General features: G+C 65.2%; 53 protein-coding genes and 1 pseudogene (1 of these 54 running past the window's edge). 24 read left to right on the top strand and 30 right to left on the bottom strand.

Annotated features, from left to right (window positions below; translation table 11 throughout):
- On the top strand, positions 1-3,464 hold the 3' portion of the coding sequence (locus OWC48_RS13590) for a PAS domain-containing hybrid sensor histidine kinase/response regulator (RefSeq protein WP_282520437.1). It extends 46 nt beyond the left edge of the window; 3,464 of the gene's 3,510 nt are visible here — the last part of the coding sequence; its start codon lies beyond the left edge, outside the window; its stop codon occupies positions 3,462-3,464.
- A 7-nt stretch (positions 3,465-3,471) separates the two neighbouring features.
- Here the strand turns inward: OWC48_RS13590 and OWC48_RS13585 are convergent, their stop codons facing one another.
- The 4 genes from OWC48_RS13585 to OWC48_RS13570 all read right to left on the bottom strand — a co-directional run bounded on the left by OWC48_RS13585 (position 3,472) and on the right by OWC48_RS13570 (position 6,433).
- A complete protein-coding gene (locus OWC48_RS13585) occupies positions 3,472-4,296 on the bottom strand; it encodes an SDR family NAD(P)-dependent oxidoreductase (RefSeq protein ID WP_282520436.1) in 825 nt (274 codons plus the stop codon).
- 17 nt (positions 4,297-4,313) lie between these two features.
- On the bottom strand, positions 4,314-4,877 hold the full coding sequence (locus tag OWC48_RS13580; RefSeq protein WP_282520435.1) for a cytochrome P460 family protein: 564 nt from the start codon (positions 4,875-4,877) through the stop codon (positions 4,314-4,316).
- A 72-nt stretch (positions 4,878-4,949) separates the two neighbouring features.
- Positions 4,950-5,978: an alpha/beta fold hydrolase gene (locus OWC48_RS13575; RefSeq protein WP_282520434.1), complete on the bottom strand. Its 1,029-nt coding sequence runs from the start codon at positions 5,976-5,978 to the stop codon at positions 4,950-4,952.
- Positions 5,979-6,013: 35 nt separating this feature from the next.
- Positions 6,014-6,433, bottom strand: a complete 420-nt coding sequence (locus OWC48_RS13570; RefSeq protein WP_282520433.1) for an organic hydroperoxide resistance protein — start codon at positions 6,431-6,433, stop codon at positions 6,014-6,016.
- Positions 6,434-6,633: 200 nt separating this feature from the next.
- Between OWC48_RS13570 and OWC48_RS13565 the strand changes: the two genes are divergently transcribed.
- Positions 6,634-9,489, top strand: a complete 2,856-nt coding sequence (locus OWC48_RS13565; protein ID WP_282520432.1) for a winged helix-turn-helix domain-containing protein — start codon at positions 6,634-6,636, stop codon at positions 9,487-9,489.
- Positions 9,490-9,635: 146 nt separating this feature from the next.
- Here the strand turns inward: OWC48_RS13565 and OWC48_RS13560 are convergent, their stop codons facing one another.
- Positions 9,636-10,307 carry a response regulator transcription factor gene (locus tag OWC48_RS13560; RefSeq protein ID WP_282520431.1) on the bottom strand — a complete coding sequence of 224 codons (672 nt, stop codon included), beginning with the start codon at positions 10,305-10,307 and terminating at the stop codon, positions 9,636-9,638.
- Positions 10,308-10,651: 344 nt separating this feature from the next.
- Here OWC48_RS13560 and OWC48_RS13555 point away from each other — a divergent pair, with 344 nt between their 5' ends.
- A complete protein-coding gene (locus tag OWC48_RS13555; RefSeq protein WP_404979754.1) occupies positions 10,652-12,316 on the top strand; it encodes an MFS transporter in 1,665 nt (554 codons plus the stop codon).
- Between the two features lie 65 nt (positions 12,317-12,381).
- Here OWC48_RS13555 and OWC48_RS13550 read toward each other — a convergent pair whose 3' ends face one another.
- From OWC48_RS13550 to OWC48_RS13540, 3 genes are all read right to left on the bottom strand, one after another.
- Positions 12,382-12,855: a secondary thiamine-phosphate synthase enzyme YjbQ gene (locus tag OWC48_RS13550; RefSeq protein WP_282520429.1), complete on the bottom strand. Its 474-nt coding sequence runs from the start codon at positions 12,853-12,855 to the stop codon at positions 12,382-12,384.
- Between the two features lie 157 nt (positions 12,856-13,012).
- Positions 13,013-13,531, bottom strand: coding sequence for a hypothetical protein (locus tag OWC48_RS13545; protein WP_282520428.1), 519 nt, complete (start codon positions 13,529-13,531; stop codon positions 13,013-13,015).
- 41 nt (positions 13,532-13,572) lie between these two features.
- A complete protein-coding gene (locus OWC48_RS13540) occupies positions 13,573-13,815 on the bottom strand; it encodes a hypothetical protein (protein ID WP_282520427.1) in 243 nt (80 codons plus the stop codon).
- Positions 13,816-13,890: 75 nt separating this feature from the next.
- Here OWC48_RS13540 and OWC48_RS13535 point away from each other — a divergent pair, with 75 nt between their 5' ends.
- The 5 genes from OWC48_RS13535 (at position 13,891) to OWC48_RS13515 (ending at position 16,525) form a co-directional block, all read left to right on the top strand.
- Positions 13,891-14,265, top strand: a complete 375-nt coding sequence (locus tag OWC48_RS13535; protein WP_282520426.1) for an AtpZ/AtpI family protein — start codon at positions 13,891-13,893, stop codon at positions 14,263-14,265.
- Between the two features lie 111 nt (positions 14,266-14,376).
- A complete protein-coding gene (locus tag OWC48_RS13530; protein ID WP_282520425.1) occupies positions 14,377-15,126 on the top strand; it encodes a F0F1 ATP synthase subunit A in 750 nt (249 codons plus the stop codon).
- A gap of 53 nt (positions 15,127-15,179) precedes the next feature.
- Positions 15,180-15,407, top strand: a complete 228-nt coding sequence (locus tag OWC48_RS13525; RefSeq protein WP_092238250.1) for a F0F1 ATP synthase subunit C — start codon at positions 15,180-15,182, stop codon at positions 15,405-15,407.
- Positions 15,408-15,467: 60 nt separating this feature from the next.
- Positions 15,468-16,034, top strand: coding sequence for a F0F1 ATP synthase subunit B (locus OWC48_RS13520; protein WP_282520424.1), 567 nt, complete (start codon positions 15,468-15,470; stop codon positions 16,032-16,034).
- A gap of 5 nt (positions 16,035-16,039) precedes the next feature.
- A complete protein-coding gene (locus OWC48_RS13515) occupies positions 16,040-16,525 on the top strand; it encodes an ATP F0F1 synthase subunit B (RefSeq protein ID WP_282520423.1) in 486 nt (161 codons plus the stop codon).
- Between the two features lie 217 nt (positions 16,526-16,742).
- Here OWC48_RS13515 and OWC48_RS13510 read toward each other — a convergent pair whose 3' ends face one another.
- The 5 genes from OWC48_RS13510 to OWC48_RS13490 all read right to left on the bottom strand — a co-directional run bounded on the left by OWC48_RS13510 (position 16,743) and on the right by OWC48_RS13490 (position 22,071).
- Entirely contained in the window at positions 16,743-17,399 is a 657-nt protein-coding gene (locus OWC48_RS13510; RefSeq protein WP_282520422.1) for a hypothetical protein, read from the bottom strand.
- 119 nt (positions 17,400-17,518) lie between these two features.
- On the bottom strand, positions 17,519-18,106 hold the full coding sequence (locus tag OWC48_RS13505) for a GNAT family N-acetyltransferase (RefSeq protein WP_008139934.1): 588 nt from the start codon (positions 18,104-18,106) through the stop codon (positions 17,519-17,521).
- Between the two features lie 39 nt (positions 18,107-18,145).
- Entirely contained in the window at positions 18,146-19,435 is a 1,290-nt protein-coding gene (locus tag OWC48_RS13500) for a pitrilysin family protein (RefSeq protein ID WP_028148714.1), read from the bottom strand.
- Complete coding sequence (thrC, locus tag OWC48_RS13495; RefSeq protein ID WP_282520421.1) at positions 19,432-20,850, bottom strand: threonine synthase; 1,419 nt, start codon at positions 20,848-20,850, stop codon at positions 19,432-19,434. The genes OWC48_RS13500 and thrC overlap by 4 nt, the downstream gene beginning before the upstream one ends.
- Before the next feature lie 576 nt (positions 20,851-21,426).
- Positions 21,427-22,071: a response regulator transcription factor gene (locus tag OWC48_RS13490; protein ID WP_014498503.1), complete on the bottom strand. Its 645-nt coding sequence runs from the start codon at positions 22,069-22,071 to the stop codon at positions 21,427-21,429.
- An 86-nt stretch (positions 22,072-22,157) separates the two neighbouring features.
- On the opposite strand from OWC48_RS13490, the gene OWC48_RS13485 reads away from it, so the two are divergent.
- Positions 22,158-23,495, top strand: a complete 1,338-nt coding sequence (locus tag OWC48_RS13485; protein ID WP_282520420.1) for a histidine kinase — start codon at positions 22,158-22,160, stop codon at positions 23,493-23,495.
- On the opposite strand, the gene OWC48_RS13480 is transcribed toward OWC48_RS13485, so the two are convergent.
- From OWC48_RS13480 to coxB, 9 genes are all read right to left on the bottom strand, one after another.
- Positions 23,492-23,857 carry a nuclear transport factor 2 family protein gene (locus OWC48_RS13480; RefSeq protein WP_282520419.1) on the bottom strand — a complete coding sequence of 122 codons (366 nt, stop codon included), beginning with the start codon at positions 23,855-23,857 and terminating at the stop codon, positions 23,492-23,494. The genes OWC48_RS13485 and OWC48_RS13480 overlap by 4 nt on opposite strands.
- Before the next feature lie 117 nt (positions 23,858-23,974).
- A complete protein-coding gene (locus OWC48_RS13475) occupies positions 23,975-24,727 on the bottom strand; it encodes an SURF1 family protein (RefSeq protein ID WP_282520418.1) in 753 nt (250 codons plus the stop codon).
- On the bottom strand, positions 24,724-25,125 hold the full coding sequence (locus OWC48_RS13470) for a DUF983 domain-containing protein (protein WP_282520417.1): 402 nt from the start codon (positions 25,123-25,125) through the stop codon (positions 24,724-24,726). The genes OWC48_RS13475 and OWC48_RS13470 overlap by 4 nt, the downstream gene beginning before the upstream one ends.
- A gap of 200 nt (positions 25,126-25,325) precedes the next feature.
- Positions 25,326-26,222 carry a cytochrome c oxidase subunit 3 gene (locus OWC48_RS13465; protein WP_282520416.1) on the bottom strand — a complete coding sequence of 299 codons (897 nt, stop codon included), beginning with the start codon at positions 26,220-26,222 and terminating at the stop codon, positions 25,326-25,328.
- 79 nt (positions 26,223-26,301) lie between these two features.
- On the bottom strand, positions 26,302-26,964 hold the full coding sequence (locus OWC48_RS13460; protein WP_282520415.1) for a cytochrome c oxidase assembly protein: 663 nt from the start codon (positions 26,962-26,964) through the stop codon (positions 26,302-26,304).
- Between the two features lie 5 nt (positions 26,965-26,969).
- Positions 26,970-27,146, bottom strand: coding sequence for a hypothetical protein (locus OWC48_RS13455; RefSeq protein ID WP_014498510.1), 177 nt, complete (start codon positions 27,144-27,146; stop codon positions 26,970-26,972).
- The gene (locus OWC48_RS13450) at positions 27,143-28,087 is read right to left on the bottom strand and encodes a heme o synthase (RefSeq protein ID WP_282520414.1); all 945 of its coding nucleotides are present in this window, start codon (positions 28,085-28,087) and stop codon (positions 27,143-27,145) included. Before OWC48_RS13450 ends, OWC48_RS13455 begins: the two co-directional genes overlap by 4 nt.
- Before the next feature lie 61 nt (positions 28,088-28,148).
- Entirely contained in the window at positions 28,149-29,774 is a 1,626-nt protein-coding gene (gene ctaD / locus OWC48_RS13445; RefSeq protein ID WP_282520413.1) for a cytochrome c oxidase subunit I, read from the bottom strand.
- Positions 29,775-29,862: 88 nt separating this feature from the next.
- Entirely contained in the window at positions 29,863-30,705 is an 843-nt protein-coding gene (coxB, locus tag OWC48_RS13440; protein ID WP_282520412.1) for a cytochrome c oxidase subunit II, read from the bottom strand.
- Between the two features lie 447 nt (positions 30,706-31,152).
- Here coxB and OWC48_RS13435 point away from each other — a divergent pair, with 447 nt between their 5' ends.
- From OWC48_RS13435 to OWC48_RS13415, 5 genes are all read left to right on the top strand, one after another.
- On the top strand, positions 31,153-31,686 hold the full coding sequence (locus tag OWC48_RS13435) for an invasion associated locus B family protein (RefSeq protein WP_282520411.1): 534 nt from the start codon (positions 31,153-31,155) through the stop codon (positions 31,684-31,686).
- Between the two features lie 120 nt (positions 31,687-31,806).
- Complete coding sequence (tldD, locus tag OWC48_RS13430; RefSeq protein ID WP_282520410.1) at positions 31,807-33,234, top strand: metalloprotease TldD; 1,428 nt, start codon at positions 31,807-31,809, stop codon at positions 33,232-33,234.
- Positions 33,231-34,007, top strand: a complete 777-nt coding sequence (gene lepB / locus OWC48_RS13425) for a signal peptidase I (protein ID WP_063980763.1) — start codon at positions 33,231-33,233, stop codon at positions 34,005-34,007. Before tldD ends, lepB begins: the two co-directional genes overlap by 4 nt.
- Before the next feature lie 133 nt (positions 34,008-34,140).
- Positions 34,141-34,482 carry an MmcQ/YjbR family DNA-binding protein gene (locus tag OWC48_RS13420; RefSeq protein ID WP_282520409.1) on the top strand — a complete coding sequence of 114 codons (342 nt, stop codon included), beginning with the start codon at positions 34,141-34,143 and terminating at the stop codon, positions 34,480-34,482.
- 12 nt (positions 34,483-34,494) lie between these two features.
- Positions 34,495-35,061, top strand: coding sequence for a nucleotidyltransferase family protein (locus OWC48_RS13415; protein WP_282520408.1), 567 nt, complete (start codon positions 34,495-34,497; stop codon positions 35,059-35,061).
- On the opposite strand, the gene OWC48_RS13410 is transcribed toward OWC48_RS13415, so the two are convergent.
- A complete protein-coding gene (locus tag OWC48_RS13410) occupies positions 35,062-35,925 on the bottom strand; it encodes a LysR family transcriptional regulator (protein ID WP_063986047.1) in 864 nt (287 codons plus the stop codon).
- A 98-nt stretch (positions 35,926-36,023) separates the two neighbouring features.
- On the opposite strand from OWC48_RS13410, the pseudogene OWC48_RS13405 reads away from it, so the two are divergent.
- A pseudogene (locus tag OWC48_RS13405) lies at positions 36,024-36,921 on the top strand (DMT family transporter).
- A 13-nt stretch (positions 36,922-36,934) separates the two neighbouring features.
- Positions 36,935-37,708 (top strand): MBL fold metallo-hydrolase, encoded by a 774-nt coding sequence (locus OWC48_RS13400; protein WP_282520407.1) that lies wholly within the window; start codon positions 36,935-36,937, stop codon positions 37,706-37,708.
- Between the two features lie 159 nt (positions 37,709-37,867).
- Here OWC48_RS13400 and OWC48_RS13395 read toward each other — a convergent pair whose 3' ends face one another.
- From OWC48_RS13395 to OWC48_RS13385, 3 genes are all read right to left on the bottom strand, one after another.
- Complete coding sequence (locus tag OWC48_RS13395) at positions 37,868-38,638, bottom strand: TIGR02186 family protein (RefSeq protein WP_071916903.1); 771 nt, start codon at positions 38,636-38,638, stop codon at positions 37,868-37,870.
- Positions 38,635-39,552 carry a sulfite exporter TauE/SafE family protein gene (locus tag OWC48_RS13390; protein WP_071916904.1) on the bottom strand — a complete coding sequence of 306 codons (918 nt, stop codon included), beginning with the start codon at positions 39,550-39,552 and terminating at the stop codon, positions 38,635-38,637. The genes OWC48_RS13395 and OWC48_RS13390 overlap by 4 nt, the downstream gene beginning before the upstream one ends.
- Positions 39,553-39,872: 320 nt before the next feature.
- Positions 39,873-43,370 (bottom strand): tetratricopeptide repeat protein, encoded by a 3,498-nt coding sequence (locus OWC48_RS13385; protein ID WP_282520406.1) that lies wholly within the window; start codon positions 43,368-43,370, stop codon positions 39,873-39,875.
- 318 nt (positions 43,371-43,688) lie between these two features.
- Between OWC48_RS13385 and OWC48_RS13380 the strand changes: the two genes are divergently transcribed.
- Positions 43,689-44,438, top strand: coding sequence for an outer membrane protein (locus tag OWC48_RS13380; RefSeq protein WP_282520405.1), 750 nt, complete (start codon positions 43,689-43,691; stop codon positions 44,436-44,438).
- 13 nt (positions 44,439-44,451) lie between these two features.
- Here the strand turns inward: OWC48_RS13380 and OWC48_RS13375 are convergent, their stop codons facing one another.
- Entirely contained in the window at positions 44,452-45,042 is a 591-nt protein-coding gene (locus OWC48_RS13375; protein ID WP_282520404.1) for a PadR family transcriptional regulator, read from the bottom strand.
- Between the two features lie 196 nt (positions 45,043-45,238).
- Here OWC48_RS13375 and OWC48_RS13370 point away from each other — a divergent pair, with 196 nt between their 5' ends.
- The 4 genes from OWC48_RS13370 (at position 45,239) to OWC48_RS13355 (ending at position 51,151) form a co-directional block, all read left to right on the top strand.
- Complete coding sequence (locus OWC48_RS13370; protein ID WP_282520403.1) at positions 45,239-45,625, top strand: nuclear transport factor 2 family protein; 387 nt, start codon at positions 45,239-45,241, stop codon at positions 45,623-45,625.
- Between the two features lie 40 nt (positions 45,626-45,665).
- On the top strand, positions 45,666-47,456 hold the full coding sequence (locus OWC48_RS13365) for an acyl-CoA dehydrogenase C-terminal domain-containing protein (protein ID WP_282520402.1): 1,791 nt from the start codon (positions 45,666-45,668) through the stop codon (positions 47,454-47,456).
- 69 nt (positions 47,457-47,525) lie between these two features.
- The gene (locus tag OWC48_RS13360) at positions 47,526-48,734 is read left to right on the top strand and encodes an acetyl-CoA C-acetyltransferase (protein ID WP_282520401.1); all 1,209 of its coding nucleotides are present in this window, start codon (positions 47,526-47,528) and stop codon (positions 48,732-48,734) included.
- A 203-nt stretch (positions 48,735-48,937) separates the two neighbouring features.
- Positions 48,938-51,151 (top strand): FAD-dependent oxidoreductase, encoded by a 2,214-nt coding sequence (locus tag OWC48_RS13355; protein ID WP_282520400.1) that lies wholly within the window; start codon positions 48,938-48,940, stop codon positions 51,149-51,151.
- Positions 51,152-51,688: 537 nt separating this feature from the next.
- Here OWC48_RS13355 and OWC48_RS13350 read toward each other — a convergent pair.
- Positions 51,689-51,997: a hypothetical protein gene (locus OWC48_RS13350; RefSeq protein ID WP_166345746.1), complete on the bottom strand. Its 309-nt coding sequence runs from the start codon at positions 51,995-51,997 to the stop codon at positions 51,689-51,691.
- Positions 51,998-52,227: 230 nt separating this feature from the next.
- Entirely contained in the window at positions 52,228-52,842 is a 615-nt protein-coding gene (gene gstA, locus OWC48_RS13345) for a glutathione transferase GstA (protein WP_282520399.1), read from the bottom strand.
- Between the two features lie 126 nt (positions 52,843-52,968).
- Here gstA and OWC48_RS13340 point away from each other — a divergent pair, with 126 nt between their 5' ends.
- From OWC48_RS13340 to OWC48_RS13330, 3 genes are all read left to right on the top strand, one after another.
- Positions 52,969-53,463 (top strand): MarR family winged helix-turn-helix transcriptional regulator, encoded by a 495-nt coding sequence (locus tag OWC48_RS13340; protein WP_014498535.1) that lies wholly within the window; start codon positions 52,969-52,971, stop codon positions 53,461-53,463.
- 101 nt (positions 53,464-53,564) lie between these two features.
- Positions 53,565-54,935: a glutamate--cysteine ligase gene (locus tag OWC48_RS13335; protein WP_038933719.1), complete on the top strand. Its 1,371-nt coding sequence runs from the start codon at positions 53,565-53,567 to the stop codon at positions 54,933-54,935.
- Between the two features lie 112 nt (positions 54,936-55,047).
- Positions 55,048-55,614 (top strand): PAN domain-containing protein, encoded by a 567-nt coding sequence (locus OWC48_RS13330; protein ID WP_282520398.1) that lies wholly within the window; start codon positions 55,048-55,050, stop codon positions 55,612-55,614.
- An 87-nt stretch (positions 55,615-55,701) separates the two neighbouring features.
- Here OWC48_RS13330 and OWC48_RS13325 read toward each other — a convergent pair whose 3' ends face one another.
- The gene (locus OWC48_RS13325; protein WP_282520397.1) at positions 55,702-55,875 is read right to left on the bottom strand and encodes a hypothetical protein; all 174 of its coding nucleotides are present in this window, start codon (positions 55,873-55,875) and stop codon (positions 55,702-55,704) included.
- Positions 55,876-56,027 lie beyond the last annotated feature (152 nt).

The following is a 56,027-nucleotide window of genomic DNA, read 5'->3' as shown; positions in this document are numbered from 1 at the left end:
GCTTTCTGTTCCTGGTGGCGAGCCACGGCGACCGCCGCTCGCCGGCCGGGCGCGGCCGTGCGTCCGGGCTGATCTATCCGCTGTCGCTGGCGATCTACTGCACCTCCTGGACCTTCTTCGGCTCGGTCGGCTTCGCCACGCGCACCTCGACCGACTTCCTCGCGATCTATGTCGGTCCGATCCTGATGATCGGGCTCGGCACGGGCGTGTTGCGCCGCGTGATCCAGCTGGCCAAAGCCCACAACATCACCTCGACCGCCGACTTCATCGGCGCGCGTTACGGCAAGAGCCAGGCAGTGGCGGCCACCGTTGCTCTGATCGCGATCATCGGTTCGGTGCCCTACATCGCACTCCAGCTCAAGGCGGTCGCCTCCTCGCTGGAAGTCATTCTGAGCGAAGACCAGGCGTTCTCCCACATCCCGATCCTCGGCGACATGGCGCTGATGGTGACGCTGGCGATGGCGGCCTTCGCCGTGCTGTTCGGCACACGGCAGACCGACGCCACCGAGCACCAGCACGGCCTGATGCTGGCAGTCGCGACCGAATCCATCATCAAGCTGATCGCCTTCCTCGCCGCCGGCATCTTCGTCACCTTCTGGATGTTCTCGCCGCACGAATTGATCGAGCGCGCCATGAAGACGCCGGAGGCGGTGCGCGCCATCAACTATTCGCCGTCGATCGGCAACTTCCTCACCATGACGCTGCTGTCACTCTGCGCGATCATGCTGCTGCCGCGCCAGTTTCACGTCAGCGTGGTCGAAAACTCCTCGGATGCCGAGGTCGGCCGCGCGCGCTGGCTGTTTCCGCTCTATCTCGTCGCCATCAATCTGTTCGTGATCCCGATCGCACTCGCCGGCCTCGTTACCTTTCCGTTCGGCGCGGCCGATCCCGACATGTACGTGCTGGCGCTGCCGATGGAGGGCGGCGGGGAGCTGCTCAGCGTCGCCATTTTCGTCGGCGGCCTGTCGGCGGCGACCGCGATGGTGATCGTCGAATGCGTCGCGCTCTCCATCATGGTCTCGAACGACCTCGTGGTGCCCCTGGTGCTGCAGCGGCGACCGGAGGGGCGCACCGGCGGCGCCGATTTCAGCGACTTCCTGCTGCGCTCGCGGCGCCTTGCGATCTTCGCCATCATGGTGATGGCCTATTTCTACTACCGCGCGCTCGGCAACACCCAGCTCGCGGCGATCGGCCTGCTCTCCTTTGCCGCCATCGCCCAGCTCGCGCCAAGCTTCTTCGGCGGGCTGTTGTGGCGGCGCGCCACCGCACGCGGCGCCATCGGCGGCATGCTGGTCGGCTTCGCGGTGTGGCTCTACACGCTGTTCATCCCGAGCTTCATGGATTCCTCGACGGCGGGCATCCTGCTGCTCCAGCACGGCCCGTTCGGGATCGAGGCGCTGCGGCCGCAGGCGCTGTTCGGCGCCGACCTGCCGCCGCTGATGCACGGCGTGATCTGGTCGCTGTCGCTGAACATCCTGACCTATGTGCTGCTGTCGCTGGCGCGGCGGCCATCCTCGATCGAGCTGGTGCAAGCCGATCTGTTCGTACCCAACACGCTCGCGCCGATCTCCCCGAACTTCCGCCGCTGGCGCACCACCGTCACGGTGCAGGACATCCAGACCACGGTCGCGCAATATCTCGGGCCCGACCGCGCCCGGCATTCGTTCGAGGCATTTTCGGTACGGCGCAATATGCGCCTGGAATCAGGTGCGCCCGCCGATTTCGAGCTGCTGCAACACGCCGAGCACCTGATCGCCTCTTCGATCGGCGCGGCCTCCTCGCGGCTCGTGATGTCGCTGCTGCTGCGCAAGCGGACGGTCTCGGCGAAAGCGGCGCTGAAACTGCTCGACGATTCCCACGCCGCGCTGCATTTCAATCGCGAGATCCTCCAGACCGCGCTCAACCATGTCCGCCAGGGCATCGCCGTGTTCGACGCCGACCTGCAGCTGATCTGCTCCAACCGGCAGTTCGGCGATCTCCTGAACGTGCCGCCGCATTTCATCCAGTTCGGCACGCCATTGCGTGAAATCCTGGAATTCATGGGTGTGAGCGAGCCGGACAATCCGGTCGAGCGCGAAGCCATGCTGGAGCGGCGGCTCGCGGCTTACACCACCGACAGCGAGCCTTATCTCGAGCGCCTCCCCGACCGCCACATGGTGATCGAGATCTTGACCAACCGCATGCCCGGCGGCGGCTTCGTCATCACCTTCACCGATGTCACCCCCACGTTCGAGGCCGCCGAAGCGCTGGAGCGCGCCAACGCGACGCTCGAAAAGCGGGTGCGCGACCGCACCGAGGAGCTGACCCGGCTGAATTCCGAGCTGGCGCTGGCCAAGAGCGCGGCCGAGGATGCCAGCATCTCCAAGACGCGTTTCCTGGCGGCAGCCAGCCACGACATCCTCCAACCCCTGAACGCGGCGCGGCTCTATGTCACCAGCCTGGTCGAGCGCCAGCACAGCGGCGAGGAGACGCGGCTGGTCGAGAACATCGACGAATCGCTCCAGGCGATCGAGGAGATCCTCGGCGCACTGCTCGACATATCGCGGCTGGATGCCGGCGCGATGACGACCTCGACATCGAGCTTCAAGATGGCCGATTTGATGCGCTCGCTGGAGATCGAGTTTGCACCGATCGCACGCGCCAAGAACCTCGAGCTCGCCTTCGTGCCCTGCTCGCTGCCGGTCGAGTCCGATCGGCTGTTGCTGCGGCGCCTGCTCCAAAACCTGATCTCCAACGCGATCAAATACACCCCGCGCGGACGCGTGCTGGTCGGCTGCCGCCGCCGCGGCGCCTCGCTCAAGATCTGCGTCTACGACACCGGCGTCGGCATTCCGCCGGTGAAGCGCGGCGAGATCTTCAAGGAATTCCACCGCCTCGAGCAGGGCGCGCGGATCGCCCGCGGCCTCGGCCTCGGCCTGTCGATCGTCGAGCGGCTCGCGCGCGTGCTCAACCACGGCATCGCCATCGACGCCAATGTCGGCGGCGGCTCGGTCTTCTCCGTGACGGTGCCGACGGCGAAGGCGGTCACCCACACCGCGGCCGTGACCAGCGCGACGCCGTTGGCGCGCACGCCGATCTCGGGCGCCCTCATCGTCTGCATCGAGAACGACGCGGCGATCCTCGACGGCATGCGCACGCTGCTGAAGGCCTGGGACGCCGAGGTGATCGCGGTCGCCGACCCCGAGGGCGCGATCGCCGCGATCGAAGGCGCGGGACGCCGTGTCACCGGCCTGCTGGTCGATTATCACCTCGACCGCGGCAACGGCATTGCCGCCATCCGCGACATTCGCCGCCGCTTCGGCGACGGCATCCCTGCGATCCTGATCACCGCCGACCGCAGCCCCGCGGTGCAGGTCGCTGCGCGCGAGGAAAAAATCGCGGTGCTCAACAAGCCGGTGAAGCCGGCCTCGCTCCGCGCCCTGCTGGGACAGTGGCGCACGCAGCAAATGGTGGCGGCGGAGTAAGACGCGGTCAGTAGTCGGTCGAGATGCTGAGCGCGCGCCACCTCTCGAGCTCGTCGAGGCGTTGCCGGTCCGTCGCCGCGATGGCGTTCACGGCGTCGCTGCCGAGCGCGATCCGCAGCGGCGGGCTGTCCATGTCGACGAGCTTCAGCACAAGTGCGGCGGCCTTCGCCGGATCGCCCGGCTGGCGGCCATCATAATCGCGCTGCATCCTGACGGCCGCTCCAACGACGGCATCGTACTCCCCCCGCCCTTCGCCGGTCGCATGCGCTGACTGCGCAAAGCCCGTACGAAAGCCGCCGGGTTCGACGATCGTCACGTGCACGCCGATCAACGCCATCTCGCGCGCCAGCGATTCCGAAAAGCCCTCGATACCCCATTTCGCGGCCGAATAGGCCGCGCGTGCCGGGGCTCCGATCCGTCCGCCGACGGATGAGAATTGCACGATATGCCCGCGGCGCTGCCGGCGCAGCACGGGGATCGCCGCCTTCGTGACGATGATGGTGCCGAGCAGATTGACCTCGATCTGCTGACGGAACGAGGCCAGGCTCGTGTCCTCGACCGATCCGAGATCGCCATAGCCGGCATTGTTCACGACCACATCGACGCCGCCGAATGCCGCCACGGCGAGGCCGATGGCCGCTTGCGCGGCCGCCTCGTCGGTCACGTCGAGCGTTGCGAGCCGCAGTCTTTCTCCAAAGCGCTCACGCAACGGTTCGAGCGGATTCGTGTCCCGGGCCGTAGCCGCCACACGATCTCCCACCGCAAGTGCGGCTTCCGTGATGGCGCGTCCGAGCCCGCGTGAGCTGCCGCTGATGAACCAGATCTTTGACACGGCGGGCTCCTGACCGCTCAAGGCGCAAGCCGGGTGAAGACGTAGTCACGGCTCTTGGCGCGGGCGTCGTGACAGGCGAAGCAGGTGCGATGCTGGGCCTCGTCGACCGGCTTGCCATTGATGAAGCGGCCGAACCCCCAGCCGCCGGTGGACGCATATTTCCTGGAATCCTTGACCATCACCTGAACCGTGGTGGCCGCGCCGGGGATCGTCGCGGATGCGAATTCCGGCGACTGTTTCCGTTTCCAGGCGCGCTTGACCAGAATGGTGCCGTCGGGGAACGGAAGCTTTCCGTCTTGATAAGCATCGATTGCGGTCTGGTTGCCGACAACGGCGCGAAGCTCGTCGAGCGGTGCCGCCTCTTCGGCCGGCGCGATCAGCTCCCACTGCTTGTAGCCGGCAGGGATCGTGACGCCGAAGATCGGCGAGGCGTCTGCCGTGTTGCCTTGTGCCGGTCCCTCGGCGAGAGCGATCGAGACCAGATAGGGCACGCAAGTCAGGAGAACGACGAGAAGGAGCGCGGCAAGCGTGATAGCCGTCGCATGAGAGCGCTTGTTCTTTTCAGGTTCGATGGACGTCATGACGTTCCTTCGTGCTGGGATGGCGGCATAGCCTCGGTCCAGCCGCGCTGGACCGAGGCATCGAATGAACGCTCAGGCGCCGTCGGCGTCGATGACGGCCTTGGCGAACGCTTGCGGCGCCTCCTGCGGCAGATTGTGGCCGATGCCGCCGGTGATCAGGCGGAAATCGTACCGGCCTGAGAACCTCTTGGCATAGGCGCTGGGGTCGGGATGCGGCGCACCGTTGGCGTCGCCCTCCATCGTGATCGTCGGGACGCTGATCACCGGAGCTGCAGCGAGCTTCTTTTCGAGCTCCTCGTATTTCGCTTCGCCCTGGGCGAGGCCGAGCCGCCAGCGGTAATTGTGGATCGTGATCGCGACATGATCCTTGTTGTCCAGCGCCGCCGCACTCCGGTTAAAGGTCGCGTCGTCGAACTTCCATTGCGGCGAGGCCAGCTTCCAGATCAGTTTTGCGAAATCATGCGTGTATTTCTCGTAACCGGCGCGGCCGCGCTCGGTCGCGAAATAGAACTGGTACCACCATTGCAGCTCGGCCGACGGCGGCAGCGGCGCGTTGCCCGCGGCCTGACTGGAGATCAGATAGCCGCTGACCGACACCAGCGCTCGGCAGCGATCCGGCCACAACGCAGCGATGATATCGGCGGTGCGCGCGCCCCAGTCGAAGCCGGCGATGACCGCCTTCTTGATGTCGAGCTTGTCCATCAGCGCGATGATGTCGACGGCCATGGCCGCGGGCTCGCCGTTGCGCGGCGTCTCGCTGGAAAGAAAATGCGTCGAACCGTAGCCGCGCAAGTGCGGGATGATCACGCGATAGCCCGCCTTTGCCAGGATCGGCGCGACGTCGACGAAGGCGTGAATGTCATAGGGCCAGCCGTGCAGCAGGATCGCCACGGGACCGTTCGAGGGACCTGCCTCGGCATAACCGACATTGAGGACGCCGGCGTCGATCTGCTTGATCGGACCGAAGGACGCGTTCGATGCCGGGGATCGCGGCGCGTCCGTTTCGGCACGGGCGAGGTCGATCACGCCGAGACCGACGGCGACGGTTCCCGCGGCGACGCCAAGAAACTTGCGGCGGTGCTGGTCGATGATCTGTTTCATGGTGGTGCTACCTTGTTGATGGTTGGTGATGTCCGTCAGATCAGCGCGACCGTGACGTCGATATTGCCGCGGACGGCCTTGGAATAGGGGCAGGTCTGGTGCGCCTCATCGACGATGCCGCGCGCGATCTCGCGATCGAGGCCCGGCAGGCTGACGTTGAGGCGCGCGCTGAGCGAATAGGCGCCCTCGTCGAGCACGAGATCGATCTCCGCATCGATCGCGCATTTCCGGGGAAGCTCGATCTTGCGCTTGCGGGCCGCGATCTCCATCGCGCCTTCGAAGCAGGCCGACCAGCCGGCCGCGAACAATTGCTCGGGATTGGTGCCGATGCCTGTGCCGCCCGGCGGCGACAGCTTGACGTCGAGGCGGCCGTCGGAGCTGCGCGATATGCCGTCCTGTCGTCCGCCGCCGGTGTGGGTCCTGGCCGTGTAGAGCAGTTTTGCCGCTTGCGTCATGAAGGTCTCCTTGCCGTCGCGCAACTGACTAGCAGCGGCGTCGGCGGGACACCCGTTTGGACTTGTGAGAAGTTGTGAGGCCCCGGCTCGCAGTCCCGCCACGAGGCCTGCATCAGCGGTCTGATGCCGATGCAGGTGCGGCCTTGCCGGATTGCGATCATCTGGCTATCCGGTCCGTTTGAAAGGATCACGATTTCGCCATGACCGAGCCGGCCGGCACTGCAACGGGAACCCTATCGTTCGGGCCATTCACCGTGACATCGCACGAAAGGCTCGTGATACGCGGCGGCGTCGCGCTGCCGCTCGGCGCGAAGGCCTTCGACACGCTGATCGCGCTGATGTCGCGGCCGAACGAGGTCGTCAGCAAATGGGATCTGATGGCGCTGGTGTGGCCCGGCCTGGCCGTCGAGGAAACCAACCTGCGCTTTCACGTCGCAGCCCTGCGCAAGGCGCTCGGCGACGGCAAGGACGGCGCTCGCTACATCACCACGCTCTCCGGCCGCGGCTATTGCTTCGTCGCGCCGATCTCGCGAACGGACGTTGCAGCGAAGCCGCATCCCGCACCGCGGGTGAACCCGCCGCCCGTAAAACTACCTAACCGGCTGCAACGGATGGTCGGGCGCGACGATGCGGTCGCCGCCGTCTCCGACAAGCTCATCGGCTCGCGGTTCGTCACGATCGTCGGCCCGGGCGGCGTCGGCAAGACCGCCGTTGCGGTGGCGATCGCGCACGACCTGCTCGAGACTTTTTCCGACGCCGCGCATTTCGTCGACCTTGCCGCGCTCAGCGATCCCGACCTCGTGATCACCTCGATCCTGCTGATGCTGGGCTTGCCGGCACAGACCGACGATCCCCTGCCTGCACTGCTCGCGCATCTCGGCGACAAACGGATGCTGCTGATCCTCGACAATTGCGAGCACGTCATCGCCGCCGCAGCGCCGCTGGCAGCCGAAATCTTTCACGCCGCGCCGCATGTCCATATCCTCGCCACGAGCCGCGAAGCCCTGCGCGTCGAGGGCGAGCAGGTCTACCGGTTAGCGCCGCTCGCCGTTCCACCTGATAGCCCCGGGCTGACCGCGGCTGCCGCGCAAACCTATCCCGCGCTTCAGCTCTTCCTCGAACGCGCCATGGCCGGCGGCGCGCAGATCGCGCTCGACGATGCCAATGCCGCGATCGTCGCCGGGATCTGCCGCAAGCTCGACGGCATGGCGCTGGCGATCGAGCTCGCCGCCGGCCGGGTCGAGGCCTACGGCCTGGAGCAGACGGCCGCACTGCTCGACGAACGCCTCAATCTGCTCTGGCAGGGCCAGCGCACTGCGCCGCAGCGGCAGAAGACGTTGCAGGCGACGCTGGACTGGAGCTACGGGCTCCTGTCCGACGCCGAGCGCCTCGTGCTGCGCCGGCTTGCCGTCTTCGCCGGTCACTTCACCATCGACGCCGCGCTCGAAATCGTGCCGGACGAGCGCGTCGACCGCTCGCGCCTGTTCGATGCTATCGACAGCCTGGTTGCCAAGTCGATGGTCGCGCCGCGACCGATCGGCGCCATGATGCGCTACCGTCTGCTCGACACGACGCGCGCCTATCTGCTCGAGATCGAGCCGAACGAGACCGCGCTGGCCGCCCGCCACGCAACCTACTACCGGCGATGGCTGGAGCAGGCCGGCACGACATGGGCGACGGTGCCGAGCGCCGACGAACGCGCGATCCATTTCTCCGCGCTTCACAACGTGCGCGCCGCGCTGGACTGGTGCTTCGGCACGGGCGGCGATATCGGCATCGGCATTGCGCTGGCCGCCGCGGCGGCTCCGATCTTTCTCGCGATGTCGCTGCTGATCGAATGCCGGCGCTGGTCGGAACGGGCGCTGCTTGCGATCGATCCGCCCTCGCGCGGCAGCGCCGAGGAAATGCACATCCAGGCCGCCCTCGGATTGACCTTGATGTTCACGCGTGGCGGCAGCGAAGCTGCGCGTGCCGCCCTGAGCCGGAGCCTGGCGATCGCCGAGGCGCGCGGCGACGCGCCGAACCAGCTCCAGCTGCTCGGCCGCATGCACATCTTCCACGAGCGGATGGGACAGTTCGACGCCGCGCTCGGTTATGCGCAGCAGAGCCTCGCGGTCGCCGAGACGCTCGGCGATGCCGCCTCCATCGCCCTCGCCCGTTCGCTGCTGGGTGTCTCCTTGCATCTGGCCGGCGAGCATCGCGACGCACTGCGCATGCTGGAGGCCGCCTGGCACGGGCCGGGCACGGAACGGATCAGCACGGTCCACGGCTTCGACCACCGCAACCGGGCCGGCATCGCGCTCGCGCGCGAGCTTTGGTTGCAGGGCCGTCCGACGGATGCGCGGCAACTGGCGCTGCAGACGGTCACCGAGGCCGCGCAGATGGACCATCCGATCACGCTCTGCATCGCGCTGATCTGGGCGGTCTCGATCGATCTCTGGAGCGGGGATCTCGACGGCGCGGAAGAGAACATCGACCGCTTCATCGCACATGCCGAAACGCGCTCGATGGGCCCTTATCTCGCGGTCGGCCGTGGCGTCAAAGGCGAGCTGGCGATCCGACGCGGCGACGCCGCCCGCGGCGTCGAGACGATACGGGCCTGTCTGCGCGAGCTCCACGACGCCGGCTACGAGCTGCTCACCACGACGTTCAACATCGCACTCGTGCATGGCTTGTTGGCGCTCGGGCAGACCGAGCGGAGTGCGCGCCTGATCGACGGCGCGATCGGCCTCGTCAAGCAAGGCGGCGATCATCTCTACATGCCCGAGTTGCTGCGCATGAAGGGCAAGGTGTTGCTGTCACTGCCGCAGCCGAACCGTGGAGAGGCCGAAAACCACCTGATGCGATCGTTGGAACTGAGCCGTCGCAACGGTGCAAAAGCCTGGGGGCTGCGGGCTGCGATCGATCTTGCCGAGTTCCTTGCTGAACGTGGCCAGTGCGAGGAAGCGAAGCGGTTGCTTCAATCGGCGCTCGAAGGCTTTGCCGAGGGCTCCGAGACTGCGGATATCAGGGCCGCCAACGAGCTACTAGGGACATCATCGGCTCCGTCATCCTGAGGTGCGAGTGGCGCGATGCAAAGGCATCGCGGCCGGAGCCTCGAAGGATGAAACGGCCGAGGTGCCAGCCGGGGCCGTTCATCCTTCGAGGCTCGCTTCGCGAGCACCTCAGGATGACGGAGACGGAGCTGATTGTACCGTGAGGCTCACCCCGTCGGGCTGCCCTGCTTCCACTGGCCGCCGGCGATCTTCGCCGCGGCAATCACCGCCTGCGTGCGGCTCTCGACGCCGAGCTTTTGCAGGATCGCCGAGACATGCGCCTTGATGGTGGCTTCGGAGACGCCGAGCTCATAGGCGATCTGCTTGTTGAGCAGCCCTTCCGACAGCATCATCAAGACCCGGACCTGCTGCGGCGTCAGCGTCACCAGGCGGTCGCGCAGGCGCGTCATGTCGGGATCGGCGGCGGCCGATAGATCGGTGTCGGTGGGAACCCAGACGTCCCCCTCCATCACTTTGAGGATCGCGTCGCGCAAGGTCTCGACGCCGAATCGCTTCGGGATGAAGCCGGAGGCGCCGAAATCGAGCGAACGGCGAATCGTGGCGCTGTCGTCAGAGGCCGAGACGATCACCACTGGGATGGCCGGGTATTGCGCGCGCAGATAGATCAGCCCGGAAAAGCCGGAGATTCCGGGCATCGAGAGGTCGAGCAGGACCAGATCGACGTCGGATGTCTGTTCCAGCAGCTTGGTGAGATCCTCGAATGATCCGGCCTCGTCGATCCTGGCCGAGGTCAGGACGCCCGCCACCGCTTGCCGCAACGCGTCGCGGAACAGGGGATGGTCATCGGCAATGACGAGATGGGTCGAAGGAGCGCTCATCGTTCTCTTGCTGGCATTCACACCAGGCCAGTAGGCCGGCCCGGGGGCCTTGGTCAATTCTTTCCCGACCGGCCGTGGCATGCAAGTGGGCAATATCCCTTTGCGGGAACGGGGTTAACCCACGGCGAGCGCGATCGTGCCGGATTGAAGGGTCCGCGGCGTCAGGTGCGCGTCAGTGCGCAAGGCCGAAAGTCGTATTGGGGCCGGTTTCACGCCGATGTTACCTTTGGGGCAAGACCTAGGTTGATCCGGCCCGTCCGGACATCTGGGGCGCGAGGAAACGAAATTCGGGGAGCCAACTCAATATGTCCACAATAGCTGCAACCTCGGCACGATCCGGCGGCATGACGAAGGATGAGCGGTTCGTCATCCTCGCATCGTCGCTCGGCACCGTCTTCGAGTGGTACGATTTCTACCTTTACGGATCGCTGGCCGGCATCATCGGCACGCAGTTCTTCACGATCGCCGGTGCCGACGGCAAGCCGATGTTCGATCAGGCCACGCGCGACATCTTCGCGCTGTTGGCCTTTGCTGCGGGCTTCCTCGTCCGTCCGTTCGGCGCAATCGTGTTCGGCCGCGTCGGCGACATCGTCGGCCGCAAATACACCTTCCTCGTCACCATTCTCATCATGGGTCTTTCGACCTTCATCGTCGGCCTGTTGCCGGGCGCGGCACAGATCGGCATCGCGGCGCCGATCATCCTGATCGGCCTGCGGCTGCTGCAGGGCCTCGCGCTCGGTGGTGAATATGGCGGTGCTGCAACCTACGTCGCGGAACACGCGCCGCAGGGCAAGCGTGGCTATTACACCTCCTTTATCCAGACCACCGCGACGCTTGGTCTATTCCTGTCGCTGCTGGTGATCCTGTTCACCCGCTCCGCGACCGGCGAGGCTGCCTTTGCCGGTGCACCCGGCGCTTATTGGGGCGGCTGGCGTATTCCGTTCCTGGTGTCGGTCGCCTTGCTCGGCATCTCGGTCTGGATCCGTCTGCGCCTGAACGAATCGCCGGTTTTCCAGAAGATGAAGGACGAGGGCAAGGGCTCCAAGGCGCCTCTGACCGAAGCTTTCGGCACCTGGAGCAACGCCAAGATCGTGATCCTGGCGCTGGTCGGCCTGACCATGGGCCAGGCGGTGATCTGGTACACGGGCCAGTTCTACGCGCTGTTCTTCCTGCAATCGATCCTGAAGGTCGACGGCTACACCGCCAACCTCCTGATCGCCTGGTCGCTGCTGCTCGGCACAGGCTTCTTCCTGGTGTTCGGCGCGCTGTCCGACAAGATCGGCCGCAAGCCGATCATCCTGGCGGGCTGCCTGATCGGCGCGCTGACCCTGTTCCCGATCTTCAAAATGATCTCGAGCAACGCCAACCCGGCGCTGGAGAAGGCCTACGAGAACGTGAAGGTCCAGGTGGTGGCGGATCCCGCGAGCTGCGGCGATCTGTTCAACCCGGTCGGCACGCGCGTCTTCACGACGCCTTGCGACACGGCGCGCGCCTTCCTCGCCCAGTCGTCGGTGAAGTACTCCACCGTTCCGGGACCGGCGGGCGCGGTGAAGATCGTAGTCAACGACAAGGACGTGCCGTACACGGATGCCAAGACGTCGAACCCCGCGGTCACCGCGGCGGTGCAGGCGGCCGGCTATCCGAAGCCGGGTGATGCCGGCATCGTCAAGATGTCGCATCCGTTCGACATCTTCCGTCCGCAGGTGTCGGCCGTCATCGGGCTGCTGTTCATCCTCGTGGTCTACGTCACCATGGTGTACGGCCCGATCGCGGCAATGCTGGTCGAACTGTTCCCGACCCGTATCCGCTACACCTCGATGTCGCTGCCGTATCACATCGGCAACGGCTGGTTCGGCGGCCTGCTGCCCGCGACCGCCTTCGCGATCGTCGCCTCGACCGGCGATATCTACTCCGGCCTGTGGTACCCGGTCATCTTCGCGACGATCACCGCCGTGGTCGGTTTCTTCTTCGTCCCGGAGACGAAAGACGTCGACATCAGCAAGACCTAATAACGTCGCAAGACGTCGATAGACCCGGCCGCGGAGCGATCCGCGGCCGGTTTTGTTTTTGGGGTTTACTGATTGCTGCCGATGAATTGCAGCACCACCTCGCGCTGGTGCGGGCGCTTGCGGTGCTCGATCAGGTAGATCGCCTGCCAGGTGCCGAGCGCGAGCTTGCCGTTCAGGACCGGGACCTGAAGCGAAGTCTGCGTCAGCATGGTCTTGACGTGCGCCGGCATGTCGTCCGGCCCCTCGGTGTCGTGCGTCCAGCCGGCGTTCTCGGGCGCGAGCCGCGACAGTGCCGTGGTGAGATCGACGAGCACGGACGGATCGGCGTTCTCCTGGATCGTCAGCGAGGCCGAGGTGTGCCGGATAAACAGCGTCAGCGCGCCATCGCGCGCCTGAACCTCATTGATGAACTTCGCGGCTTCGCTGGTGAGATCGGTGAAGCCGCGGCCGGGCGTCTGCACGGTCAGCAGTGACGATGCGACGGTGGTGGCTTGCACCGACGATGGCGCCGAGCGCGTGACGGATTTGCCTGATGTCATCAAATGTCTCGATTGATCGAACACTGCCGCAGGGTGGGCAAAGGCGCGTAGCGACGTGCCCACGTCTTCTTACGTCATGGAAACATGGTGGGCACGGCGTAAGAACGCCCTTGCCCACCCTACGGCAGGTCAACGCGTGGATAGCGCGAAGGGGTCCTCAGATCTTCCCCGAGACGTCCTTCTGCACGCGATTGGCCATGTCGATCAGCCGGCGCCAGGCCTTTTCCAGGAACGACATCACCCGATCGACATCCTGGTCGCTGGGCAGCGGAATCTCGATCTTGCGGTCCCCCTCGGCGAACTTCGGGTCCTTCTTGAGCGGATCGGATTTCGGCAGCGCCTCGTCGATCTTGCCTGATACGGTCGGTCCCGCCGCGATCTGCCCCTTCAGCTTCTCGACTTCGGCCTGGAGCCGGCCGATCTCGGCGTCGAGCGCGGTGCGTTCGTCGGGCACCGCGTAGCAGGCCCAGCCGGCGCCATTCTTGGTGCAGGTCGACACCGTGCCGGTGCGGGTGTCGAGCCGCAGCACGCCTTCGGGGATGGGCGTCATGCTGTAGCGGCCGTTTTCGCTGTCGGGTGCGGACTGTGCGGCAACGAGGCCGCCGCCGATGGTCATCACCGCGGCGAATACCGCCACGGCAAGCCATGATGCTGTGGATGAATTTGCTGGTCTCATCGCGCTCTCCGCCATGGCGCTTCTGCGGCTTCCCTTCAATTCTACACCCCGACGAGGCGATCCGCCGCCCAAAACGCGCCACCGATATCAACGATCGCAACAATCCCTTTGATCCCGCCAGCAGGACGAAATGGCGGTCGCATTCGCCGATCATGAAGAGAGCTGCTGCGGTGCGGCGTCACGCTGTGTGCAGCGTTGCCGAGCGTGCCAATATCATCAGGTAAATCAGATACATAATAGAACGCGACGCAATCGTGACTTGGCTTGACTTGATTATGGGCCATCAGTATGGTCCGCGCGGCTTTTGAGGGTGGCGGGCGTAATTTCCATTCAGCCGTGGCGTTTCGGGTCTTCGTTGCATGACACAGGGCACGGGACACGGCGAGAATGGGGATCGCGATAAATCGTCCGAGGAAGCTGCGCTTTCCGAACGGCTCGGAAATCTTGATCAGCGGTTGTCCGAATTCCGGGACCGACGAATCAAGACCGAGCAACCCGCAGGTGACGGTGAAGACAGAGCGGCCAGAGCTTCGGCGATGGCGCTTGGTTTCCGGTTATCCTCCGAGTTGGTCGCCGGGGTCGTTGTCGGAGCGGGGATTGGCTGGGGTTTCGACCGCTTGCTGTCGACGTCGCCTTTCGGATTTATCGTGTTCCTGCTGCTGGGCTTCGTGGCCGGCGTCGTGAATGTGGTGAGATCGGCAGGCGCGGGTCAAAGCAGGCGCGGTGGTTCTTAAGCTATCCGCACAACAGAGGAATGATCGTACCGGTCCTGCCGGTACGGGCCGGCCCGGCCGGCAGACCGAGACCCGCCGGCATTGCCCGGCAGACCAAGAGATGCCGCGCTGATGAAAATCGATCCGATCCACCAGTTCAACATCGAGCCTCTCTTTACCCTGGGCCATATCGGCAATCAGACGATCGCCTTCACCAATTCGTCGCTCTACATGCTGGTGGCGGTCGCGATCATCTCGATCCTGATGCTCGCCAGCGGCACGCAGCTGGTTCCCGGACGCTTCCAGTCGGTCGCTGAGATCTCCTACGAATTCGTGGCCTCGACCATCCGTTCGACGGCCGGCGCGGAAGGCATGAAGTTCTTCCCGCTGATTTTCTCGCTGTTCATGTTCATCTGCGTCTCGAACCTGGTCGGCATCATCCCCTATACCTTCACGGTATCGAGCCATTTGATCGTCACCGCAGGGCTGGCGCTGCTGGTCTTCTTCACCGTGCTGATCTACGGCGTCGCCAAGAACGGCCTGAAATTCTTCTCGATTTTCGTTCCCCATGGCGTCCCCGGCTACGTCCTGCCGCTGGTCATGTTCATCGAGATCCTGTCGTTCTTCCTGCGGCCGGTCTCCCACAGCATTCGTCTCTTCGCCAACATGCTGGCCGGCCACATCGCGCTGAAGGTGTTCGCGGGCTTCGTCGCCATGCTGGGCTTCTCGCTCGGCGCCATCGGCTGGGTCGGCGGTGTGCTGCCGCTGGCGCTCACGGTCGCGCTGTATGCGCTCGAGATTCTGGTCGCGTTCCTGCAAGCCTATGTGTTTGCGATCCTGACCTGCATCTACCTCAACGACGCCATTCATCCGGGACACTGAGCGGTCCGGGGAATTTCCACCCAAAACCCAATCTTTCTTCCAAGGAGTCTAAAATGGATCCGACAGCAGCAAAACTTATCGGCGCGGGCATCGCATGCATCGGCATGGGCGGCGCGGGCGTCGGCGTCGGCGTGATCTTCGGCAACTACCTTGCTGCAGCCGTCCGCAATCCGTCGGCCGCTCAGGGCCAGTTCGGCAACCTGATCTTCGGCTTCGCCGTGACCGAAGCGCTCGGCATCTTCTCGCTGCTGATCGCGCTGCTTCTGCTGTTCGTTTTCTGAGAACGACTTCTTTCGCGCCGCTTCATCCGAAGCGGCGCGTGACAGCAACAGGAGTACTCCATGGCCGAGAGTCATGGCGGGGCGAAAGGTCCAGCGACCAACGCCCACACTGAAGCCGATGGCGGTCATCACAGCGGCGGCTTTCCGCCGTTCGAGAGCAGCACCTTTGCTTCGCAGCTGGTGTCGCTCGCGATCTTCTTCGTCCTGCTTTACGTGATCGTGTCCAAGCTCGCCCTGCCCCGCGTCGGCGGTGCGATCGAGGCGCGGCAGAACAGGATCGAGGGTGACCTCGCCGAAGCCCAGACGCTGAAGGACCAGTCCGACGCGGCGCTGAAGGCCTATGAAAGCGAGCTCGCTTCGGCGCGCACGCGGGCACAGGCGATCGGCAACGAATCCCGCGACAAGGCGAATGCGCAGGCGGAAGCCGAGCGCAAGACGCTGGAAGAGCAGCTGGCGGCCAAGCTCGCCGAGGCGGAAAAGACCATCGCCTCGACCCGCACGGCCGCCATGAGCAACGTCCGCGGCATCGCGGCCGATGCGGCAGGCCAGATCGTGCAGCAGCTCGCCGGCGTCGTTCCGGATGCGGCGTCGGTCAATGCCGCCGTTGATGCGTCCTTGAAGGGTTAGTCGATATGTTCTTCGATCCTGAAACCTGGGTCGCCGTCGCCTTCGTGGTCCTGATGGTCGTGTTCGGCTATCTTGGGGTCTTCAAGTCGGCGATGACGGCGCTGGATCATCGCGCCGCCCGCATCAAGGCCGAACTCGACGACGCGACGCGCCTCAAGCAGGAAGCGGCCAAGGTGCTCGCCGACTACAAGGCGCGCAGTGCCACCGCCGAGCGCGAGGCTGCCGACATCATCGCCAACGCCAAGTCCGAAGCCGAGCGCATCGCGACCGAAGCCAAGGCGAAGATGGAAGACTTCGTCGCCCGCCGCACCAAGACCGCGGAGAGCAAGATCGCGCTCGCCGAGGCCCAGGCCGTCGCAGACGTCCGCGCCGCAGCCGCGGAAGCCGCCGTCCAGGCCGCCTCCACGATCCTGTCGCAGTCGGTCAAGGGCCAGGTCGCCGACGACCTGCTCGCCAAGGGCATCACCGAGGTTCGGCAGAAGCTGAACTGAGGACGAACGCCTCACCAATCAAAAAGCCGGCGCGATGAGCGCCGGCTTTTTTGTTTGGCGGTCTGTAGCCAGAAATTGGATGTCATCACCCGCGAAAGCGGGTGATCCAGTATTCCAGAGACAGCAATGGCATACGGAGAAGCCGCGGTGTACTGGATGCCCGGCCCCCCGTGCGCAATTGCGCACTAGGCGGGGCATGACAGCGGAGCCTGAAGCGCTATTTCTTCTTCCCTCGCGCCTTCGGCTCGGGCGCGAGCGCCTGCGGGTCGAAGCCGACATAGAAGACGTAGGAATCGGCGACCTTGGCCGAAGGCATCGGATAGGCCAGATCCTCGGCGACGAAGGTGAAGGGCACGCTGCCGCCCTCCGACATCTCGACCGTGGTCCGGTAGGCCTTCGAGGCGATCACCTTCTCCCCGACGCCGCCCTGCACCACGGCGATGCGCAAGGGCACCTCGACGGTCGCAGGCGCACCGGCGGGACCGGCGATGACACGGCCCTGGATGCCGATCCGGGCGGTGATATCGCCGCCGCTCCGGGCACATTCACGCGCCATCTTGGTGATCGTGGCCTGGAAGCGGATCTCATTGCCGACGGCCGGCTTGCCAGCGGCGCCGACCGCGTAGGTCGAGGCCCCGGCGCGCACCGTAACCTGCGGGCAATCGACGTCGTCATCGGCCGCCGGCTGGCCGGGCGCGGGCGCCGGCTTGGGCGGGGCCGGCTCGTCGGACTTGCCGCCGAACAGGCTCTTGAAGCGGTCAGTCAAGGACTGGGCCGCCACCGGCGAGACGGAGGCGAGCGCAACCGACAACGCCAACGCGATCCCCGTCCCCCGCTGCAACGCATTCCGCGATGACCGAAGCTTCTTCACCATCAACGCCCATACTCCATGACAATTGTCCGAACGATTGCCGGCCGGCCAGCGGTTTATATCGCCAAAATCGGCGAACCCAAGGCAGCAAACAAGGAGACTTTGGCAGCACGAGGGGCAGCTCAGCCGCGGAAATCCTCGTGCAGCAGGCCGAACAGCAGGTGGTCCTGCCAGACCCCGTTGATGCAGAGATAGCGGCGCGCCAAGCCTTCGCGGGAGAAGCCGCACTTCTCGAGCACCCGGATCGACGGCGCATTGGTGGGGATGCAGGCGGCCTCGACCCGGTGCAGATTGAGCTCGCCGAACAGCGTCGGCAGCAGCACCCGCAGCGCCGCCGTCATGTAGCCCCGATGGGCATGGGGCTTGCCGACCCAATAGCCGATGGTGCCGGCCTGGACGATGCCGCGGCGGACATTGGCGAGCGTGATGCCGCCGACCATGGCGCCGTCGAGCTCACGGAAGATCAGGAAGGGATAGGAGCGGTCCGCGGCGATGTCTTCGGAATAGCGGCGCAGGCGCCGGCGGAAGCCGGACCGGGTCAGATCATCCGACGGCCAGATCGGCTCCCAGGGCGTCAGGTAATCGCGGCTGGACTCGCGCAAATGCGCCCACTGCAAGAAGTCCGACATCTGCGGCGCGCGCAGCAATAGCCCGTTGCCGCGCGGCGCGAGGGCGGCGGGTCCACTGGATGGCAGGCGAAACAGGGCCATGGTGATGCTTCCCGGGGCAGATCAGCCCGTGCGCCGCTCCTAATGCAGCCGCGCCTTGGCACGTGCCCTGGTCAATCCTTCCGCAAAAGATACCGCCGTGTCCAGACCCCTGCCACTGCCTAATGCGACAACTGCAGGGCGGCTCCGCGAAAGCAGCGCACGCGCGGCGTCCCGGGTTGATTCGACGCTGACGGCGTCGATCCGGGCCACCAGCTCCTCGACCGTCTGCGGCCGGCCATAGGCCAGCACATGCCGGGCGAGCTGCTCGGCGCGGGAGGAGCAGCTCTCCAGCGCCATCAGGAGGCCCGCCTTCATCTGCGCCTTGGCCCGCGCGATCTCGGCTTCGGTCAGCGTCTCCACCGAATCATTCATGATGTCGACCACGACCTCCATCATCTCCGGCGCGTCGGCCGGATCGGTGCCGGTGTAGAGGCCGAAGAAGCCCGTGTCGGTGTAGGGCGCGTGGAACGAGTAGATGGAGTAGCAGAGGCCGCGCTTCTCGCGCACCTCCTGGAACAGCCGTGACGACATGCCGCCGCCGAGGATGTTGGTGAAGACCTGGAGCGAGAACAACGACAGATCGCTCTGCGGCACGCCTTCCAGCGCCAGCGTCAGATGCGCCTGCTCGAGCTCGCGATGCACCACCTTGGCGCCGCCCTTGCCGAACTGGGCGGCTTGCGGCTTCGGACCCGGCGTCCCCTCGAAGCTCGCAAAGCGCTTCTCGACCTCGGCGACGACCTGCTTGTGATTGACCGCGCCGGCTGCCGCCACCACCATGTCGGGGCCGCGATAATGCGTCGACAGATAGCCGCGCAGCATGTCGCGGTTGAAGGCGCGCAGGGTCTTGGCGGTGCCGAGCAGCGAGCGGCCCATCGGCTGGTCGGGATAGCAGAGCTCGTTGAGATGCTCGAACACGACGTCGTCGGGCGTGTCCTGCGCGGCACCGATCTCCTGCACGATGACGTTCTTCTCGCGCTCGAGCTCGTCGGGCTCGAAAGCGGGATTGGCGAGGATGTCGGCGAGCACGTCGAGCGCGAGCGGCACATCGGCCTTCAGCACCCGCGCATAATAGGACGTGGTCTCGGTCGAGGTGCCGGCATTGAGGTCGCCGCCGACCGCCTCGATCTCCTCGACGATCTCGCGCGAGGAGCGCTTGGTCGTGCCCTTGAAGGCCATGTGCTCGAGCAGATGCGAGATGCCGTGCTCGTTCGGCTTCTCGTCGCGCCCACCAACGCCGGCCCAGACGCCGAGCGCCGCGGTCTCGAGATGGGGCATCTCGTCGGTGACGACGGTCAGGCCGGAGGCAAGCTTGGACATCTCGACACTCATCCGGCAACTCCCTGTTTTGCGGCACGGCTGACCGACAGCACGAACCGCTCGACCTCGGCCTGATCGTTCTTCATCACCTTCATGTGTTCGGATTTGGTCATGAGACCGTCGAGCCAGGCGGGCAATTGCGGCCGCTGGCCGCAGGCTGCCTCGACCGCATCGGGGAATTTGGCCGGATGGGCGGTGGAGAGCACGATGCTGGGCACCGTCGTGTCGGTGGTGTCGCGGTCGGCGACCGCGAGCGCGACCGCCGTATGGGGATCGACCAGCTCGCCCGCCTCGCGCCAGGCGGCGCGGATCGCGGCTGCGGTTTCGGTCTCGTCGGCCCGGCCGGCGTCGAATTCTTCACGGATTGCGGCCAGCGTCGCGTCAGGCAACACGAAGCGCCCCGACTGCTTCAGCGAGTCCATCAGACGGCGCACGCCGGCCGCATCGCGCCGGCCGGCCTCGAACAGCAGCCGCTCGAAATTCGAGGAGATCTGGATGTCCATCGATGGCGACGCGGTGGCGTGCACCTCGCGCACCTCGTAGATCCCGGTCTTGAGCGTGCGCGCCAGGATGTCGTTGACGTTGGCGGCGATGCGCAGCGTGCGCACCGGCAGCCCCATGCGCTTGGCGACATAACCGGCAAAGATGTCGCCGAAATTTCCGGTCGGCACGACGAAATCCACCGTGCGCGCCGGCGCGCCGGCGGCGACGGCGGAGGTGAAGTAGTAGACCACCTGGGCGACGATGCGCGCCCAGTTGATGGAGTTGACGCCGGACAGCGAGGTCGCATCGCGGAAGCGATGGTTGTTGAACATCCCCTTCACGAGCGCCTGGCAGTCGTCGAAATTACCCTCGATGGCGAGCGCATGAACGTTGGCCGCGCCCGTCGTCGTCATCATCCGCCGCTGCACATCGGAGATGCGGCCGTGCGGAAACAGCACGATGAGATCGACATTCTCGAGTCCCGCAAACGCATCGACCGCGGCGCCGCCGGTGTCGCCGGAGGTCGCGACCACAATGGTGGTGCGCTGGCCGCGCTTGGCGAGCACATGGTCCATCAGCCGCGAGATCAGCTGCATCGCCACGTCCTTGAAGGCGAGCGTCGGGCCGTGGAACAGCTCCAGCACGAATTGATGCGGCGTCATCTGGCGCAGCGGCACCACCGCCGGATGGCGGAAGGTGGCATAGGCCTCGTTCGCCATGCGGCCGAGCTCGGCATCCGAAATCTCGCCGCCGACGAACGGACGGATCACGTCGACCGCGACCTCCCAATAGGGGCGGCCGAAGAAGCCAGCGATAGCCTCGGTCGAGAGCTGCGGCCAGGTCGCTGGCACGTACAGGCCGCCGTCGCGGGCGAGCCCAGTCAGCATCACGTCGCAGAAGCCGAGTTCTGGGGCCTCGCCCCGGGTCGAGATATAGCGAGTCAAACTGCCCTCCAAAGGCCGGCCGGCCCTGAGCCAGATCCATAAGCCTTTGATTTTATGAAACTACTTGTTAACGGCCAGAGGCGTTGAGCCACCATAAAGTGTTTTGCGGCATCGGGAAACCGCTTCCCGTCCGTGCCCCGCTCAACGAAAAAGGGCTGCGGCGATGCCGCAGCCCTTCTCTTGGAAGGTCTGTCGTTGATTTGTGCAGACCGGTTTGCCTCGTGCGGGTTGCTGGCCCGCCAAAACTGTCGGCCAAGTTCTCGGCGCCCGTCACGAAATCGTCAAGAGCCAAAACGGCGAGAGCAAGAAAATGTTCCTATTTTTCCCGGCACGTTTCGGGTTTCGCAAAGGCATCCCTGCGAGGGCTCGCGCACCATTGCCGCTTTTTCCCGAATTTGTGGGCGATTCAGGAACGAATATCACTCCGGCCCATTGTGTCGGCGGATGGTGTCGGCGCTGTCCATGCATTGCCCGGCTACGCGCCGAGACCCGATCCGCCCGGCCGGACCGGCTGCATCCTGGAGCAGCCGGTTCGGCGCCGGGCCGCCAGTGTCCGGGCCGCCAGTGCCCCGCGCGTCAGCTCATCCCGATTTCCACCGCGATCCTGATCAGGTCGGAATGGTTCTTGGCGCCGAGCTTCTGCTTGAGCAGGGACGTGGTGTTGGCGACCGTCTTGTAGGAGATGCCGAGCGCCTCGGCGACCTCGACGATCTTGTCGCCACGGCCGAGCAGGCGGAGAATCTCGAGCTCCCGCGGCGTCATCTGCGAGGCCGGATTGGCCTTGATCGCTGCACCGGAGAACGTGACCGCCTCCGCGAGCTGCGGCGAGATGAAATTGTCGCCGGCGACCACCTTGCGCACCGCCTTGAGCAGAATCCGGGGATCGTCGCCCTTGGAGACATAGCCCTGCGCGCCAAGCTCGACCGCCCGCACCACGAAGGCCGGATCGTCGTTCATGCTGAACATGATGATCTTGGCATCAGGGTCGTCCTTGCGGATCCGCCGCATCAGCTCGAAGCCGGAGACGTCGGGCAGGCTGATGTCGATGACAGTGACGTCGGGCCGCTTGCTGATATAGGCGCGGTGCCCGGATTTGGCGTCGGTCGCCTCGTCGATACGGATCGAGTGGTCGGACGCGAAAAGGGTGCGGCATCCTGACAGCACCACAGGGTGGTCGTCGACGATCAGAACTCGGGTCGCCGGCTTGGCGGTATCTTGCATCGCGCGCTCTCTCGTTTTTCGACTCATAGACCGGCGGGAACAAATGGAAAGAGCAAATCCCGCCAATGCGCGTTAGAATTGACCTAATGTGGCAGCGGCTCTCATTCAGAACACAATTGTTTCTTCCGCTCGGCTTGAGCTTCCTTGCCGCGCTGGTCATGGGCGGGGTGCTGCTCCAGACGTTCGCGACAGGGCAGCTCGCCGACGAGAATGAGCCGGGCCGACGCTCGACCCGGACGGTCGCCGAGGCGCTCAACAACAGCCTGAGGGCCTCGGACGACCCGCGGAAGATACTCGATGCATTTGTCCATTCTTTGGACAGCTCCTCGGATATTCAATTCCGTCCAGCGGAAGCAGGTCCCGCGCCCTCTCCAAAGGACAGCCTGCGAGATCTGCATGGCGTGCCGCATTGGTTCGTGGACCTGATCGCCATCCCGGAGATGGACGCGGCATCTCCCGTCATCATCGACGGCAGGCGCATCGGCGACATCGTGTTCATGCCGGACCTGTCAGCCGATCTGTTCGAGAAATGGGTCGGCTTCCTGGCGCTGACGAGCCTCATCGCCGTGCTGATGATCCTGACTGGGACCATTGCCTATCTCTTTGCGGGATCGGCGCTGCGTCCCCTCCAAGATCTCGGCGCAGGCCTCACGCGAATCCGGCGCGGCGATTATGCAACGCCTATTCCGGTCACAGGACCGCAGGAGATCCGGCAGAGCTGCGAGGAAGCCAATGCGCTGGCGATGACGCTCGCACAATTGAGTCAGGATAATCGCGACCTGTTGCACCGCCTGGTGTCGCTCCAGGACGACGAGCGGCGCGATCTCGCGCGCGAGCTGCACGACGAGCTCGGGCCGCTGCTGTTCGGCATCCGCGCCGGCACGATCGCGCTGAGCGAGGCCTCGCCGGCGGGAAATCTCGGCAACCGGGCGCAGGAGGTGATGCGATCGGTCGAGGCGCTCCAGCAGACCAACCGCCGCATCCTCGACCGACTGCGGCCGCTCTACATCGAGGAATTGGGGCTCGAGACCAGCGTGCAGACGCTGCTCCAGAACTTTCGCAGACAGGCGCCGCATATCAGCCTGACGGCCACGATCGATCCTGGACTGAACGAGATCGACCGACCGCTGGCCCAGACCGTCTATCGCCTGATCCAGGAGGCGCTGACCAACGTGCTGCGCCACGCCGGGGCGAACAATGCCCATGTGCTGGCGAGCATTGCCGGCGAGCTGCTCACGATTGAGATCTCCGACGACGGTGGCGGCTTTCCCGCCGACAACGTCTTCGGCCGCGGCCTGACGGGCATGCACGAGCGCGTGCGCGCGCTCAGCGGATCGCTGTCGCTGCTGCGCGCGGACGAGCGAACCTATGTGCGCTGCCGCCTGCCGGTCGAGACGGCGCGAGACGAGCCGAGGGCCGGCTAGCACGCGCAGCCGTCGTGCGGCGTCTGCTCCGCCGGCTCGCAAAGGGTGCTGTAGATCTTGCCTTCGGGACTGAAGCGAAACGAGGCGTGGATACGCAGCGAACCCGCGACGGAATATTCGAGATCGATGCCATGCGGCACCGGATTGATCTCCTCCAGGCCGAAGCCTGCCGACGAGAAGGTGCTGAGCCGCGGTCCCCAATAGGTTTCGAGCTCGCGCCGTCCGCGATAATGCCGCTTGCCGTTGCACATGCATTCGACGCGGGCGTCGTCCGCATAGAGATCGAGTAGCGTCGCGAGGTCGCCCTTCCGGCAGGCGTCCACCCAGTCGACGACAATTCCCATCTGGTCGAAATCGCTCACACCAAAATCCTGTCTGCCGCGAAAATTTGCGCGCGGCTTAGGACCACCCTCGTGAATATGTCCTGAATAATAAACCCCGGGCGATACCGGGTTCCCTCCGGGAACCTACGGAAATTTTCAGGCCGGACGCCGTCCCCTCGCCCAGACGCCGAATGCGATCAGCACCGCGCCGGCGAGCGCGAACCAGGTGATGGCGTATTGCAGATGATCGTCCTTCAGATGCACGTCGAGCGGGCCGGGACGCGGAATGCCGTTCTCGGGCACCGGCCGCTCCAGGTCGATGTAGAACGGCGCGACCGTGCCCCAGCCGAGCGCCCGGGACATGGCGAGATGATCGCGGGTGAACCACAGCCGTTTGTCACGCTCAGCGTCAGGCATCAGCACGCTGGCTATTTCGGGGAAACGGACGTAGCCGGTCAACATCGCCGGCTTGTTGGTAATAAGTCGCGCGACCGCCCGATCCTGCAGGGCGCGGTCCTGTTGGGTGTTCGGCACGAAGCCCGCGTTGACCGCGACCATATCGCCGCCAGGCAGCCGTGCGGGAAGGAAAGCCCAGGTGCCGGGGCCGGAAATGTCGGAGCGGATGGCGGAGCCGGAACTGTAGACCATCGCATCCAGACGGGACTCGTAGGTCGCCGTAAATGTGACCCGACGGAATTCGTCCCGCTCCGGCGTCAGCGTGCTCCATTGCGACGGCGGCGGCAACGCAACAGGTGCCGCCGCGAGACGCTCGGTCAATGCGGCGATCAACTGATGTTTCGCGACGCGGCGCTGCAATTGCCAGACGCCGAGCGCGACCAAGACGGCGGCCAGGAAAAGCGTGAACAGCGCGAAGCCGGCCACGCGGGGCTTGCGCGCGGTCTCGTTCATTTCGCGCGGTCGACCAGCCGGCCCGGCGCCGCCTTGTGGTGGAATTGCAGCGCGATCAGCAGCGACTTCATCGCGCGCAGCGGCAAGAGCGTGGTGGCGAGGATCATCGGCAGCCACAGCGCGGCATGCAGCCAGTACGGCGGCTGGTATTTGATCTCGACGATCAGCGCGCACGCAACGACGATCCCGCCGGCCAGCATGATGATGAAGATCGCAGGACCGTCGCCGGTATCGATGAAGGCATAGTCGAGGCCGCAGCGGTCGCAGCTGGGCGCGAGCGTCAGGAAGACCGCATAGAGTTTGCCCTGGCCGCAGCGCGGGCACTTGCAGGCAAGGCCGCGCAGCGCGCTTTGCAGGACGGTCGTCTCGGGCTCGGATGGGCCGGCGGTATCGTTCATGATGACGCACTCTAGAGCATTATCGGTTCTGATTGAATCAGAACCGAAGCTCTGGATTCTTGTTTTGACGCGTTTTCTTCACGCGAACCGGTATCCACTTCGCTCGAAAACGCTCAATCACAGTTTCCGCCAAGGCTTCCGGCGGCCCAAAAGCGAAAGGGCGGCCCTGCGGCCGCCCTTTCTGATCGGTCCAAGGCGGCTCAGTGCGCGCCGTGGGCCATGGTCTCGGCGCCGTGTCCCCACACATAGATGCAGAGGAACAGGAACAGCCAGACCACGTCGACGAAGTGCCAGTACCAGGCGGCGAACTCGAAGCCGAGGTGCTGTGTCGGGGTGAAGTGGCCGGCATAGGCGCGGAACAGGCAGACCAGCAGGAAGATGGTGCCGACCAGCACATGGAAACCATGGAAGCCGGTCGCCATGAAGAAGGTCGCGCCATAGACGTTGCCGCCGAACGAGAACGCCGCGTGGCTGTACTCATAGGCCTGCACGCAGGTGAAGAGCGCGCCGAGCACGACGGTGAGGATCAGGCCGTATTTCAGGCCCTGGCGATCGTTCTCGAGCAACGCGTGGTGCGCCCAGGTCACGGTGGTGCCTGATGTCAGCAGGATCAGCGTGTTCAGGAGCGGCAGATGCCAGGGATCGAAGGTCTCGATGCCATGCGGCGGCCAGGTGCCGGGCACGGCGCAGGCGCCAGCCGCGGTGCCGAGACCGCAGCCGAACACGGCGTCGCGCGTGGCGTGGACGGCGTCGGCCGGGAACAGCGCCGCGTTGAAATAGGCCCAGAACCAGGCGACGAAGAACATCACCTCGGAGGCGATGAACAGGATCATGCCGTAGCGGTGATGCAGCTGCACGACGCGGGTGTGATCGCCCTTGTACTGGGCTTCCTTGATCACATCGCCCCACCAGCTCGCCATGGTGTAGATCACGCCGACGGTGCCGGCACCGAAGATGATCGGCGCGGCCGAGAACATGTGGTGCATCCAGGTGATCGCACCGACCGCCATGACAAAGGCCGAGATGGAGCCGACGACGGGCCACGGGGAGGGATCGACCAGGTGGTAGTCGTGATGCTTGGTGTGCGCCGTTGCCATTTGCGGTCTCTCTCCTCAATCCCGTGCCTGTCCGGCACTTATCCCCTTGTGTCCAACCCCCGCGGCATGAGCCCGGCGGTCAGAGATTTCCCTTGCGTTTGTCGCCTTCGCCCGACGCCAGCGGCTTCACCACGGGATCGCGCACCGGATAGAACGTGTAGGACAACGTGATCGTGTTCAGCCCGTCGTTCTCGTGATCGTCGGCAATCGACGGATCGACGTAGAACACGACCGGCATCTCGCGCTTCTCGCCGGGTGCCATGGTCTGCTCGGTGAAGCAGAAGCAGTTGATCTTCTGGAAGTAGGAGCCGACCGTCAGGGGCGCGACGTTGTAGGCCGCCTGGCCCGCGGTGGTGCGCGCAGCCTGGTTGGTCACGGTGTAGAAGACGGTCACGACCTGGCCGATATTGACCTCGATCTCGCTCTGCTCCGGCTCGAACTTCCAGGGCAGGCCGGGCGCGACGTTGGAATCGAAGCGCACCGCGATCTTGCGCGCGATCGGGCCGGTGGCGGGCGCGGACGTCGCGACCTGCGTCGTGCCGTTGAAGCCGGTGGCGCGGCAGAACCAGTTGTAGAACGGCACCGCCGCGTAGGAGGCACCGACCATCAGCGCCACCACGCCGCCGCAGATCGAGGCGACCAGCACGTCGCGGCCAAGACCCTTGGCAAGCCCCTTGGAAGGCCCGCGCTCCTGCTTGGCTGTCCGGCTCTGATCCCGCGATATGGTGGGCTCTCGATCCATGTTTCCTACATCGGCCGGACGAGGACTGCCGGTCCCTTGACGATGGTGACGGCGAAGAACAACACCACGAGCACGCCGAGCGCCAAAGCAATGGCAATCGAGCGCTGGCGGCGGCTCTTCTTCTGCGCCTCCGTGAGGACGATTCCATTCATCTCAGGTTTGTCGGCCATTCCAGCGATCATGCGCCCCCTACCATCGGAGCAAGCGCCCGGAACACGACTTCGGCCAGCAGGGTCGCAAACAGCGCGAACAGATACAGGATGGAGAAGGCGAACAGCTTGCGGGTCGCGCGCAGCGATTGGCTGCGCTCGCGGCGCATATAGACGTTGATCGCGAGCACAAGCATGCCGGCGCCGAGGATCAGCGAGACGATGCCGTAGATGGCGTCGAAATAGCCGAGCACCCACGGGGCGGCGGCGACCGCGATCAGCACGATGGTGTAGAGCAGGATCTGAAGCCGCGTCGCGTCGGGACCGGCGACGTTGGGCAGCATCGGAATGCCGGCACGCGCGTAGTCGTCGGAGCGGAACAGCGCCAGCGCCCAGAAGTGCGGCGGCGTCCAGAAGAAGATGATGGCGAACAGCAGCAGCGGCTCGACGTCGACCGTGCCCGTGACCGCGGCCCACGCCACCACCGGCGGCAGCGCACCGGCGGCGCCGCCGATCACGATGTTCTGTGCGGTCCGGCGCTTCAGGATCATCGTGTAGATGACGACGTAGAAGAAGATGGTGAAGGCGAGCAGCGCGCCCGCGATCCAGTTGACGAGGATGCCGAGCGTCATCACCGAGAAGAAGGCGAGCGTCATGCCGAACGCCATCGCCTCGGGACGGGTGATGCGGCCGCGCGGTATCGGCCGGTTTGCCGTGCGCGACATCTTGGCGTCGATATCGCCTTCGAGCGCCATGTTGAGCGCCCCGGAAGCGCCGGCACCGACTGCGATGCAGAGCAGCGAGGTGATGGCCAGCACCGGGTGGAAATGCCCGGGCGCCATCGCCAGTCCGACCAGCGCGGTGAAGATCACCAGCGACATCACCCGCGGCTTGAGCAGCGCAATGTAGTCGCCCACCTCCGCTTCGGAGATGCGGGGATCGATGTCGATGGCGTTATGGTCGAGGACGGACACTAGTTTTGACTCGCTTCGGTAAAGAGCCGCGGCGCCCGTCACGGGCGCCGCGAGCGTTGGCTTACTGCACGCGGGGCAGCACTTCGAACTGATGGAAGGGCGGCGGCGAAGGCAGCGTCCATTCCAGCGTGGTCGCACCCACACCCCACGGATTGTCGCCAGCCGGCACCTTTTTCGCGAAGGCGTCGAACACGCAATAGAGGAAGATCAGCACGCCGAAACCGGAGATGTAGGAGCCGACCGAGGAGACCAGGTTCCAGCCGGCGAACGCGTCGGGATAGTCGACGTAGCGGCGCGGCATGCCCGACAGGCCGAGGAAGTGCTGCGGGAAGAACACAAGGTTCACACCGATGAAGGTGACCCAGAAGTGCGCCTTGGCCAGCGTCTCATTGTACATGTAGCCCGACATCTTCGGGAACCAATAGTACCAGCCGGCAAAGATCCCGAACACCGCACCGAGCGACAGCACGTAATGGAAGTGCGCAACGACGTAGTAGGTCTCCTGGAGCACGCGGTCGACGCCGGCATTCGCCAGCACGACGCCGGTGACGCCACCGACCGTGAACAGGAAGATGAAGCCGACCGCCCAGATCATCGGGGCACGGAACTCGATCGAGCCGCCCCACATCGTGGCGATCCACGAGAAGATCTTCACGCCGGTCGGAACCGCGATGACCATGGTCGCGGCGACGAAATAGGCCTGCGTCGCCGAGGACATGCCGACCGTGTACATGTGGTGCGCCCACACCACGAAGCCGATGCCGCCGATCGCGACCATGGCGTAGGCCATGCCGAGATAGCCGAACACGGGCTTGCGCGAGAAGGTCGAGACGATCTGGCTGACCATGCCGAAGGCGGGCAGGATCAGGATGTACACCTCGGGGTGGCCGAAGAACCAGAACAGATGCTGGAACAGCACGGGATCGCCGCCGCCGTCGGGCGCGAAGAACGTCGTGCCGAAATTGCGGTCGGTGAGCAGCATGGTGATCGCACCAGCAAGCACCGGCAGCGACAACAGCAGCAGGAACACAGTCACCAGGATCGACCACACGAACAGCGGCATCTTGTGCAGGGTCATGCCCGGTGCGCGCATGTTGAAGATCGTGGTGATGAAGTTGATGGCGCCGAGGATCGACGAGGCGCCCGCCAGATGCAGCGACAGGATCGCGAAGTCGACGGCCGGGCCCGGATGGCCGGAGCTCGACAGCGGCACATACATGGTCCAGCCGGCGCCGACGCCGTTGGCACCCGGCTCGCCCTCGACGAAGGTCGACATCAGCAGCAGCGCGAAAGAGGCCGGCAGCAGCCAGAACGAGATGTTGTTCATGCGCGGGAACGCCATGTCCGGCGCGCCGATCATCAGCGGCACGAACCAGTTGCCGAAGCCGCCGATCATCGCGGGCATGACCATGAAGAAGATCATGATCAGGCCGTGAGAGGTCACGAACACATTATAGGTGTGCGTTTCGTGGAAGATCTGCACGCCCGGATACATCAGCTCGGCACGGATCGCGATCGACATCGCGGCACCGATGACACCGGCGATGACCGCGAAGATCAGGTACATCGTACCGATGTCCTTGTGGTTGGTCGAATAGACATAGCGCCGCCATCCGGTCGGATGGGCGTGCTCGTCATGTCCGTGGTCTTGCGCGTGATCGCCGTGTGCCGCTGCGCTCGTTGCCATTTTCAAATCCTGCCTTGCGTCCCGTTCGGACCTTGTGCGGTCCCGCCCTTTATGTCGCTTTCAGTCCCCTCGAGCCGTCGCCCGGCGCTTACTGCGTCGGGCCGGCCGCGGAGGCGAAAGTGCTGGTGCCGCCGCTCGCATATTTCTTCTTTGCCGTTTCGACCCAGGAGGCGAAGTCCTTGTCCTCCACGACGCGAATCGCGATCGGCATGAAGGCGTGGTCCTTGCCGCAGAGCTCCGAGCACTGGCCGTAGAACATGCCGGTCTTGGTGGCCTTGAACCAGGTCTCGTTCAGCCGCCCCGGAATGGCGTCGATCTTGACGCCGAAAGCCGGCAGCGCAAAGGCGTGGATGACGTCCGCGCCGGTGACCTGGACACGAACCACCTTGTTGACCGGCACCACCATCTCGTTGTCGACGCCGAGCAGACGGGGCTGCTTGTCCTGGGCCATAAGCGAGTCGAACTCGAACTTGCCGTTATCAGGATAGGCATAGGACCAGTACCACTGCTTGCCGGTGGCCTTGATGGTCAAATCCGCCTTCGGCACGTCGAGCTCGAGGAACAGCAGGCGGAACGACGGCACCGAGATACCGACCAGGATCAGCACCGGAACGAGCGTCCAGGCCACCTCGATCAGCGTGTTGTGCGTGGTCCGCGACGGCACCGGATTGGCCTTCGCGTTGAACTTCATGACCACGATCACCAGCAACGCCAGAACGAACAGCGTGATCAGCGTGATCAGCACGAACAGGAAATTGTGGAACCAGACGATGTTGTCCATCACCGGGGAGGCGGATTGCTGAAGCGTCCATTCCCACGGCGCCGGTTGCCCGAGTTCAGCGGCGAATGTCGCACCGCCCGTCGCCAGCGTCAGACCCGCCACGCCCAATCCCAGCAAGTGCCGGCCCACCTGGCCCATCGACATCCTCATGCCGTTCGCGCTCCCCTAACGAAATCACCCCAAGTGCATCCCCCTATTTCCGGGAAACGCTTATTCGATCCGCCCGTCTGACAAACCGCCGCGCAAGAATACCTCTAAGAGGAATTGGGGCCAGATCGCTAGAACGCCGAAATCAAGCCTCTCAAACCATAATTCTTGATCTATCGCAATGCAGTCTTGAGCCCCGTCTGTCAGCCATCACCCGCAAGATATTTCCTAGTAACATCAGAGAAAAATACCGTTTCCCGGGATGCCGCGGCTTGACAGCGGCATTGCCCGCGGTAGGCACTGGCAGAGAGCCGCGCAGGAACCTGATTCGTGCGGGCGATGGCGGTGTGGGCGGCGCGGAATTTGCTTGCGAATCGCCTTCAAGACGCCGTCATTCCCGTATCAGTCCGCCAGGCGCGAGCGACCCAGGCGAGCAGAGGGACCGACCCGATGGGGTTTTCGAGAAGCATGGCAAGGCGGGCTAGCGGCCTCACGATGCTGGCCGCCCTCTTGGCCGCGGTCGTCGTCATGGCGCTGCCGGGCCTCGCCCATGCGCAGGGCGCGGTGCGCTCCGTCCATGGCGACTGGCAGATCCGCTGCGACACCCCGCCGGGCGCCCAGGCCGAGCAATGCGCTCTGATCCAGAGCGTGGTGGCCGAAGACCGCTCCAATGCCGGCCTCACCGTGATCGTGCTCAAGACCGCCGACCAGAAGAGCCGGCTGATGCGGGTGGTCGCCCCGCTCGGCGTGCTGCTGCCCTCCGGCCTCGGGCTGAAGCTCGACAATCAGGACGTCGGCCGCGCCGGCTTCGTCCGCTGCCTGCCCAATGGCTGCGTCGCCGAGGTCGTCATGGACGACAAGCTGCTCGGCCAGCTCCGCACCGCCAAGACCGCGACCTTCATCATCTTCGAGACCCCGGAAGAAGGCATCGGCTTCCCGCTCAGCCTGAACGGGCTCGGCGAGGGCTATGACAAGCTGCCGTAGGGCGGCAGGCGCGTCCGCACGCGGCGAATCCTATCGTTTCGTAATGTGGCACCTGGCACCCTCGCGGAACCGCCGGGAAACCATTATCTTGCCCTACATCTTCCGATAATGGACGGACGCATGACCAATCCAGCCACAACTTCCCTGCTCGACCGCGCCAATCTCGACCGCGACCAGGTCCGCAACGAGGTCGCACGCGGGCTTGCCGGTGCCGACGACGGCGAACTGTTCCTGGAATACAGCCAGACCGAAGCGCTGATGTTCGACAATGGGCGGCTGAAGCAGGCGACCTATGACACATCGCAGGGCTTTGGCCTGCGCGCCGTTAAGGACGACGCGGTCGGCTATGCCCATTCCTCCGACGTGTCGCTGCCGGCGCTGATTCGCGCCGCCGACGCAGTCGCCGCCGTGCGCGGCGGCTATTCGGGCAGCTTTGCGGCCCCGCCCCCGCGCACCAATGTGCGGCTCTACGCCGACGACAATCCGCTGGATGCGCCGGGCTTCGAGACCAAGGTGAAGCTGCTCGCCGAGATCGACGCCTACTTACGCGACAAGGATCCGCGGGTGCGGCAGGTCAGCGTCAGCCTGGGCGCGACCTGGCAGGTGGTCGAGATCCTGCGGCCCGACGGCGAGAGCTATCGCGACATCCGCCCGCTGGTGCGCGTCAACGTCTCCGTTGTCGCCGGACAGGGCGACCGCCAGGAGAGCGGCAGCAAGGGCTATGGCGGCCGCGCCGGCTATGCCGAATTCATCGAGAGCAAGAACTGGCGCGATGCCGCCGACGGCGCGCTGCGCGAGGCCCTGGTCAATCTGGAATCGATCCCCGCCCCCGCCGGCGAGATGGACGTCGTGCTTGGTGCCGGCTGGCCCGGCGTGATGCTGCATGAGGCGGTCGGCCATGGCCTCGAAGGCGATTTCAACCGCAAGAAGACGTCCGCGTTCGCCGGCCTGATGGGCCAGCAGGTCGCGGCCAAGGGCGTCACCGTGGTCGACGACGGCACCATTGCCTCTCGCCGCGGCTCGCTGTCGATCGACGACGAGGGCACGCCGACCAACCGCACCGTGCTGATCGAGGACGGCATTCTGGTCGGCTACATGCAGGACCGCCAGAACGCGCGCCTGATGAACATGAAGCCGACCGGCAACGGCCGCCGCCAGGGCTATGCCCATGTGCCGATGCCGCGCATGACCAACACCTACATGCTCGCGGGCGACCGCGATCCGGCCGAGATCCTGGCGTCCGTGAAGAACGGCGTGTTCGCCGCGAATTTCGGCGGCGGCCAGGTCGACATCACCTCGGGCAAATACGTGTTCCAGTGCACCGAGGCCTACAAGATCGAGAATGGCAAGATTGGCGCGCCGCTGAAGGGCGCCATGCTGATCGGCAACGGGCCGACCGATTTGCATCGCATCCGCATGATCGGCAACGATCTCGCGCTGGATACCGGCATCGGCACCTGCGGCAAGAACGGTCAGGGCGTGCCCGTCGGCGTCGGCCAGCCGTCGCTTCTGATGGAACGTATTACTGTAGGTGGAACGGGCGCATGAGCGTTGAGAAGGTAACTGTCACCGCCAAGCGGAAGAGCAGCGGCTGGGCTGGTCAGCTGATGCAGCTCGCCGGCATCGTCGCCGCCGTGTTCATCGCCAAGGGCGCGCTCGCCGAGCCGTTCTACGTGCCGTCGGGTTCGATGGAGCCGACGCTCCTGATCGGCGACGCGCTGCTCGCCTCGAAATTCCCCTATGGCTACGGCACCTCGTCGCTGCCGATCCAGATCAACCTGCCCGAAAGCGGCCGCGTCTTCGCGGAGACGCCGAAGCAGGGCGACGTCGTCGTGTTCCGCTGGCCCGGCGATCGCTCACAGGCCTGGGTCAAGCGCGTCGTGGGTCTGCCCGGCGACCGCATCCAGATGCGGCAGGGCCAGCTCTTCATCAACGACCGTCCCGCCGAGCTGAAGCCGGATGGCGTTGGCGCCGCCGAAGACGACAATGGCGGCAGCGAGCCCGCCTACCGCTACATCGAGACGCTGCCGAACGGCGTGTCGCATCTGATCTTCAAGATGCGCGACAACGGTCCGCTCGACAACACGCCTGAAGTGACGGTGCCGCCCGGCCACCTCTTCGTGCTCGGCGATAACCGCGACAATTCCGCCGACAGCCGCGTGCCCCTCCGCTCCGGCGGCGTCGGCCTGTTGCCGATCGACAATCTGGTCGGACGCGCGGATGCCGTGCTCGGATCCTGGGATCTCGGCATGCGCGGCCAGCCGGTGTGGACCTGGCTCTCCGGCTTCCGGCTCGCGCGGTTCTTCACCGCGGTGCACTGACGAAGGCCCTCATGGTGAGGAGGCGCGAAGCGCCATCTCGAACCATGAAGCCCCGATCTCTCGAGCAGCCATCCTTCGAGACGCCCGCTTCGCGGGCTCCTCAGGATGAGGGCGTCAATTGCGGAGACGGCAGATGACCTTCGACGACGTCAGAAAATTTGCGCTGACGTGGCCGGAGGTCGAGGACGGCACCTCCTACGGCACGCCCGCGCTGAAAGTGCGCAAGAAGATGCTGGCGCGGCTGAAGGAGGACGGCGACACCCTTGTCATGCCCGACGTTCCCATCGACGAGCGCGCGATGCTGGTCGAGAGCCAGCCAAAGATCTTCTATTTCACCGATCACTACGCCGACTATCCGATCGTGCTGATCCGCCTGTCCAAGGCGAAGCGCGCGATCGTCGAGCTGTTCCTGCGGCGGCGCTGGCGCGGCCTCGCCTCGAAGACGGCACGCGCCACGTTCGATGCCAGCGCGTGAATGATGGCTGCGATGGATCGCGACCGCTTCCTCACGCTGGCGCTGAAGAACCCGGTCAATGTTGCAATCATCGGCGAGCTCGCCTCGCTCGCGCTGCCCGATGCGTGGCTCGTGTCAGGGTGTCTGGTGCAGACGGCGTGGAACGTACTCACGGACCGCGCGGTCGATCATGGCATCGCCGATTACGACGTGTTCTATTTCGATCCTGACACCTCATGGGAGGCGGAGGACACGGTGATCCGCACGCTGCACGCGCGGCTCTCGCATCTCGGCGTCAAGATCGAGACCCGCAACCAGGCGCGCGTGCACCTTTGGTATCCCGGCAAGCACGGCCTGCCCTACCCGCCCCTGACATGCTCGACCGGCGGCATCGACCGCTTCCTCACCCAGAACACGCAGGTCGGCGTGAGGCGCGCAGGCGACGGCTTTGAGGTCTACGCGCCGCACGGCTTCGACGACATTGCAGGATTGATCGCGCGGCCCAATCCGGGTCCGAATTTTTCAGCGGCGAGCTACGCGGTGAAGGCCGTGCGATGGAAGGCGCTGTGGCCGGAGCTCACGGTGATTGCCGCGGAGTGATCACGCCGCCTTCGCCTGTACATTGTCGCAGAACTCCGCGAGCCGATCGGCAAGCCGCAGCGTTGCGGGGCTGGCACCGGGCGAAGCCATCAGCGCCACTTCGGTCCGGTTGATCGGCTCAAAACCGTCCTTCGCGGTCAGCACGCGATGGTCGGACTGGATCGACATCTCCGACAAAATGCTTAAGCCCATGCCGGCGGCGACCGCAGCCTGGATGCCCGCGAGACTCGATGACGAGTAAGACATGTGCCAGGCGCGGCCCGCGCTTTCCAGCGCGTGGATGGCGCCGGCGCGGTAGAGGCAGCCGAGCGGAAATCCGATCAGCGGCACGGACGAGGCGTTGACGTCGACCGGATGGCTCTTGCTGGTGACCCAGTGCACCCGCTCCGGCCAAACCGCGATGGCGCCTTTCGCGCCGGCCTCGCGCTTGAACAGCGCCAGGTCGAGCTCGCCGCGTTCGAGGTCGCGGGACAGGTTCTTGCTCTGGTCGGCGCGCACATCCATTCGCAGACCCGGATGTGAGCGCGAGAAGGCGCCGAGCAGTTTTGCCAGCCGGTACGCCGCAAAATCCTCGGGGATGCCAAGCCGAATCGCGCCTTCACTGTCGGGCTCGCGCAGCACGTCGCGCGCCTCCTCGGCGAGCGTGAGCAGCCGCCGGGCATAGGACAGCAGCCGTTCGCCGGCCTCAGTGGGGCGCACGTCCTTGCCGTCACGGTGCAAGAGGACCTGGCCGACGTCCTCCTCCAGCCGCTTGATCTGCTGGCTGACGGTCGATTGCGTGCGGTGGACCCGCTCGCCGGCGCGGGTGAAGCCGCCGGCCTCGACCACCGAGACGAAGCTGCGCAGGAGCTCCAGGTCGAGCATGGCCGCCTCCATTCGAAAATCCACTGATTGGAAGTTAATCATTTAATTTCCAAATGACAAGCCGGCTCCCTAGATCGAAGGCTCAGGAGAATGCCCTCATGTCCCTCGCCCCCTCGATGTCCGTCCCCCGCAGCCGGTTCAACACGCTGCCGCTCGCCATCGGGCTGTTTTGCCTGCTCTGGAGCTATGCCTTCGTCGCCGGCAAGATCGGCGTCACCCATTGCCCGCCGCTGATCCTGCTCGCCGCGCGCTTCTCGCTCGCCGGCATTTTGATCCTCGGTGCGACGCTGATCCGCGGTGATGGCTGGTCATTGTCCTGGCGCGATGCCACGATCTTCGCCGTGCTCGGCATCGCCAACAACGCACTCTATCTCGGGCTCGGCTACACCGGCCTGCAATCAGTCTCCGCCGGCCTCGGCGGCCTGATCGTCTCGGCAAATCCGGTATTCACGGCGGCGCTCGCCGCATTGCTGCTTGGCGAAGGCATGAGCTGGCGCAAGGCGGGCGGTCTCCTGCTCGGCATCATCGGCGTGACCCTGATCGTCTGGCATCGCCTGTCGGTCGGTACCGACTCCCTGCACGGCATCGTCTTCACGCTGGCCTCGCTCGCCTCCATCGTCGCCGGCACGATTCTGTTCAAGCTGCTCGCGCCGAAGGGAAGCCTGTGGATCGGCAATGGCGTGCAGAACCTCGCCGCCGGCATCGTGCTGACGCCGGTCGCGTTCACCTTCGCCGACGTGCACGCGATCGATTTCACCCCGGGCCTGGTCGGCGCCTTCGCCTTCCTCGTGCTCGGCGGCTCGATCCTCGCCTACTGGCCTGAAAGTGTGTGGCGCAACGGCTGCGAGCGCCTATCATTTCCTGATGCCGCCGCTCGGCATGCTGTTCGCCTACATCGTGCTCGGCGAGCATGTCGAGGCCCGCGACCTGCTCGGCATCATCCCGGTCGCGCTCGGAATTTACCTGGTGACGCGCCCCGCAAAGCCCGTCGCGTAAGAGGAGCTTTCTGATGCCCATTTCCATCACCCTGATCGGCGGCCCTACCGCGCTGATCGAGATCGACGGCTTTCGCCTGCTCACTGATCCGACCTTCGATGCGCCCGGCGCCTACCAGCTGCCGCATGTGACGCTGGAGAAGACCATTGGTCCCGCGATGAAGGCCGACGCGATCGGCCCGATCGATGCCGTCCTGCTCAGCCACGACCAGCACTCGGACAATCTCGACAATTCCGGCCGCGCGTATCTCAAGCACGCAAAGCGCGTGCTGACGACCGAGGCCGGCGCAAAACGTCTCGGCGGCCATGTCGAGGGCCTCGCGCCCTGGGCGACCTCGCATCTGAAGGACCGTGACGGCAACACGCTGACGATCACCGCGACACCGGCGCGCCACGGCCCGGCCGGCATCGAGCCGCTGTCGGGCGACGTCATCGGCTTCGTGGTGTCCTCGAGCCGGACGGACACGAGCGACGTCTATATCAGCGGCGACACCACCTGGTTCGACGGCGTCGCCGAGGTCGCGCGCCGCTTCAAATGCGGCGTCGTGCTGCCGTTCGCCGGCGCCGCGCAAACGCGCGGACCGTTCCACCTCACCATGGACACCAACGACACCATCGAGACCGCGCGCGCCTTTCCGGATGCGATGATCGTGCCGGTGCATACCGAGGGCTGGGCGCATTTCCGCCAGAACAGCGAGGATCTGCGCAAGACCTTTGATGTGCTCGGCTTCGGGACCCGGTTGCGATTGCTGGTGCCGGGCGTGCCGACGGTGGTTGAGGCGCCGTGAGGCTCAGCTGTCATGCCCCGGCTTGACCGGGGCATCCAGTACGCCGCGGCGGTCGTTGCGAGAGCGAGCTATTCGACGAAGGCCTCTGGAATACTGGATCGCCCGGTCGAGCCGGGCGATGACGGGAGGAGAGAGCGGTGCTCCTCGCAATGACGGACGCTAATCCTTCCGAAACACGATCGACGCCATCCACCCCGTCATCAGCGCCATCGCGGCGGTCGCGAGGCCATAGATCAGCCCGTGCTGCCGCGCGCTCGTCGCGACGAACTGCTCGAAGCCCACCTTGACGATCTCGAACGCGGTCTCGGTCTTGGTGACCAACGCGCCGTTCGCGAACAGCTTGATTTCCACCTCATAGGTGCCGATCGGCACCTCCTCCGGCAGGGGAATGCCGGTACGGAACAGCGTCGGGGTCAGGAACGTCACCGCGCTCGGGTCCTCGCGGTAGAGACCTTTCTGGGTTCGCAGGCGGATGAAGGCCGAGCGGAACGCATCGTTCGGCACCACGTCGGCATAGTCGCCGCTGACCCGTTGGGTTAGCAGCACGTTGTTGAGCCCGATCTGCTGCCGCCGCGCGATCTCGGGCGAGGTGATGACATCGAAGGGGCGGTTGGCGAACAGCGCGAGATAGCTCGGCACCGCCAGGAACTGCCGGTAGTCGGTGTTGATCCAGATCCCGAAGGTGCGCTCCTTGCGCCGCGTCACCATGTCGGCGCGCGGGCCCATCACGGTGACGACGAGATCGTAGCTCTTGCGGTCCGCGGGCGTGGAGGCGTCCTTCTCGACCGAGCCGAACAGCACCAGTTCCTCGCCGGAATAGTTCGGCGTCACCGTGACGCGATGGTTGGAGACCGACACGATCAGTCGCTCGGCACGCGCGGCCGAGCCGAGCAGCAGGACGAGAAGGATCGCGAGAGCTGCGCGCATCATCCGCTCACTCCCAATTCACGGATGGTGAAGAGATCCTCGGGCCGGATCACCAGCTCGATGGCGAAGCGGACGCCGACTGAAAGGATCAGCAGGCCCAGCAACAGCCGCAGCTGCTCGCCGCGGATCTTCTGGCCGGCGCGGGCGCCGAACTGCGCGCCGGTGACGCCGCCGACCATCAGGATCAGCGCCAGCACCGCGTCGACGAGGTGATTGGTCACCGCATGCAGCAAGGTCGCGAACAGCATCGTGACCAGCGTCAGAACCATCGAGGTCCCGATCACCGTCGAGGTCGGCACCCGCAGCAGATAGATCATGATCGGCACCAGGATGAAGCCGCCGCCGATGCCCATGATGGCGCCGATGAAACCGATCACGATGCCGACGATCACGACGGGAATGACCGAGAGGTAGATCTTCGAGCGCTTGAACCGCATTTTCAGCGGCAGGCCGTGAATCCAGCTGTGCGTGCGCCGTGGCGGCACCGCGCCGCGACGGGTCCGCATCAGGGCGCGCAGGCCCTCGGAGAACATCAGGCTGCCGACCGTGGTGAGCAGCACCACGTAGGACAACGCGATCATCAGATCGAGCTGGCCGAGCGCGCGAAGCTGCGTGAAGGTCCACACCCCGAGCGCCGTGCCGGTGACGCCGCCGCATAACAGCACACTCGCCAGCGCCGGGTCGATCGCACGCCGCCGCCAATAAGAGAGCGCGCCGGAAAAGGAGGAAGCCGCGATGTGGCTCGCAACGGAGGCGACCGCGACCGCCGGCGTGATTCCGATGAAGATCAGAAGCGGCGTCATCAGGAAGCCGCCGCCGATCCCGAACATGCCGGAGACGAAGCCGACCGCCGCGCCCATCGCCAGCACCAGGAAGATGTTGACCGGCAGATCGGCGATCGGGAGATAGAGCTGCATCGAAGGACCACACTCCGGCGAAATGGATCGATTGCGCGGAAATGCTCGCCGGACGGTCGGAACGATTGCCGCGCCCCTCAATAGCGGAATTCGCGGGGACGCGGATCAGGAATTTTGATGCGTGGTGAACGGCCTAAGATGGATCAGGTCGCTGTTTCTCTGCGAGCCTGGGATTTCGCCACTTGCTTCGCTGTCATGCCCCGGCTTGACCGGGGCATCCAGTACGCCGCAGCCTCTCCGCATCAAACCGGCGTCTCTGGAATACTGGGTCGCCCGGTCAAGCCGGGCGACGACAAGAGGAAAGTCCGTACCAAAACTGTTTAGTGCGCCGCCGAGGCCGAGCGCTTGGTCGCGACCGGCTTCGGCGCGGGCTTTGCGTTTGCCTGCGGCGCACTGTCCCAGCCGCCGGCGGGCGCCGTGACATTGACGGCGTCGTCGGGCTGCGGCTCCGCGCTGAACGTCTGGATCGCGAGCTTGGCGGCGGCGAGCGACTGCGGATCGAGTCGCTTGGCGACGTCGTCGCGCTTGCCGGACGCATCCGCGTCACCCTGGCCGGCCGCAAGCGTGAACCATTTGTAGGATTCGGCGAGGTTCTGTTCGACGCCGATGCCGCGGGCATAGAGGATGCCGAGGTTGAACTGGCTGTCGGCGACGCCGCGATCGGCGGCCTTGCGGAACCACTGCGCCGCGCTCTTGTAATTGGCGCCGCGTCCGCCGCCGTCGGCGTCGAGCACGGCGAGATTGTGCATCGCCTTGGCGTTGCCGCGCTCGGCGGCCTGCGTGTAGTAGCGGCGGGCGATGTCGGCGTCCTTCTTCACCCCGAGGCCCTTCTCGTAGAGCGTGCCGAGGCGGAAGGTCGCGGGCACCACGCCGGCCTGCGCCGCGCGGTCGTACCATTTGGCGGCTTCATCGTAATTCGCAGCGACGCCCTTGCCCTCGGCAAAGCGCACGCCGATCTCGTAGGCCGCGGTCGCATCGCCCTTCATCGCGGCGGTGCGCAGCACCGGACCGCCGATGCCGTCAGGAAGCTTCTCGCTCGGCGGCACCTGGATCATGCCGAGCTTCGCGCGGCTCGTGCCCGACAGCGCGCCAGTGATGTCGTTGCTCGCCGCAGGCGGTGGTGGCGTCGCGGGGACCGGCGGGATTTCGACCGAAGCCGAGCCACCCGCCCCTGCCACGGGAGCCGGCGCGGGATTATTCAGCGACTGCTTCCCGATCGGCGTCGGCGAGGTCATCGACGGCGTAACCTGCTCGGGCGTGGCGGGCTTGGTCTCGACCGGCGGCGGAGCCTGCGGCATGGGCGCGGGCGACGAATTCTCCATCGCCTGCGGTGACGGCGGCGGACCGCCCCCATCGAGCAGATTCATCGCCATCTTGAACGTGCCGAGCACGATCACGACCACGCTCGCGCCGACCAGCAGCGAACGGATCTTCGAGGTGATGGTCGAGCCGCCTTCCTGGCCCTTGTCCTTGGCGCGGCCTGCGATGGCCGCCTTGGCGGCTGCCTTCGCACTTGCCTTGGCGCCGCGGGCCGGCTTTTCCGGCTGCGCGACGGCGGCCTGCGCGGCGCGGCGCGCGGCCGCGATGAAGCTCGACGACGACACCGGCTCTTTCGGCGCGGCGGGGATTTCGCTGATCGCGCTTTCGGACGCGGCGATGCGCTCCGACGGCGTGGCGACGCGGCCGCCCGGCCGTGTGCCCGGCTCGAGCGGATGGTCCGGCGGCAATTCCGGTGCGAGCGCGGCGCGCGCGGGCGCCGTGTGCGGCTCGAGGATCTCGCTGATCGCACGCGGCGGAACGGGCGGTGCCGCTGGCACCGGCGGCGGCGCGGCCGGTGCGGCGGCATGGAATTCGCGCGGCGCGGCAACGAAAGCGCCCTGTGGCGGCTGTTGCGCGGCGGCCGGGTTCTGCAGCTCCGGCTTCGGATCGTATTTCGGCTGCTGCTGTGGCTGCTGCCACGGCTCGCGCGCGACAGGCGCGGGCTCCATGGGCGCGGCCATCGGCATCGACATGGACGTCGACATGGGCATCGGCTGCGGTGCGGGTGCCGCCGGCGCCGTGCGCACCGCGCGCAGATCACCCTCGATCATTGAGAGGCGATCGACGACATGGCCGAGCGCGCTGTGCACGGCCTCGAGCGAATCCTGGGTGCTGCGGTTGGTCTCGGCCTGGCTGAAGCGGATGTCGGAGAGCTCGCGCTTGACCAGATCGACCATGCCGGAATCGGCAGACGGTGCCGAATTGCGGCTTTCGGCGAGGGCGGAATAGGTCGCCTGCTGCCGCTCCAGATGCCGCAGGATGTCGTGCAGTCCATCCTCGACGCGGCTTAGATTGCCGTTGCGCGGATCGGAGGCGGCCTCGATCCGCTCCAGCAGATACGAGACCCGCTGTTCGAGATGCGCAAAGGTCGAGGCGGAATCGTTGCCGACCTGCATGCGGTCGAAACGGTCCGACAGCGCACGGATCGCGGCTTCGAGATGCTCGCTGCTCTCGGTGGGCGCCGGCCGCTCGCGCGTTTCCAGCGCGGCGGTGAGCGCCGCGATGCGCTGCTCCAGCACCGCAAAGCTGTCGCTGGGGCCGGACGAGCGGGTGACCTGGTCGACCTTGGACGACAGCAGCTGCACGTCTTCGGAAAGACGCGCCAGGGCTTCGTTGGAGGCGACGTTGGAGACGATGCCGCGCAGCGCCGAGATCGCGCCTTCGAGCTGCCGCACCGTCGACGGGTCGTCATTGGCGCGCAGGATCAGATCGAGCTTGGCGCCGAGGTTGCGGATCGCCTCGTCATAGCCGGTGAGCTGCTCGGCCGGCGTCAGCGTGCGCAGCACCTGCTTGATCTCGGACAGCGCGTGCTCGATGCCCGACAGGACCTGGCCGTCCGTCCCGGACGAGCGGGTCTCGTCGATGCGACGGTGCAGCGAGCGGATCTCGTTCTCGATCGATTCGATCGCGCGGCGCGGCATCGCCTCGGTGATGGCGTGGCGGATCTCGGCGAGCTCGCTGCGGAACGCGTTGATCGCCTGCTCGGTGTTGTCAGGTCGCTGGAGCGACTCGATCTGGCTCGTGATCTTGAGCAAATGGCGCTCGAGCGACGTGAAATCCGGCCCCGGCTGCGGGGGCGGCGGGGCGTAGGCAGGCGCGGGCGGCGCCATCGGGGGCGCGAAAGGAGCTGCCGCCGGTGCAATCGACGGCGCGGCACGGGGCGGCATCTGTCGCGGCGCAAAGCCGTCGAGCTCGCTCTGCCGGGCCGTGATCTCGGCGACGGCAACGTCGAACGACGCCGGGCTCAACGGAGGTGAATTGCGATAGACTTGTGCGGCCGCGCGCTCGACCATATCGGCCTGGCGCTGGCGCGTCTCGACGGGTGCCGGAGCCGGTGCCGGCCGCTGAGGCTGCTGCGGCTTTGAGATTTGCGACAGCCGGGCATCAAGCCGCGAGATCGCGTCGTTGAGCTGGCGCGCGACGCCCTGCTCGCGCGAGACGTCTGGCCGCGACGCGTCCTGTCGTGAAGCATCTTGGCGCGGCGCGGGCTTTGAAATCCGTTCGATCTGCTGGGTGATCGCGTCGAGCCGCTGGTGGATGTCGGCGACGTCGCGGCTCTCCTGGCTCGGCATCTGTTGCGGGCGCTGCTCTTGACGCTGTTCTTGGCGTTGTTCTTGGCGTTGATCGTAAGGTCCGCGAAAATTCGGCGGGGCGGTCTCGCCGAGTGTGGAGTTCAGCCAATCGTTGAGTGACATGCCGGCGCGACGCGCAGCAGCTTCGGCCCGCTCCCTGACGGATGGATCGATGCCGTCAACACTCCACGATACGCGCGAATTCATGACTCTGTCCGGTTCCGACTCCGGCGCCCCACCCGGCGCCTCCAGCCTCCCCACGCGTGCCGGTTGTAAAGACAATCGGATTTGGCGCGGGTCGTCTGCCTCGAAAACCGACTTTTGTCTGTTACGGTAAATAACGGGTTAAGGAACCCGTTGACGGTGTCTTAAAGTTGGGCGCCGGGAACCTGCTTGCCGCCAGGCACCGGCCCCAAAGCCGCGCCCCGACAAAGATTTCGCCACTCGCCCGATCCGCACGTCTCAATGGATAGAGAACGGCCCGATCCACGGGCAGGTTCTTGCCTGACTGGATTGTTGGCTGACATGAAAAGGTTGCTCGTGGCCGCGATGGCGGCCGGACTGGCATCGCATGCTGTTGCCGCCGATGCCCCGGCGGCGGCGCCTGCGGTGAAGGCGCCGGCGCCCGCGGGATACAATTGGACCAGCTGCTATGTCGGCATCCAGGGCGGCGGCAACTGGGGCAAGAGCGAGCATGTCCGGCGCGTCGGCGACGCCTCAGGGCCGACGATCACAGGGACTTTCAATCTCAGCGGCGCTGCCGTCGCGGGCGGAGTCTTCGGCTGCGATTTCCAGATCGAAAAGACCGTGCTCGGCTTCGAGAACGACGCGTCATGGACCAACCAGCACGGCAAGGTGCAGGATCTGCCGCCCTTCAATGTCGGGGTGACGAGCGGCACGCGGGAAAAATGGATCGATATGTTCCGCGGCCGTGTCGGTTACGCGCTCGATCAGTTTCTGATCTATGGCACGGCCGGTATCGCCTTCGCCGGCACCGAGGTCACCGTGTCCAACCAAGTGGTGCAGGTCACCAGCTCCCAGACCCGCACCGGCCTGGCGGCCGGGCTCGGTGGTGAATGGGCGGCCTATGTCGATACCTGGGGCGCCGTGACCCTCAAGCTCGAATATGTGCACGTCGATTTTGGCAGCAAACGATATGTCGATCCGCCGATCAGCGGCGCCGTCACGCGCGACGTCAGGCTGACGGACGACATCGTCCGCGCCGGCGTCAATGTCCGGTTCAACTGGGATAAGCCTGTCGTCACGAAGTACTAGGGCCGCTGACGAGCTAGCCTTTCCCCTCGCGCTTGCCGTCCTCCAGCGGCACGACCGTGCCCTTGCCGCTCATCGCCGATAGCGCCTGGAGCGCCTCTTCGCAGAAATCGGCCACCATCTGCTCGTGGCGGGCACCGAGCTGAAGCAGCAGCAAATTGCCGAGGTCGAGCACGCCCGACGCCGAGCCGTCCGGGAATCGTTTCTTGAGAATCCGTTCGTAGTTCTCGTGCCGGTCGCGGTGGTGCTCCAGCCGGGCCATCAGATCGGTGCGCATGGGCTCGATGTCGATGCTGTCGAGCGCGTGCAGCCGCACCAGCAGGTCGTCCTTGATCGAGGGCGGTGTGCTCGGCCGCGCGGCCCAGTGCCGCAGCGCTGTTCGGCCCTCGGGAGTCAGCGTATAAATCAGTTTGTTGGGCTTGCCCGATTGCACGACCTCGCGCCCCTGGATGAAGCCGCGGTCGCGCAGCTTCGAGAGCTCGCGGTAGATTTGCTGGTGGTCGGCTTTCCAGAAGAAGCCGATCGAGGAATCGAATGTCTTGGCGAGCTCGTAGCCCGTCATCGGACGTTCCGTCAGGCATGCGAGGATTGCGTCGCCGAGCGCCATGACACCAGCTCCCTTTCGAGGTCCCGACCAATTGACTTGACTTTATGCGCATCGGTGCATATGCGTCAATGTGCATATGAGGCGGGCTTCAGACCCGCCCTTATCGGCCATCGCGCTACTGTGCATGGGGTTGTTTTCGCGTTTTTGCCAAGGCCTTTCGATCAGGAAGGCCTTTGATCAAGGGAGGCACCTGAGAATGACCGGCCTCGATTCCTGGTACGCCTTTATGAAGTCCCACGACCGCGCCGCGCTCTGGGACCTGCTCCATCCTGACGCCGTGTTCGAAAGCCCCGTGGTGCATTCGCCACAGCGCGGCCGCGACATCACCTTCAAATATCTCACCAGTGCCGAGAAGGTGCTCGGCGGTCCCGGCTTCACCTATGTCGGCGAGTGGAAAAGCGCTGACGGCGCAGTGCTCGAATTCAAGAATGTCATCGACGGCATCGAGATCAACGGTGTCGACATCATCACCTTCGATGCCGAAGGACGCATCACCCATTTCAAGGTGATGGTGCGTCCGCTCAAGGCGATCAACATGCTGCACCGCCTGATGGCGGAGCAGTTGGCCGCCGCGCAATCCTAAGCCAACATCATCACTTCAGACCGCCTGCCGGGAGACCACCATGCCGATCTATAAAGCCCCCGTCGAAGACGTGAACTTCCTGCTCAACGACGTCTTCCAGATCGATCGCTACGACAATCTGGCCGGCTTCTCCGATGCGTCGAGCGACGTGCGCGAAGCCATTCTCGGCGAAGCCGCGAAGCTCGCGGAAGAAGTGCTGCAGCCGCTCAACCGCGTCGGCGATCTCGAAGGCTGCAAGCGCGCCGATGACGGCAGCGTCACCACGCCGACGGGCTTCAAGGACGCTTTCAAGCAAGTGGCAGAGGGTGGCTGGCTTGGCCTGTCGGCGCCGACCGAGTTCGGCGGCCAGGGCCTGCCGGTGACGCTGAGCCAGGCGGTCAACGAATTCCAGATCTCCGCCAACATGGCGTTCTCGATGTATGGCGGCCTCACCATGGGCGCGACCGCGGCGCTGATCGTGCACGGCTCGCCCGAGCAGAAGCAGACCTACGTGCCGAAGATGGTGGCGGGTGAGTGGACCGGCACCATGAACCTGACCGAGCCGCATTGCGGCACCGATCTCGGCATGCTCCGCACCAAGGCGATCCGCCAGCCCGACGGCAGCTTCAAGATCACGGGCACGAAGATCTTCATCTCGGCAGGTGAGCATGACCTCGCCCCCAACATCATCCACCTCGTGCTCGCCCGCATCGAGGGCGCACCGGCCGGCATCAAGGGCGTGTCGCTGTTCGTGGTGCCGAAATTCCTGGTCAATGCCGATGGTTCGGTCGGCGCACGCAACGGCGTGGTGTGCGGCTCGATCGAGCACAAGATGGGCATTCACGGCAATTCCACCTGCGTGATGAACTACGACAGCGCCACCGGCTGGCTGATCGGCGAAGAGAACAAGGGCATGCAAGGCATGTTCGTGATGATGAACGAGGCCCGCCTCGGCGTCGCCGTTCAAGGTCTCGCGCAGTCCGAGGTCGCCTATCAGAACGCGGTCGCCTATGCCCGCGACCGCATCCAGGGCCGCTCGCTGACCGGCGTCAAGGCGCCGGACAAGCAGGCCGACCCGATCATCGTGCATCCCGACGTGCGCCGCACCCTGCTCTCGATCCGCGCCTTCAACGAGGCCGCGCGCGCCTTCGTGATGTGGACCGCGCTGAAGAGCGACGTCGCCCATCGCTCCGAGGATCCCAAGGACCGGCAGGCCGCCGACGATCACATGGGCCTGATGACGCCGGTACTGAAAGGCTTCCTCACCGACTACGGCTTTGCCAACGCGGTGCAGGCGCAGCAGATGTATGGCGGCCACGGCTACATCGCCGAGCAGGGCATGGAGCAGTTCGTGCGCGATGCGCGTATTGCGATGATCTATGAAGGCGCCAACGGCATCCAGGCGCTCGACCTGGTCGGCCGCAAGCTGCCGCGCGACGGCGGCCGTGCCATCATGGCCTTCTTCGGCGAGGTCATGGCCTTCGCCAAGGAGAACGGCGGCGACGAGGCACTAAAACCCTTCATCGCGCCGCTCTCGGCTTCGCTCGGCCATCTCCAGCAGGCCACCACGTGGCTGATGCAGAATGCCATGGCGAAGCCGGACAATGCCGGTGCTGCCGCAACCGATTACCTGCATCTCTTCGGCTTCGTCGCGCTCGGCTACATGTGGGCGAAGATGGCCAAGGTGACGCAGGCGAAGATTGCCGCGAGCGGAGCGACGCCCTATCTCTCGACCAAGCTCGTCACCGGCCGCTTCTTCATGGAGCGCATGCTGCCGGAGACCGCCGCCAATCTCGCGCGCATCCAGGCCGGCTGCGCCACCATCATGGAACTGCCGGCGGAAGCTTTCTGAGGCTTCCCGCTTCGCCAATGATCCGACCGCGCCGCGGTCGTAACCAATAACTGCAATCAGGAGGCTCCCATGGCAGATGCCTATATCTACGACCACGTCCGAACCCCTCGCGGCCGCGGCAAGGCGGACGGCGCGCTGCACGAGGTGACGGCGCTCGCGCTCGCTACCGTGCCGCTGAAGGCGCTGAAGGACCGCAACAATTTGCCGGAAGATTCCGTCGACGACGTCGTGCTCGGCGTGGTCGACCCCGTCGGCGAAGCCGGCTCCGACATCGCGCGCTTCGCCGCGCTCAAGGCCGGCCTCGGTGAAGCCGTGCCCGGCGTGCAGATCAGCCGCTTCTGCGCTTCCGGCCTCGACGCCGTGAATTTTGCCGCAGCCCAGGTGATGAGCGGCCAGCATGAGCTCGTGATCGGCGGCGGCGCCGAATCCATGAGCCGCGTCGGCATCGGCGCCTCCGGTGGCGCCTGGCCGATGGACCCGTCGATGGCGGTGCCGGCCTACTTCATGCCGCAGGGCGTCTCGGCCGATCTGATCGCCACGAAATATGGCTTCTCGCGCGACGACGTCGACGCCTATGCCGTGCAGAGCCAGCAGCGCGCCGGCAAGGCCTGGGATGAGGGCCGGTTCAACAAGTCCATCGTGCCCGTGAAGGACATCAACGGCCTCACCATCCTCGCCAAGGACGAGCACATGCGTCCCTCGACGACGATGCAGTCGCTGGCACAGCTCCAGCCGTCGTTCACGATGATGGCGCAGATGGGCGGCTTTGACGGCGTCGCGGTGCAGTCGCACCCGGAAATCGAGCGCGTCAATTACGTGCACCACGCCGGCAACTCGTCGGGCATCGTCGACGGCGCCGGCGCCGTGCTGCTCGGCAGCAAGGAAGCGGGTGCGAAATACGGCCTGAAGCCGCGCGCAAAAATCCGCGCCTTCGCCAACGTCGGCTCCGAGCCCGCGATGATGCTGACCGGTCCGGTCGACGTCACCGAAAAGCTGTTCGCGCGTTCGGGCATGAAGAAGTCGGACATCGACCTGTTCGAGCTCAACGAAGCCTTTGCCTCGGTGGTGCTGCGCTACATCCAGGCGTTCGACATCGACAACGCCAGGATCAACGTCAATGGCGGCGCGATCGCGCTCGGCCATCCGCTTGGCGCCACCGGCGCGATGATTTTGGGCACCGTGCTCGACGAGCTCGAGCGCACCAACAAGTCCACCGCCCTTGTGACGCTGTGCATCGGCGGCGGCATGGGCACCGCGACCATCATCGAGCGGGTCTGATTTCTTACCCTCTCCCCTTGTGGGAGAGGGTGGCGCGAACACGCGGAGCGGGTTCGAGCCGGGTGAGGGGTCTGTCTCCGCGGATGCAGACCCCTCACCCCCTCGCTTCGCTCGGACCCTCTCCCACAAGGGGAGAGGGTAAGACGAGATCTCAAGTCAACCGCCGCGCCTGAGATCGGCTGCGGCACCGAGGAGCAACCAACATGGCTTACAAGAACTTCAAGGTTGAAACCGATTCCGACGGCATCGCGCTCGTCACCTGGGACATCCCGGGTCGTTCGATGAACGTGCTCGACGAGACCTCGACCAGTGAGCTCGATGCGATCGTCAAGGAAACCACGGCCGACGCCGCGGTGAAGGGCGTCGTCATCACCTCCGCCAAGGAAGCGTTCTGCGCCGGCGCCGATTTGTCGATGCTCGAGGGCATGAACCAGGCCTACGCCAAGGTCCTGAAGGAGCAGGACGAGACCGCCGCGAACCAGATGCTGTTCGACCAGAGCCGGCGCTTCTCGCAGGTGCTGCGCTCGATCGAGACCTCCGGCAAGCCGTGGGCGGCCGCGATCAACGGCCTCGCGCTCGGCGGCGGTTTCGAGATCACGCTGTGCTGCCACTACCGCGTGGCGGCGGAAAATCCCAAGACGCGCCTCGGCCTGCCCGAGGTCAAGGTCGGCCTGTTCCCCGGCGCCGGCGGCACGCAGCGCGTGCCGCGCCTGGTACCGCCGCAGGACGCGATGACGATCCTGCTCAAGGGCGATCCGGTCACGGTCGAGAAAGCCAAGGCGCTGAATCTCATTCACGCCATCGTCCCTGCGGCTGATCTCGTCAAGGCAGCGAAAGACTGGATCAAGGGCGGCGGCAAGGCCGTCGCGCCCTGGGACGAGAAGGGCTTCAAGCCGCCGGGCGGTCCGGTGTTCTCCAAGGCCGGCATGATGATGTTCCCGGCGGGCAACGCGATCTATCGCCGCGAGACCTACGACAATTATCCCGCCGCGCGTGCGATCATGAGCTGCGTCTATGAAGGCCTGCAGCTGCCGATCGACGCGGCACTGCGCGTCGAGTCGCGCTACTTCACCTCGGTGCTGCGTTCGAAGGAAGCGGCCGCGATGATCCGCAGCCTGTTCCTGTCGATGCAGGAGCTGAACAAGGGCGCGCGCCGTCCGAAGGACGTAGCCCCGACCCAGGTGAAGAAGATCGCGGTGATCGGCGCCGGCTTCATGGGTGCGAGCGTCGGCTACGTCTCGGCCCGTGCCGGCCTCGACGTCGTCCTGATCGACCGCGACCAGGAGAGTGCCGACAAGGGCAAGGCGCATGCGCAGAAGGTGATCGAGGAGCAGATCAAGAAGGGCCGCGCCAAGCCCGGTGACGCCGATGCGCTGCTCGCGCGCATTACGCCGACTGCGGACTACGCTGCGCTGAAGGACGTCGACCTCGTTATCGAGGCCGTGTTCGAGGACCGCAAGGTCAAGGCCGAGACCTTCGCCAAGGCGCAGGAATATCTGAAGCCGGACGTGATCTTCGCGTCGAACACGTCGACGCTGCCGATCACCTCGCTGGCCGAAGGTTTCAAGGACCAGGGCAAATTCGTCGGCATCCACTTCTTCTCGCCGGTCGAGAAGATGATGCTGGTCGAGATCATCAAAGGCAGAAACACCGGCGATGTCGCACTCGCGACCGCGCTCGACTACGTCCGGCAGATCGGCAAGACGCCGATCGTCGTCAACGACAGCCGCGGCTTCTTCGCCAACCGCTGCGTCGGCCGCTACGTCGCCGAAGGCAACGAGATGTTCCTGGAAGGCGTGCCGCCTGCGATGATCGAGAACTGCGCCAAGATGGCCGGCATGCCGGTCGGCCCGCTCTCGCTCTCGGACGAAGTCGCACTCGACCTCGGCCTCAAGATCATGAAGGCGACGGAAGCCGATCTCGGACCGAACGCCATCAATCCCGATCAGAAGAAGCTGATGGTGGAGATGGTCGAGAAGCAGGGCCGTCTCGGCCGCAAGAACAGCAAGGGCTTCTACGACTACCCCGAGAAGGGCAAGGGCCAGAAGAGCCTGTGGCCGGGGCTGTCGGCGCTCCAGCCGAAGCAGCTCGACCCCGATACGCTCGACATCGAAGAGCTGAAGCAGCGTTTCCTGGTGGTGCAGGCGGTGGAAGCCGCGCGCACGGTCGAAGACCACGTCATCACCGACCCGCGCGAGGCGGATGTCGGCTCGATCCTCGGCTTCGGCTTCGCGCCGTTCACCGGCGGCACGCTGTCCTACATCGACTTCATGGGAACGAAGAAATTCGTCGAGCTCTGCCACAAGCTGGAGGCGAAGTACGGCTCGCGCTTCACCCCGCCGAAGCTTCTCGAGGAGATGGCTGCCAAGGGAGAAACCTTCTACGGCCGATTCGCGCCGAAGAAGGCTGCGGCCTGACCGCTTTCTTCGTAGCCCGGATGGAGCGCAGCGAAATCCGGGACGATCTCACCAGATGCAAAGACCCCGGATTACGCTTCGCTCCATCCGGGCTACGCATCCAGGAACCGAAAGGCCGGATCGTCGATCCGGCCTTTTTGTTTGGGGAGACATCATCACGGTTGCGTCAGATTTGTTCCCGGCTTGTGGAACCAGTCACAGAATTCGCGTAGGAACCGTGCCAGAGTCCCTGCTGCCGCAGCGTCGCGCAATTGTCATAGGCGTGTCAAAGCTGCGCCGTTCTTTTGCTCGGCCCTGGCACTAGTCTTGCTCTGGGTCAGGGCCACGAACCCGGTCGGGACACTTGCCGAGCCATCGGCAGGTTGAAGACAAAATAAGAAAGTATCCTTGATGAACTCTTTGGTGCTGCGGAAGACCGCGCTCGGTCGCGATCTCACCGCGAAGTATGCTGTTGAACCCGCCACTCCCCGCCTCTCCCCGCAACAGAAGCCGGCGCGCCTGCGCCGCAAGGGACCGATGCTTTGGGCCGCTTTGGCGTTACTTGTGCTGGCGGCGGATTTTATGCTGGCTTCCCTCGCCTGGCTCGCCGTCGACTTCGTCATGGGCTGAGACCCCCCGCGCGTGCAGCAGGTAGGCCGCCGCGAAGTAGGCGAGCTGGCAGGCGGCAAGACAGATGGCGATGACGGTCACACCCGCCATCATTCCGAATTCGTAAACGCGAAGAATGATTGCCGAGAAAACTGCGATCGCCGGCGCAATCAATATCAGCGCCCAGATCCTGAAAACATAACCTGTCGCTATTCCCACCAAAGCACTTGCGACGATCAGGACCAAGGCAATCGTCAAGTTCAACTCCGATGAAAGTACAAACAATCCTCTAACAATTCCGCCAAGCTCGCGCGCTTTACGGGTACTGACAAGACAGCACTACTTACATTTGGCGAACAGTAGTTCATAAGTCTAATGATAGGTACGATGATCCGGCGAGATGGGTTCGCACCCACCCCGCTCGGGGCAGAATACGAAGGGGCCGGATCGTCGATCCGGCCTATCGCGTGTTGCACGTTGCGATGCGCTTACCTCGCCTGCGCAAGGCCTTCCTTCTTCAGCGCCTCCTGCACCTGCGGCCGCGCTGCGACGCGAGCCTTGTAGGCGGTCAGGTTCGGCATGGCCGAGAGGTCGAACTTCATCCGGTCGCCCCAGGTCAGCATCGTGAAGAGATAGCCATCGGCCACCGTGAACTGCTTTCCCATGAGGTAGTCGCGGCCGGCGAGCTGGCTGTCGATGTATGTCAGCTTGCCCATGACGCGGTCCTTGAAGAAGGCCTTGGCCTCGTCGTTCAGCGCCGGCGCGAACAGCGGGCCGAAGCTCTTGTGCACCTCCGAGGTGAGGAAGTTCAGCCACTCCAGCAGCTTGTAGCGCTCGGAACTGCCGTGGGCGGGCGCCAGCGCCTTTGCGGCGGCCTGGTCCGCGATCATCTGGACAATGACCGGGCCTTCGGTCACGATCTCGCCGCTGTCGAGGCCGAGCGCAGGGACCTGGCCCTTCGGGTTCAGCTTCAGATAATCCTCACCATTTTCGAGCTTCTTGGCCCGGATATCGACCTTGACCAGCTCATAGGGCAGGCCGGCTTCCAGGAGCGCGATGTGGGGAGACAGGGAGCAGGCGCCGGGCGTGTAATAGAGTTTCATGGAATTTCCTCCTCTTGACGCTTGGTTAGGGCGAAAGAACGACTACATGCGCCTGCATCCAATAGTCAAGATTGATGCAGGTGCATCGAGTAGGGTAAGAGACGGGCGACGAGCTTGAGCGGGACCATGAAACGCAAACCATCGACCGAGGCTACTTCCGCCTGGATCCGCCTGATGCGGGTGCAGAGCCGCGTGCTCGATTGCGTCGAGCAGGACTTGAAGAAGGCGGGATTCCCGCCGCTGGCATGGTACGACGCGCTGCTCGAATTGTCGCGAGCGCCCTCGGGTGAGCTGCGGCCGGTGGAACTCGAGCGGCAGATGCTGATCCCGCAATACTCCACCTCGCGCCTGATCGACCGCCTGGTCGACGAGGGACTCGCCTCCCGGCGCGAATGCAAGATCGACAAGCGCGGCCAGTTCGTGGAGATCACGGAAGCCGGCCGCGAGTTGCAGAAGCGGATGTGGGGCGCCTATTCGGCCGCGATCGAAAAGTATGTCGGCTCGAAACTGTCCGATGCGGATGCCGTCAAGCTCAGCGGTCTGCTCGACCGTCTCGGCTGCTCGTGCGGCGAGATGAAACTGCCGCCCGTCCACGTCAACGAAACCACGCCGTCGCGATGATCGTGCGGCACACCAGCTCGTCCGTGCACCCCCTGGGTTCGCGGACCACCCCGTCACCCGCGCGCCTTCGATCGAAGCGCCCTTTTTGATTAGAGTTTGATATGGCGCGAGACCAGATCGATATGACGCCGCTGCAATCGCGCGACGAACTCGTCGCGTGGTTCGAGGCCGGCTGCAAGGACCCGTCCGAATTCCGCATGGGCACTGAGCACGAGAAGACGCCGTTCACGCTCGAAGGCCACCGTCCGGTGCCTTACGAGGGTGCGCGGGGCATCGGCGCGCTGCTCGAAGGCATGAAGCTCCTGCTCGGCTGGGAGCCGATCATGGAGAAGGGCAACATCATTGGCCTCTACGACGTCACCGGCGGCGGCGCCATCTCGCTCGAGCCCGGCGGACAGTTCGAACTCTCCGGCGCGCCGGTCGAGAACGTGCATCAGACCCAGAGCGAGCTGATGGCGCATCTGGCGCAGGTGCGCGAGATCGCGACTCCGCTCGGCATCGGCTTCCTCGGGCTCGGCATGACGCCGTCCTGGTCGCGCGCCGACATCCCGGTGATGCCCAAGGGCCGCTACAAGATCATGACCAATTACATGCCGAAGGTCGGCCAATACGGCCTCGACATGATGTACCGGACCTGCACGGTGCAGACCAATCTCGACTTCTCCTCCGAAGCCGACATGGTCAAGAAGCTGCGCGTCTCGCTCGCGCTGCAGCCGGTCGCGACCGCGCTGTTTGCCAATTCGCCGTTCACCGAGGGCAAGCCGAACGGCTTCCTGTCGTTCCGCTCCGAGATCTGGCGCGACACCGACAATGCGCGTTCGGGCATGATGCCGTGGGCATTCGAGGACGGCATGGGTTTCGAGCGCTATGTCGACTACGCGCTCGACGTGCCGATGTATTTCGTCAAGCGCGACGAGGATTACATCGACGTCTCGGGCTCCTCGTTCCGCGCCTTCTTCGACGGCCGCAACAACAATCTGCCCGGCGAACGTCCGACGCTGTCGGACTGGGCCAATCATCTTTCGACGATCTTCCCGGAAGTGCGCCTCAAGCGCTATCTCGAGATGCGCGGCTCCGATGGTGGCCCGTGGGGCCGCCTGCCGGCGCTGTCGGCGTTCTGGGCCGGGCTGCTCTACGACGATGTGTCGCTCGATGCCGCCTGGGACCTCGTGAAGCACTGGACCGCGCATGAGCGCCAGGCCCTGCGCGACGACGTGCCGCGGTTCGGCTTCAAGGCGCGGATCAAGGACCGCTATCTGTTCGAGATCGCCAAGGAATGCCTCGTTCTGGCCCATGCCGGCCTGCGCCGCCGCGGCCGGATCGACCAGCTCGGCCGCGACGAGACCCGGCATCTGGAGCCGCTCGATCGCATCATCGATTCCGGCCGGACGCCGGCCGAGGAGATGCTGGAGAAGTTCAACGGCGCCTGGAACGGCTCCGTGGAACCGGCCTACGCGGAATACGCGTTCTAGGCCAGAGGCCGACGACCAGGACCGGAGCCGTTCATCGCCCATACAGGTTTGCGGCGATCAAATGACCGGCTGAAAAAACCTGAGCGCCGTCAATAACTCGAAAGCTGTTCCGATGGGGAAGGGCCGCCTGCGTGGGGCCGTCATGGCAAACGTCGTGGCCTGCGCCACGTTGCTTTTGCTCGTGTTTGCGAGCGTGCCTGCGCGCGCCCAGACGGCGTTCGACCGGCCCGGCGGCGACTATTTCAGCTCGCCGGTGACGTCAGGTGACCCCGAGGATTGTGCGCTGCTCTGCGAGCGCGACCGCCGCTGCCGCTCCTGGAGCTTCAATTATCCCGACGTCGAAGGCGGCTCGGCAGTGTGCTGGCTCAAGAACACGGTGCCGCCGCGCGTCCCGGGCAGCTGCTGCATCTCCGGCGTGCGTGGCGCCGGCGTGATCGAGCCGCGGATCGAAGGCGTTGAAACGTCGATCGACCGCCCCGGCGGCGACTTGCGCAATTTCGAGATCAAGGACGGCGAAGGCGAAGAGGCCTGCAAGGCCGCCTGCACCGCCGACAACAAGTGCCGCGCCTTCACCTATTCCCGTCCCGGCTACACCGGGCGTGAAGCGCGCTGCTTCCTGAAAAAGGAAATCAAACCGCCGCGCCGCAAGGCGGGCTTCACGTCGGGCGTGGTCAGATAGCGCACAGCGAAGCCAGCGGCCCGCTCCTCAATTCGCCGCCGACACCAGCCTGTCCCCGCACGCATTCGCGTAGAACTTGCCGCCGCACTAGCGCTTGATGGCGGCGCAGCGCACCGCGGGAGACACACTTTCCGGAACGCTGAAGCGGCAGCTCAGGCCGTCGGCACTGCGGTCCGGCTTGCCGGCGGCAAAGGCGGCGCTGGAAGCGGTGATGCAGATGACGAGGAAGGCCGCGGCGGCGATTTCGATCAGCAGTCTCATGGACGTTTCCTCCACACTGAGGGCTGAATCTGCCCTCAATCTAGCACCGAATCCGCATCTCCCCGTACGCTTCCGGGTTCCCAAATCGGCCCGTTCCTTGCATAAATTTACGCCAGCGCAGTGCACAGCCGCGCCAGCGATGGTTCCGGTGC

Origin of the sequence: Bradyrhizobium sp. Arg816 (assembly GCF_029989365.1) — a bacterium.
In the GTDB taxonomy this organism is placed as follows: Bacteria; Pseudomonadota; Alphaproteobacteria; order Rhizobiales; family Xanthobacteraceae; genus Bradyrhizobium.
This window is presented reverse-complemented; position numbering and strand designations above follow the sequence as displayed.

Excerpts from the sequence above, each read along its gene's own strand:
- OWC48_RS13580 (WP_282520435.1), bottom strand. The coding sequence starts at position 4,877 with ATGACGTCCATCGAACCTGAAAAGAACAAGCGCTCTCATGCGACGGCT.
- OWC48_RS13575 (WP_282520434.1), bottom strand. The coding sequence starts at position 5,978 with ATGAAACAGATCATCGACCAGCACCGCCGCAAGTTTCTTGGCGTCGCC.
- OWC48_RS13570 (WP_282520433.1), bottom strand. The coding sequence starts at position 6,433 with ATGACGCAAGCGGCAAAACTGCTCTACACGGCCAGGACCCACACCGGC.
- OWC48_RS13565 (WP_282520432.1), top strand. The coding sequence starts at position 6,634 with ATGACCGAGCCGGCCGGCACTGCAACGGGAACCCTATCGTTCGGGCCA.
- OWC48_RS13560 (WP_282520431.1), bottom strand. The coding sequence starts at position 10,307 with ATGAGCGCTCCTTCGACCCATCTCGTCATTGCCGATGACCATCCCCTG.
- OWC48_RS13555 (WP_404979754.1), top strand. The coding sequence starts at position 10,652 with ATGACGAAGGATGAGCGGTTCGTCATCCTCGCATCGTCGCTCGGCACC.
- OWC48_RS13550 (WP_282520429.1), bottom strand. The coding sequence starts at position 12,855 with ATGACATCAGGCAAATCCGTCACGCGCTCGGCGCCATCGTCGGTGCAA.
- OWC48_RS13545 (WP_282520428.1), bottom strand. The coding sequence starts at position 13,531 with ATGAGACCAGCAAATTCATCCACAGCATCATGGCTTGCCGTGGCGGTA.
- OWC48_RS13540 (WP_282520427.1), bottom strand. The coding sequence starts at position 13,815 with ATGGCCCATAATCAAGTCAAGCCAAGTCACGATTGCGTCGCGTTCTAT.
- OWC48_RS13535 (WP_282520426.1), top strand. The coding sequence starts at position 13,891 with ATGACACAGGGCACGGGACACGGCGAGAATGGGGATCGCGATAAATCG.
- OWC48_RS13530 (WP_282520425.1), top strand. The coding sequence starts at position 14,377 with ATGAAAATCGATCCGATCCACCAGTTCAACATCGAGCCTCTCTTTACC.
- OWC48_RS13525 (WP_092238250.1), top strand. The coding sequence starts at position 15,180 with ATGGATCCGACAGCAGCAAAACTTATCGGCGCGGGCATCGCATGCATC.
- OWC48_RS13520 (WP_282520424.1), top strand. The coding sequence starts at position 15,468 with ATGGCCGAGAGTCATGGCGGGGCGAAAGGTCCAGCGACCAACGCCCAC.
- OWC48_RS13515 (WP_282520423.1), top strand. The coding sequence starts at position 16,040 with ATGTTCTTCGATCCTGAAACCTGGGTCGCCGTCGCCTTCGTGGTCCTG.
- OWC48_RS13510 (WP_282520422.1), bottom strand. The coding sequence starts at position 17,399 with ATGGTGAAGAAGCTTCGGTCATCGCGGAATGCGTTGCAGCGGGGGACG.
- OWC48_RS13505 (WP_008139934.1), bottom strand. The coding sequence starts at position 18,106 with ATGGCCCTGTTTCGCCTGCCATCCAGTGGACCCGCCGCCCTCGCGCCG.
- OWC48_RS13500 (WP_028148714.1), bottom strand. The coding sequence starts at position 19,435 with ATGAGTGTCGAGATGTCCAAGCTTGCCTCCGGCCTGACCGTCGTCACC.
- OWC48_RS13490 (WP_014498503.1), bottom strand. The coding sequence starts at position 22,071 with ATGCAAGATACCGCCAAGCCGGCGACCCGAGTTCTGATCGTCGACGAC.
- OWC48_RS13485 (WP_282520420.1), top strand. The coding sequence starts at position 22,158 with ATGTGGCAGCGGCTCTCATTCAGAACACAATTGTTTCTTCCGCTCGGC.
- OWC48_RS13475 (WP_282520418.1), bottom strand. The coding sequence starts at position 24,727 with ATGAACGAGACCGCGCGCAAGCCCCGCGTGGCCGGCTTCGCGCTGTTC.
- OWC48_RS13470 (WP_282520417.1), bottom strand. The coding sequence starts at position 25,125 with ATGAACGATACCGCCGGCCCATCCGAGCCCGAGACGACCGTCCTGCAA.
- OWC48_RS13465 (WP_282520416.1), bottom strand. The coding sequence starts at position 26,222 with ATGGCAACGGCGCACACCAAGCATCACGACTACCACCTGGTCGATCCC.
- OWC48_RS13460 (WP_282520415.1), bottom strand. The coding sequence starts at position 26,964 with ATGGATCGAGAGCCCACCATATCGCGGGATCAGAGCCGGACAGCCAAG.
- OWC48_RS13455 (WP_014498510.1), bottom strand. The coding sequence starts at position 27,146 with ATGATCGCTGGAATGGCCGACAAACCTGAGATGAATGGAATCGTCCTC.
- ctaD (WP_282520413.1), bottom strand. The coding sequence starts at position 29,774 with ATGGCAACGAGCGCAGCGGCACACGGCGATCACGCGCAAGACCACGGA.
- coxB (WP_282520412.1), bottom strand. The coding sequence starts at position 30,705 with ATGAGGATGTCGATGGGCCAGGTGGGCCGGCACTTGCTGGGATTGGGC.
- OWC48_RS13435 (WP_282520411.1), top strand. The coding sequence starts at position 31,153 with ATGGGGTTTTCGAGAAGCATGGCAAGGCGGGCTAGCGGCCTCACGATG.
- tldD (WP_282520410.1), top strand. The coding sequence starts at position 31,807 with ATGACCAATCCAGCCACAACTTCCCTGCTCGACCGCGCCAATCTCGAC.
- lepB (WP_063980763.1), top strand. The coding sequence starts at position 33,231 with ATGAGCGTTGAGAAGGTAACTGTCACCGCCAAGCGGAAGAGCAGCGGC.
- OWC48_RS13420 (WP_282520409.1), top strand. The coding sequence starts at position 34,141 with ATGACCTTCGACGACGTCAGAAAATTTGCGCTGACGTGGCCGGAGGTC.
- OWC48_RS13415 (WP_282520408.1), top strand. The coding sequence starts at position 34,495 with ATGGATCGCGACCGCTTCCTCACGCTGGCGCTGAAGAACCCGGTCAAT.
- OWC48_RS13410 (WP_063986047.1), bottom strand. The coding sequence starts at position 35,925 with ATGCTCGACCTGGAGCTCCTGCGCAGCTTCGTCTCGGTGGTCGAGGCC.
- OWC48_RS13400 (WP_282520407.1), top strand. The coding sequence starts at position 36,935 with ATGCCCATTTCCATCACCCTGATCGGCGGCCCTACCGCGCTGATCGAG.
- OWC48_RS13395 (WP_071916903.1), bottom strand. The coding sequence starts at position 38,638 with ATGATGCGCGCAGCTCTCGCGATCCTTCTCGTCCTGCTGCTCGGCTCG.
- OWC48_RS13390 (WP_071916904.1), bottom strand. The coding sequence starts at position 39,552 with ATGCAGCTCTATCTCCCGATCGCCGATCTGCCGGTCAACATCTTCCTG.
- OWC48_RS13385 (WP_282520406.1), bottom strand. The coding sequence starts at position 43,370 with ATGAATTCGCGCGTATCGTGGAGTGTTGACGGCATCGATCCATCCGTC.
- OWC48_RS13380 (WP_282520405.1), top strand. The coding sequence starts at position 43,689 with ATGAAAAGGTTGCTCGTGGCCGCGATGGCGGCCGGACTGGCATCGCAT.
- OWC48_RS13375 (WP_282520404.1), bottom strand. The coding sequence starts at position 45,042 with ATGGCGCTCGGCGACGCAATCCTCGCATGCCTGACGGAACGTCCGATG.
- OWC48_RS13370 (WP_282520403.1), top strand. The coding sequence starts at position 45,239 with ATGACCGGCCTCGATTCCTGGTACGCCTTTATGAAGTCCCACGACCGC.
- OWC48_RS13365 (WP_282520402.1), top strand. The coding sequence starts at position 45,666 with ATGCCGATCTATAAAGCCCCCGTCGAAGACGTGAACTTCCTGCTCAAC.
- OWC48_RS13360 (WP_282520401.1), top strand. The coding sequence starts at position 47,526 with ATGGCAGATGCCTATATCTACGACCACGTCCGAACCCCTCGCGGCCGC.
- OWC48_RS13355 (WP_282520400.1), top strand. The coding sequence starts at position 48,938 with ATGGCTTACAAGAACTTCAAGGTTGAAACCGATTCCGACGGCATCGCG.
- gstA (WP_282520399.1), bottom strand. The coding sequence starts at position 52,842 with ATGAAACTCTATTACACGCCCGGCGCCTGCTCCCTGTCTCCCCACATC.
- OWC48_RS13340 (WP_014498535.1), top strand. The coding sequence starts at position 52,969 with ATGAAACGCAAACCATCGACCGAGGCTACTTCCGCCTGGATCCGCCTG.
- OWC48_RS13335 (WP_038933719.1), top strand. The coding sequence starts at position 53,565 with ATGGCGCGAGACCAGATCGATATGACGCCGCTGCAATCGCGCGACGAA.
- OWC48_RS13330 (WP_282520398.1), top strand. The coding sequence starts at position 55,048 with ATGGGGAAGGGCCGCCTGCGTGGGGCCGTCATGGCAAACGTCGTGGCC.
- OWC48_RS13325 (WP_282520397.1), bottom strand. The coding sequence starts at position 55,875 with ATGAGACTGCTGATCGAAATCGCCGCCGCGGCCTTCCTCGTCATCTGC.